This window comes from Pedobacter sp. CAN_A7, assembly GCF_015752175.1.
Taxonomy (GTDB): domain Bacteria; phylum Bacteroidota; class Bacteroidia; order Sphingobacteriales; family Sphingobacteriaceae; genus Pedobacter.
Genome location: NZ_JADOUW010000003.1, coordinates 346,030 through 403,700, shown reverse-complemented (window position 1 = coordinate 403,700; position 57,671 = coordinate 346,030). Strand labels below are relative to the sequence as shown.

General features: G+C 41.7%; 48 protein-coding genes (2 of these 48 only partly in view). 38 read left to right on the top strand and 10 right to left on the bottom strand.

Annotated features, from left to right (window positions below; genetic code table 11):
• Positions 1 to 1,058, bottom strand: the 5' portion of a protein-coding gene (locus IWX76_RS13210; RefSeq protein WP_334641914.1) for a malate:quinone oxidoreductase. 487 nt of this gene lie to the left of the window's left edge; only the first 1,058 of its 1,545 coding nucleotides appear in the window; it begins with the start codon at positions 1,056 to 1,058; its stop codon lies off the left edge, out of view.
• Positions 1,059 to 1,330: 272 nt separating this feature from the next.
• Between IWX76_RS13210 and IWX76_RS13205 the strand changes: the two genes are divergently transcribed.
• Positions 1,331 to 1,630 (top strand): hypothetical protein, encoded by a 300-nt coding sequence (locus tag IWX76_RS13205; RefSeq protein WP_196860397.1) that lies wholly within the window; start codon positions 1,331 to 1,333, stop codon positions 1,628 to 1,630.
• On the opposite strand, the gene IWX76_RS13200 is transcribed toward IWX76_RS13205, so the two are convergent.
• Positions 1,596 to 2,792: a metallophosphoesterase gene (locus tag IWX76_RS13200; protein WP_196860396.1), complete on the bottom strand. Its 1,197-nt coding sequence runs from the start codon at positions 2,790 to 2,792 to the stop codon at positions 1,596 to 1,598. The genes IWX76_RS13205 and IWX76_RS13200 overlap by 35 nt on opposite strands.
• A 46-nt stretch (positions 2,793 to 2,838) precedes the next feature.
• Between IWX76_RS13200 and IWX76_RS13195 the strand changes: the two genes are divergently transcribed.
• The 7 genes from IWX76_RS13195 to IWX76_RS13165 are packed head-to-tail and all read left to right on the top strand — an operon-like array spanning position 2,839 to position 12,610.
• Positions 2,839 to 4,035 carry a Pycsar system effector family protein gene (locus tag IWX76_RS13195; RefSeq protein WP_334641913.1) on the top strand — a complete coding sequence of 399 codons (1,197 nt, stop codon included), beginning with the start codon at positions 2,839 to 2,841 and terminating at the stop codon, positions 4,033 to 4,035.
• A gap of 8 nt (positions 4,036 to 4,043) precedes the next feature.
• Positions 4,044 to 4,907, top strand: a complete 864-nt coding sequence (locus IWX76_RS13190) for an SdiA-regulated domain-containing protein (protein WP_334641912.1) — start codon at positions 4,044 to 4,046, stop codon at positions 4,905 to 4,907.
• 6 nt (positions 4,908 to 4,913) lie between these two features.
• The gene (locus tag IWX76_RS13185; RefSeq protein WP_196860395.1) at positions 4,914 to 5,933 is read left to right on the top strand and encodes a metallophosphoesterase; all 1,020 of its coding nucleotides are present in this window, start codon (positions 4,914 to 4,916) and stop codon (positions 5,931 to 5,933) included.
• Positions 5,905 to 8,256, top strand: coding sequence for a GAF domain-containing protein (locus IWX76_RS13180; RefSeq protein ID WP_196860394.1), 2,352 nt, complete (start codon positions 5,905 to 5,907; stop codon positions 8,254 to 8,256). Before IWX76_RS13185 ends, IWX76_RS13180 begins: the two co-directional genes overlap by 29 nt.
• A 17-nt stretch (positions 8,257 to 8,273) precedes the next feature.
• Positions 8,274 to 10,832: a BamA/TamA family outer membrane protein gene (locus IWX76_RS13175; protein WP_196860393.1), complete on the top strand. Its 2,559-nt coding sequence runs from the start codon at positions 8,274 to 8,276 to the stop codon at positions 10,830 to 10,832.
• Between the two features lie 9 nt (positions 10,833 to 10,841).
• Positions 10,842 to 12,113 carry an NAD(P)/FAD-dependent oxidoreductase gene (locus IWX76_RS13170; protein ID WP_196860392.1) on the top strand — a complete coding sequence of 424 codons (1,272 nt, stop codon included), beginning with the start codon at positions 10,842 to 10,844 and terminating at the stop codon, positions 12,111 to 12,113.
• Between the two features lie 44 nt (positions 12,114 to 12,157).
• Positions 12,158 to 12,610, top strand: coding sequence for a nuclear transport factor 2 family protein (locus IWX76_RS13165; protein WP_196860390.1), 453 nt, complete (start codon positions 12,158 to 12,160; stop codon positions 12,608 to 12,610).
• Here IWX76_RS13165 and IWX76_RS13160 read toward each other — a convergent pair.
• Positions 12,607 to 13,620 (bottom strand): LacI family DNA-binding transcriptional regulator, encoded by a 1,014-nt coding sequence (locus IWX76_RS13160; protein WP_196860389.1) that lies wholly within the window; start codon positions 13,618 to 13,620, stop codon positions 12,607 to 12,609. The genes IWX76_RS13165 and IWX76_RS13160 overlap by 4 nt on opposite strands.
• A gap of 173 nt (positions 13,621 to 13,793) precedes the next feature.
• Between IWX76_RS13160 and IWX76_RS13155 the strand changes: the two genes are divergently transcribed.
• Entirely contained in the window at positions 13,794 to 14,543 is a 750-nt protein-coding gene (locus IWX76_RS13155; RefSeq protein ID WP_196860387.1) for a rhamnogalacturonan acetylesterase, read from the top strand.
• 319 nt (positions 14,544 to 14,862) lie between these two features.
• Here IWX76_RS13155 and IWX76_RS13150 read toward each other — a convergent pair whose 3' ends face one another.
• Positions 14,863 to 15,444, bottom strand: coding sequence for a YceI family protein (locus tag IWX76_RS13150; protein ID WP_196860385.1), 582 nt, complete (start codon positions 15,442 to 15,444; stop codon positions 14,863 to 14,865).
• A gap of 176 nt (positions 15,445 to 15,620) precedes the next feature.
• Between IWX76_RS13150 and IWX76_RS13145 the strand changes: the two genes are divergently transcribed.
• From IWX76_RS13145 to IWX76_RS13105, 9 genes are read left to right on the top strand one after another with little or no spacing between them, the layout of a single operon-like run.
• A complete protein-coding gene (locus IWX76_RS13145; protein WP_196860384.1) occupies positions 15,621 to 17,285 on the top strand; it encodes a glycoside hydrolase family 28 protein in 1,665 nt (554 codons plus the stop codon).
• A gap of 11 nt (positions 17,286 to 17,296) precedes the next feature.
• On the top strand, positions 17,297 to 18,817 hold the full coding sequence (locus tag IWX76_RS13140) for a tagaturonate reductase (RefSeq protein WP_196860382.1): 1,521 nt from the start codon (positions 17,297 to 17,299) through the stop codon (positions 18,815 to 18,817).
• The gene (locus IWX76_RS13135) at positions 18,814 to 20,466 is read left to right on the top strand and encodes a UxaA family hydrolase (protein WP_196860381.1); all 1,653 of its coding nucleotides are present in this window, start codon (positions 18,814 to 18,816) and stop codon (positions 20,464 to 20,466) included. Before IWX76_RS13140 ends, IWX76_RS13135 begins: the two co-directional genes overlap by 4 nt.
• Before the next feature lie 37 nt (positions 20,467 to 20,503).
• Complete coding sequence (gene kduI, locus IWX76_RS13130; RefSeq protein WP_196860380.1) at positions 20,504 to 21,334, top strand: 5-dehydro-4-deoxy-D-glucuronate isomerase; 831 nt, start codon at positions 20,504 to 20,506, stop codon at positions 21,332 to 21,334.
• Positions 21,334 to 22,149: an SDR family oxidoreductase gene (locus IWX76_RS13125; RefSeq protein ID WP_196860379.1), complete on the top strand. Its 816-nt coding sequence runs from the start codon at positions 21,334 to 21,336 to the stop codon at positions 22,147 to 22,149. The genes kduI and IWX76_RS13125 overlap by 1 nt, the downstream gene beginning before the upstream one ends.
• Before the next feature lie 20 nt (positions 22,150 to 22,169).
• Positions 22,170 to 23,570 carry a glucuronate isomerase gene (uxaC, locus tag IWX76_RS13120; RefSeq protein WP_196860378.1) on the top strand — a complete coding sequence of 467 codons (1,401 nt, stop codon included), beginning with the start codon at positions 22,170 to 22,172 and terminating at the stop codon, positions 23,568 to 23,570.
• A 1-nt stretch (position 23,571) separates the two neighbouring features.
• Positions 23,572 to 24,582, top strand: coding sequence for a PfkB family carbohydrate kinase (locus IWX76_RS13115; RefSeq protein ID WP_196860377.1), 1,011 nt, complete (start codon positions 23,572 to 23,574; stop codon positions 24,580 to 24,582).
• Positions 24,572 to 25,231 (top strand): bifunctional 4-hydroxy-2-oxoglutarate aldolase/2-dehydro-3-deoxy-phosphogluconate aldolase, encoded by a 660-nt coding sequence (locus IWX76_RS13110; protein ID WP_196860376.1) that lies wholly within the window; start codon positions 24,572 to 24,574, stop codon positions 25,229 to 25,231. The genes IWX76_RS13115 and IWX76_RS13110 overlap by 11 nt, the downstream gene beginning before the upstream one ends.
• A gap of 38 nt (positions 25,232 to 25,269) precedes the next feature.
• The gene (locus tag IWX76_RS13105) at positions 25,270 to 26,643 is read left to right on the top strand and encodes an MFS transporter (RefSeq protein WP_196860375.1); all 1,374 of its coding nucleotides are present in this window, start codon (positions 25,270 to 25,272) and stop codon (positions 26,641 to 26,643) included.
• Positions 26,644 to 26,681: 38 nt separating this feature from the next.
• On the opposite strand, the gene IWX76_RS13100 is transcribed toward IWX76_RS13105, so the two are convergent.
• The 3 genes from IWX76_RS13100 to IWX76_RS13090 form a co-directional block, all read right to left on the bottom strand.
• Entirely contained in the window at positions 26,682 to 27,311 is a 630-nt protein-coding gene (locus IWX76_RS13100; protein WP_196860374.1) for a class I SAM-dependent methyltransferase, read from the bottom strand.
• A gap of 14 nt (positions 27,312 to 27,325) precedes the next feature.
• Positions 27,326 to 28,231 carry a hypothetical protein gene (locus IWX76_RS13095; protein ID WP_196860373.1) on the bottom strand — a complete coding sequence of 302 codons (906 nt, stop codon included), beginning with the start codon at positions 28,229 to 28,231 and terminating at the stop codon, positions 27,326 to 27,328.
• A gap of 65 nt (positions 28,232 to 28,296) precedes the next feature.
• Positions 28,297 to 28,911: a hypothetical protein gene (locus IWX76_RS13090; protein ID WP_196860372.1), complete on the bottom strand. Its 615-nt coding sequence runs from the start codon at positions 28,909 to 28,911 to the stop codon at positions 28,297 to 28,299.
• Here IWX76_RS13090 and IWX76_RS13085 point away from each other — a divergent pair.
• From IWX76_RS13085 to IWX76_RS13040, 10 genes are all read left to right on the top strand, one after another.
• A complete protein-coding gene (locus IWX76_RS13085; RefSeq protein ID WP_196860371.1) occupies positions 28,910 to 29,119 on the top strand; it encodes a hypothetical protein in 210 nt (69 codons plus the stop codon). The genes IWX76_RS13090 and IWX76_RS13085 overlap by 2 nt on opposite strands.
• 152 nt (positions 29,120 to 29,271) lie before the next feature.
• A complete protein-coding gene (locus tag IWX76_RS13080; RefSeq protein ID WP_334641911.1) occupies positions 29,272 to 30,117 on the top strand; it encodes an alpha/beta hydrolase in 846 nt (281 codons plus the stop codon).
• Between the two features lie 234 nt (positions 30,118 to 30,351).
• Positions 30,352 to 32,445: a HEPN domain-containing protein gene (locus IWX76_RS13075; protein ID WP_196860370.1), complete on the top strand. Its 2,094-nt coding sequence runs from the start codon at positions 30,352 to 30,354 to the stop codon at positions 32,443 to 32,445.
• Positions 32,442 to 33,236 (top strand): uroporphyrinogen-III C-methyltransferase, encoded by a 795-nt coding sequence (cobA, locus tag IWX76_RS13070; RefSeq protein WP_196860369.1) that lies wholly within the window; start codon positions 32,442 to 32,444, stop codon positions 33,234 to 33,236. The genes IWX76_RS13075 and cobA overlap by 4 nt, the downstream gene beginning before the upstream one ends.
• A gap of 9 nt (positions 33,237 to 33,245) precedes the next feature.
• Complete coding sequence (locus IWX76_RS13065; RefSeq protein ID WP_196860368.1) at positions 33,246 to 33,833, top strand: precorrin-2 dehydrogenase/sirohydrochlorin ferrochelatase family protein; 588 nt, start codon at positions 33,246 to 33,248, stop codon at positions 33,831 to 33,833.
• A complete protein-coding gene (locus IWX76_RS13060) occupies positions 33,830 to 34,531 on the top strand; it encodes a phosphoadenylyl-sulfate reductase (protein ID WP_196860367.1) in 702 nt (233 codons plus the stop codon). The genes IWX76_RS13065 and IWX76_RS13060 overlap by 4 nt, the downstream gene beginning before the upstream one ends.
• Complete coding sequence (cysD, locus tag IWX76_RS13055; protein WP_196860802.1) at positions 34,521 to 35,447, top strand: sulfate adenylyltransferase subunit CysD; 927 nt, start codon at positions 34,521 to 34,523, stop codon at positions 35,445 to 35,447. Before IWX76_RS13060 ends, cysD begins: the two co-directional genes overlap by 11 nt.
• Positions 35,447 to 36,697, top strand: a complete 1,251-nt coding sequence (locus tag IWX76_RS13050; RefSeq protein WP_196860366.1) for a sulfate adenylyltransferase subunit 1 — start codon at positions 35,447 to 35,449, stop codon at positions 36,695 to 36,697. Before cysD ends, IWX76_RS13050 begins: the two co-directional genes overlap by 1 nt.
• Positions 36,698 to 36,754: 57 nt before the next feature.
• Positions 36,755 to 38,161: a glycogen synthase gene (locus IWX76_RS13045; protein ID WP_196860365.1), complete on the top strand. Its 1,407-nt coding sequence runs from the start codon at positions 36,755 to 36,757 to the stop codon at positions 38,159 to 38,161.
• 9 nt (positions 38,162 to 38,170) lie between these two features.
• Positions 38,171 to 39,442 carry a glucose-1-phosphate adenylyltransferase gene (locus tag IWX76_RS13040; RefSeq protein ID WP_196860364.1) on the top strand — a complete coding sequence of 424 codons (1,272 nt, stop codon included), beginning with the start codon at positions 38,171 to 38,173 and terminating at the stop codon, positions 39,440 to 39,442.
• Position 39,443: 1 nt separating this feature from the next.
• Here the strand turns inward: IWX76_RS13040 and IWX76_RS13035 are convergent, their stop codons facing one another.
• Both IWX76_RS13035 and IWX76_RS13030 read right to left on the bottom strand, forming a co-directional pair.
• Positions 39,444 to 40,808: a sensor histidine kinase gene (locus IWX76_RS13035; protein ID WP_196860363.1), complete on the bottom strand. Its 1,365-nt coding sequence runs from the start codon at positions 40,806 to 40,808 to the stop codon at positions 39,444 to 39,446.
• Entirely contained in the window at positions 40,808 to 42,178 is a 1,371-nt protein-coding gene (locus IWX76_RS13030) for a sigma-54-dependent transcriptional regulator (protein WP_196860362.1), read from the bottom strand. Before IWX76_RS13030 ends, IWX76_RS13035 begins: the two co-directional genes overlap by 1 nt.
• 255 nt (positions 42,179 to 42,433) lie before the next feature.
• On the opposite strand from IWX76_RS13030, the gene IWX76_RS13025 reads away from it, so the two are divergent.
• From IWX76_RS13025 to IWX76_RS13000, 6 genes are read left to right on the top strand one after another with little or no spacing between them, the layout of a single operon-like run.
• Positions 42,434 to 43,675 (top strand): efflux RND transporter periplasmic adaptor subunit, encoded by a 1,242-nt coding sequence (locus tag IWX76_RS13025; protein ID WP_196860361.1) that lies wholly within the window; start codon positions 42,434 to 42,436, stop codon positions 43,673 to 43,675.
• Positions 43,676 to 43,695: 20 nt separating this feature from the next.
• The gene (locus tag IWX76_RS13020) at positions 43,696 to 44,394 is read left to right on the top strand and encodes an ABC transporter ATP-binding protein (RefSeq protein WP_196860360.1); all 699 of its coding nucleotides are present in this window, start codon (positions 43,696 to 43,698) and stop codon (positions 44,392 to 44,394) included.
• Between the two features lies 1 nt (position 44,395).
• On the top strand, positions 44,396 to 44,728 hold the full coding sequence (locus IWX76_RS13015) for an ABC transporter permease (RefSeq protein WP_196860359.1): 333 nt from the start codon (positions 44,396 to 44,398) through the stop codon (positions 44,726 to 44,728).
• A gap of 10 nt (positions 44,729 to 44,738) precedes the next feature.
• Positions 44,739 to 45,428: an ABC transporter ATP-binding protein gene (locus IWX76_RS13010; protein WP_196860801.1), complete on the top strand. Its 690-nt coding sequence runs from the start codon at positions 44,739 to 44,741 to the stop codon at positions 45,426 to 45,428.
• Between the two features lie 10 nt (positions 45,429 to 45,438).
• Positions 45,439 to 47,811, top strand: coding sequence for an ABC transporter permease (locus IWX76_RS13005; RefSeq protein ID WP_196860358.1), 2,373 nt, complete (start codon positions 45,439 to 45,441; stop codon positions 47,809 to 47,811).
• 20 nt (positions 47,812 to 47,831) lie between these two features.
• Complete coding sequence (locus tag IWX76_RS13000) at positions 47,832 to 48,626, top strand: ABC transporter substrate-binding protein (RefSeq protein WP_196860357.1); 795 nt, start codon at positions 47,832 to 47,834, stop codon at positions 48,624 to 48,626.
• A gap of 85 nt (positions 48,627 to 48,711) precedes the next feature.
• On the opposite strand, the gene IWX76_RS12995 is transcribed toward IWX76_RS13000, so the two are convergent.
• On the bottom strand, positions 48,712 to 51,189 hold the full coding sequence (locus IWX76_RS12995) for a M1 family aminopeptidase (protein ID WP_196860356.1): 2,478 nt from the start codon (positions 51,187 to 51,189) through the stop codon (positions 48,712 to 48,714).
• Positions 51,190 to 51,424: 235 nt separating this feature from the next.
• On the opposite strand from IWX76_RS12995, the gene IWX76_RS12990 reads away from it, so the two are divergent.
• From IWX76_RS12990 to IWX76_RS12975, 4 genes are all read left to right on the top strand, one after another.
• Positions 51,425 to 52,111: a DUF4397 domain-containing protein gene (locus IWX76_RS12990; RefSeq protein WP_196860355.1), complete on the top strand. Its 687-nt coding sequence runs from the start codon at positions 51,425 to 51,427 to the stop codon at positions 52,109 to 52,111.
• A gap of 358 nt (positions 52,112 to 52,469) precedes the next feature.
• Positions 52,470 to 55,667, top strand: a complete 3,198-nt coding sequence (locus tag IWX76_RS12985; protein ID WP_196860354.1) for a SusC/RagA family TonB-linked outer membrane protein — start codon at positions 52,470 to 52,472, stop codon at positions 55,665 to 55,667.
• A gap of 31 nt (positions 55,668 to 55,698) precedes the next feature.
• Positions 55,699 to 57,234: a RagB/SusD family nutrient uptake outer membrane protein gene (locus IWX76_RS12980; RefSeq protein WP_196860353.1), complete on the top strand. Its 1,536-nt coding sequence runs from the start codon at positions 55,699 to 55,701 to the stop codon at positions 57,232 to 57,234.
• A 176-nt stretch (positions 57,235 to 57,410) separates the two neighbouring features.
• Positions 57,411 to 57,671: the 5' portion of a LiaF transmembrane domain-containing protein gene (locus tag IWX76_RS12975; protein ID WP_196860352.1), read on the top strand. The gene runs 99 nt beyond the window's last position; only the first 261 of its 360 coding nucleotides appear in the window; its start codon is at positions 57,411 to 57,413; its stop codon lies beyond the right edge, outside the window.

Here is a 57,671-nt window from a genome sequence, read left to right as displayed (position 1 = left end):
TCTGATTTTATGGATAATGGAAGGTCCATTAATGACCCTTTTTTTAGGAACCTTGTAGAAAACCCTGCATATGGGCCAAAAAGCAAGGCTTTTTTACCATCAATCATACGTGTATCCAGGTGTGGAACAGACATTGGTGGCGATCCAACTGAGGCCTTTCCGTATACTTTGGCATGGTGACGCTCAATAATTTCTGGGTTTACGCATTTCAACCATTGTCCGCTTACCGGGAAACCGCCGAAACCTCTTCCTTCTGGAATATCTGATTTTTCAAGTAGTGGTAAGGAACCACCACCTGCACCAATAAAGACGAATTTAGCTTTCACTACTCTTCTTTTTCCAGTTGCTTCATCTCTAACTTTCACTTCCCATAAGCCGTTAATCTGCCTAAGCTTTTTCACATCATGAGTAAAGTGAAGTTTTACCTGTTCTTTGGTTTGCAAGGTATTGAACATCATTTTGGTTAGCGCACCAAAATTAACATCCGTACCCATATTCATCCGTGTGGCGGCAACTTTCTCATCTGATGGACGTCCTTCCATCACTAGAGGAATCCACTCTTCCAGGGTTTTACGATCTTCAGTATAGGTCATGCCTTTAAATAAATGACATTTTTGAAGCTCGTTATATCTTTTATTTAAAAAATCCACGTTTTTCTCCCCCCAAACAAAACTCATATGGGGAATGCTCTGAATAAATTTATCTGGAGCACCAATCAGGCGGTTTTGAATCAGAAAGGCCCAAAATTGTTTAGAAACTTCAAAAGATTCTGCAATTTTTACAGCTTTATCTGTTTCTACAGAACCGTCTTCCCGTTGTGGGGTATAGTTTAATTCGCAGAATGCTGAATGTCCGGTACCTGCATTGTTCCAGGCATCTGAACTTTCTGCTGCCGCTACATCTAAACGTTCAAATATTTCAATACTTAAATCAGGTTGTAATTCTTTTAAGAGTACGCCTAAGGTGGCGCTCATAATGCCTGCGCCAATCAACACTACATCAGTTACCTCTACAGAATTATTCGTTTTCGTATTCATGTCATTTATTAAATTATGCAAAAATACATAAAAAAGTATTTTTTTTCGATCCCATTTTGGTAATGTTATCGCAATCTTCTTTACTAAATAATGTGATTTGCATTTTACGAATGTAACCTATAAGCTCATTTATTATCTTTCAGTCCTCATTGTAAGTGGTTTTAGGGTGTTTTTTCTGAATACTAATGATCGATTATGGTTGTAAATGAATTATTTTAAAAATATTTATAAAATTATTACCACCATAACAATAAAGATTATATTTTTACGAAAACAAATAATGCCCGTATGATATGACTTACAAATATAAAATTGAGGAATTTCTTGAAAATTTGCCCGTTAGGGAAAATAAGATGCTGGTAAATCAAATTCCAGACATCCTGGGTGTGTCTTACAATACGTTTCGTAACTATTGTAAAATTCCATTAAAAAGCAAAAAGGACATTCCTTATGAATGTGTGCGCAAACTGGAGATTCTTTTTGGAATGACCTATGGGGAGTTAACTAATGCGCAACCCAATGGAAAGCATTACCTGGAGTTGGTTAAAAAAAATGTAGTTATTGAGCAGGACGAAGTTTATTCAAGGTTATAACTGTTATTTCAGGCCAAATACCAATTCTTCCTGAAAAACCTAAAAAGCCAAAACCCCGGTTAATATTGAGGTACTTGTTATTTTCCTGTTTTATACCTGCCCAGTGCGCATAGCGATACTTTACAGGACTCCATTTAATGCCAAAAGCCTCTAATCCAAACTGCATACCATGGGTGTGTCCGGATAAGGTTAAATGGATATGAAGTGGATGCTTTTTTACTTGTGCTTCCCAATGGGTGGGGTCATGCGATAACAGAATTTTGAAATCCTTGGCCTCAACATTTTTTAATGCTTTATTCAGATCGCCACGTTCACCAAAGCCTAAACCCCAGTTTTCTACACCGGCAAGGATGATCTTTTCGCCGTTCTTTGTGATTTCCACATGTTCATCTAACAGCAAGCGATAACCTAATTCGGCATGATACTGCTTTAGGCTTCGTAAGTTTGCCTCCTTATTAGCCTGACTATCCCATTTCACATAATCACCATAATCATGGTTTCCAAGAATGGAAAATTGTCCGAAAGGTGCCCTGATCTGTGAGAAGTAACTGATCCAGGGTATAATTTCATTAGCCTTATTATTCACCAGATCGCCAGTAAAAACAAATAAATCACTTTCCTGAGCTTTAATCAGGTCTATTCCCCGTTGTATCGCCTTTCGGTTGTTGAAACTGCCCGCATGAACATCAGAGATCTGCGTGATTTTAAAACCATCAAAGCTTTCAGGTAAATCTTTGAAATATAATTTATGGGAGATAATGCGATAAGCATATTTTCCCTTCACCATGCCGTACACAATGATGATTAAAGTGAATATGGCCAGCAGTGTTGCAAACGTTACCCAATATAAATTTCTTTGCCCATGCGTAAACAAGCGGTAAACATCACCCGGCAGAAGCGCGGCAATGAAAATCAGTTCTACAGAGATCAGCATTAAAAAGGCATGCGTAGCAAACTTAAAAAAGGCATCCATGCCATGACTCCCAATCCTTTTAATGGCATACACCAATGAAAGGGTAACCAGCGAAATAATAAGCCAAAAACCTAAGGAAAGTAATGGGTTTTCGGTATATACGTGCAGCCCTGAAATTACATACCAGTTAAGAAGCAAGTATAAAAAGGCAAATATAAGGAGTAGAGGTAGGTTGGATCTGTTTTTCATCTAGAATTTGAAACACAAAAATACAGTATATTCGTTAATAATTTATATGATGGACGATTTGCAAACGCTAGCACAAATAAAAGCCTATGTGGAGAGCTTATTCCGAACAGGCCAAAATGACAAATTGTTTTACCACAACCTGGAACATACGGAAGAGGTGATTGCCCATGCGGTAGAAATGGCTAATCATTACCGATTAGCAGACAAAGATTTCTTTACCCTGATGGCCGCCTGTTGGTTCCACGATGTGGGCTATTTAAAGCACAGTAATGACCATGAAGCCATGGGAGCTGCTTTAGCTGCCGAATTTTTAAGGGCTAAAGAGGTGCCGGAAAGCCAAATTAACGAGGTTGTAGCCTGCATTATGGCAACCAAAATGCCACAACAACCCAAAGGTTTATTGCAACAGCTCATCTGTGATGCTGATCTCTATCATTTAGGCACCCCACAGTTCAAAGAACGAAATAAAAGCATTCGTAAAGAAGAAGAAACACGACACGGCCCAATTGATAAAACGAGGTGGCGGGAAGAGAATATTAAATTCTTGCGTCAGCACAGTTTCCATACGGATTATGCCGTCAAACTTTTAAGCAAGGGGAAAGAAGAAAACCTGGCCGCCCTGCTAAAAAAGAATGAACCAGCACAGCAGGTGAAAATCATTGATCAAAAAGACGATGCCACTGCAAAAGAGGCGAAAAAGGATAAGACTGATCGCCCGGATAAAGGCATTGAAACCATGTTCCGCATTACATCCAACAACCACCAGCGCTTAAGTGACATGGCCGATAATAAAGCACATATCATGATCTCTACCAATTCGATCATTTTGTCGGTGATCCTAAGTATCCTGTTGCGAAAGCTGGAGGACAATACCCACCTGATTCTGCCCACCATATTATTGTTGATCACTTGTGTAGTGGCTATGGTATTTTCTATTCTCGCTACCCGGCCAAACATTCCTTCAGGAATATTCACAACCGATGACTTGCGCAGCAAACGTGTTAACCTGTTGTTTTTTGGAAATTTTTACCGCATGAACTTACCAGACTTTGATCATGGCATGCGCGTACTCATGGATGACCGCGATTTCCTCTATGGAAGTTTAATTAAAGATTTACATGGCCAGGGTGTTGTTTTAGGTCGTAAGTACCGGCTTATGCGCACTGCATACAATGTATTTATGTATGGGATCATTGTCTCCGTACTGTGTTTTATCATCGCGATGGTGATTGAATCTTTATAAATTATCCTATGAATTATAAATTGAATATGCTGTTGCCTATCACGCTCAGCCTCGTTTTTTTTGCCTGTAAACCAGCTGAGGATAAATACAGCAGTCCGAAAGGCTACGATTTACAGCACCCTGAAAAGTTTAATATGCCAGAAAGTTTACTCGAAATAAGTGGCCTTGCATTCTATCAAGGGCGGGCAGACACCGTTTATTCCGTTCAGGATGAGGATGGCCGACTTTTCAAACAAGCCTGGGGTATTAAAAAACAAAGCAGTGTTAAATTTGCAAAAAATGGCGATTTTGAAGATGTTGCCATTGCAAAACAAACCGTATATGTATTAAAAAGTTCTGGGAGCATCCTGAGTTTTCCCCTTGGTGAAGCACAACAGAAAAATACCGGGCAGACTAAAGAATGGAAAGACCTGGTACCTAAAGCAGAATACGAAGGTATGTATGCCGATGAGGCCAGTGGCGAATTATATGTTCTTTGCAAGGCCTGCGAGGTGGATAAAAAAGCACCCACAGCTACGGGTTACCTGTTTAATATAGAAGATAATGCACAAATCGTTGCTTCAGGTACATTTACCATCGACCTCTCTCCACTAAAGGCTTTAGGCCACGAAGTAAAAAAAGGTTTAAAAGCCTCGGCACTGAGTAAACATCCGGTAACGGGCGACTGGTACATTCTTTCTTCTGCCAATAAGCTGCTCCTCATTGCCGGTAAGGACTGGAAAATCAAAGAAGCTTATCACTTAAATTCTTCCCTATTTAATCAGCCTGAAGGAATTGCGTTTGATACGGCGAACAACCTGTACATTTCTAATGAGGGTGATGAAATAACGGCTGGGAATATTTTGAAATTTAACTATAAAAGACTAAATTAATAAGGGATGAGGCAACTGCTATTGATTTGGGCCTTGTTGAGCGTCATTGTACCGTTAAGGGCGCAACAGCAAGACTCCCTCCTTGCAAGACTGATCTTTATTGGCGATGCAGGACAGGTAGATAAAGATCAAACGCTGGTGATTAAGGATGCTGCATCGAGGATTATCAAAGGTAAAACCAAAGTGATGTATCTTGGTGATAACATTTACCCAAAGGGGATGGGCCTGCCCGGAAGCAAGGAAGAGCTGGAAACACAGGCTATCCTGCGCTCGCAGTATATGCCCATGCGAGAAAAAGGTGCTCCAGTTTACTTTGTTCCTGGAAACCACGACTGGGATCATTCCGGTAAACAGGGCCTTGCAAAAATCAAACGGCAAGGGGATTTCCTGAAAGAACAAAAAGATAGTCAGCTTAAACTGCTGCCCCCAAATGGATGTCCGGATCCCATCGAAATGATGGTGTCGGATGAGGTGACGATGGTCATCATTGACAGCGAGTGGTGGCTATTCCCATATGCTAAGGAAAACCGCAATGCCGGTTGTGCCTGCAATACTGAACAATCCGTGTTAGCCAAACTCACGGCCATAGTTAAAAAGAACCCAAACAAAACGATCATCCTGGCTTCCCACCATCCTTTTCAATCTTACGGCAAACATGGTTTACGCTGGTTCTTCCCAAGTCCAGAAGACCTGCGCCACCAAAAATACAGAAGTATGGTAAGTCGCATGAATAAAGCCATGGCTGGCAGTACGCGCGTGATTCATGTGGCGGGGCACGACCACGGATTGCAGTTTATAAAAAATAAATACACCCAGGTGGTTAGTGGCTCCGGAGCAAAAAAAAGCGCGGTTATTAAAGGAGAAAACTCGTTATTTGCCGATTCCCGGCATGGTTATGTGCTGGCAGATATATATCCCGGTCAGCGCCTTAAATTCCGGTTTTTTGTAGCTACATCCAGGGGGGTGGAAGAACTATTTACGACGATAATTAATCATCATGCAAGCGATAACACTAGATCTAAATAAGTCAAACGATGGCAGAGCTTGTGATATTGGTATCGCGATTCAGTTCTCTTTCAGGCCATTCATCGATCATATTGTAAAAAAACTAGAGGTAGAGCGTACTGCGAAAGCGGTTTTCTACCAATATATTTTAAACAAATTTAAGGCAGCGCCTGAGCTTTGGGAGCCCATGGATACCAGCCAGCTTAAATATTACCCTCATATTTTCGAACTTATCCATTCTGCATTGTCGCCTTTGCTGAATGAAGAAAAGAATCAACTCTGGGCCATAAGCATGCCGGTTACACCGTGTTTTTTTTCAGGAACAGATGCTTTTTACAAGATCCTCTTTGACCAGCAAAGTCACCAGCCGAGTTCGAATATTGAAAAGCCCAGCCTACCGCAAATGACCAAAGGCATCCTCACCAGCTTTTACAATCTGGTGCTGCAACGTTTTTATAACTTCTCCTTTACGGTTAGTGATGGTACGGTGCGGTCAATTGTTGATTCGCAAACCAGGTTATTAAAATATTACCGTTTAAATGTTGACTCCAGGTTTATAAACATCAGTTATGATGGGGAACTGCCAGCGTTAAATCTTGAAAATATCACCGATAAGATATGGAGTGAAACTTCTAACCTTCAGATTTTACAGAACCTGCTGCCACTACAAAACTTTAAAGTAGAGGGCTTTTCCATTGTCGATGTGGTGGATGTTACCGCAGAATATGCGCTGGAAAACATCAAGAATGTCATTATCAAACATAATAAAAGTCATACCGGTGCACATCGCGAAAACATCAGCATAGCGTTAAAAACGCTGGTTTCCTGCGAAGGGATTCAATTTGGGTTGCTACCTAATCTTCAGGTTAACGGTAAGGTGGTGGTCAACAACCAATCTGACTTTGAAAGCGTGCTTTCCAGATTATCCAGAGAAGATCCGGCCATGCATGCTTTATATCAACAACGTGTAGATGAGTACCTGAAAAACCCGATGCGCTACATTTTTCCAAGAATTACCGAGGAACAATGTGCGAGCAGCATTTGGTTGAAAATGCTTTGCGAACAGGGAATCATCTGCTACGCCATATTTCCCTTGTATTTTAACGGTAAAATTGTGGGTGCTCTTGAAGTACATGCTCAAAATGCAGATGTGTTCCAAAGTTATATTCTGTCTAAATTAGAAACTGCTTTTCCTTTGTTATCGCAATTACTGCAGAACCTGATCACTGATTTCAACCACGAATTGACTACGGTAGTCACGGAGAAGTTTACCTCCTTACAGCCTGCCATTAGGTGGCGGTTTTACGAGGCCGCATTTCAGTATATTTATTCAGGAGCTAAAGCGAACAACCTGCCCGTTGAAAAGATCTATTTTGAAAAGGTTAATCCTTTTTATGGCGCTATAGACATTAAAGACTCGAGTATTAAAAGAAATCAGGCCATCAGGGCCGATTTGTACAGCAATTTTGAAATGCTGGAAAGTTTGTTTCACAGCATTAACCTTAATTTAAATGAACACGTTGATCATCAGTTTATAGCGTCATTGTCCGTTTGTGAAAAATCGCAATTCAATAACTTATCAGATCGGGAAGTGTTGATTACCCAGGATTACTTGCAACAACAGCTGCCTGCATACCTGAGGCAAATGGCAAATGAACACCCGGAATTGCAAACTGCTGTACAGCAATACCTGGATGCAGCCCATCCGCAAGGCGGGCTTTTTGAAAACAGTGCGCGTTACGAACGCAGTCTGCAGCGCATTAACCAGGAAGTGACGAGCCATTTGGAAGAATTTAATGCAGGAGTACAGGAAATATTTCCTTGTTATTTTGAGAAATTTAGAACCGATGGTGTGGAGTACGATTTATATATGGGGCAGTCTATTGCACCAGAAATCACTTTACCTGCAGGTCTTTTACATACGCTGAGGTATAAACAACTGGAGTTGATGACTATGATTGTAAAGGCTACTTCGGCCCTGCAAAATGAGCTGGAGGTGTATATGCAAACCACACAACTCATTTTTGTTTATGAGAAGCTCATTGACATCAGTTTTAGAACAGATGAGCAACGTTTTGATGTAGAGGGAAGTTATAACATCCGCTACCAGATGGTTAAAAAACGAATTGATAAAGCCCATGTAAAAGACACCCAGGAAAGGTTAACCCAACCGGGTAAAATTACGATCATTTATTTCAACTCCTGGGAAGCCACAGAATACAAGGGGTATATAGAGAAATTAAAGCAACAAAATCTTTTAAAAGACGACCTGGAATTTCTGGAAGTTGAAGAACTGCAGGGTGTACAAGGCCTTAAAGCCCTGCGCGTTGGTGTGGTTGTGTAATTGTTAATCGCCTGTCTATGAAATTTATAAAACTGTTGGTTATCATGCTGTGCCCATCATTATTGGTTGTTGCACAGCAGCCTAAGTCAGATTCCATTACCGTGGCTATTGCACCGGAGTATAATGAAGTAGGGCAAAGCCACCGCTTCTTTTTGGGGGACAATTACCGGTCGCTATGGGCCACCCCAGTAAAAATTAGGGTGTTGGATATTCGTAAGGAGAAAGGCGGATTAACGATTGACAAGCTGGGCGGTGGCAATCAAACACGCTCCATCAGGTTTGTTGATCCTACAGGTAAAGAATGGGTACTGAGAACCATTCAGAAATACCCGGAAAGAGGGCTTCCGGAAAACTTACGGCCAACTATTGCAAAAAAAATTGTGCAGGACCAGGTTTCTACCGGCCATCCCTTTGCGGCTTTGGTGGTTCCACCGCTGGCTAAAGCGCTAAAAATTCCACATGCCCGGCCCGAAATTGTATATGTTGGTGATGACCCCGGTTTAATGGAATTCCGCAAGGATTTCGCTAATGCCGCCTACCTTTTTGAGGAGCGTGAACCTGTAGGGATGGAAGATACCGACAACACGGAAAAGGTACAGCGGAAACTACAGGAGGATAATGATGAGCGCAGCAACCAGCAACTGACCCTGCGGGCCAGGTTGCTTGACTTTGTGCTTGGCGATTGGGATCGCCATGAAGACAACTGGCGCTGGTTACCACAGGAAGATAAGGATGGAACTTTTTACCAGCCTATTCCTCGGGACCGCGATAAAGTATTTTATAAAACAGCTGGGGTTTTGCCCTGGGTGCTTTCCCACCAATGGTTAAAGTCAAACCTGCAGCCCTATGGCGCAGAAATCAGGGATGTAAAAGGCTGGAACTTCAACAACCGGTATTTTGATCGGTATTTCCTGAACCAGCTATCGCAAGACGATTGGTTAAAAGAAATTAAATACGTGCAGCAGCACCTCACGCCGGAAAGAGTGGAGGAAGCCCTCCATATGATGCCTCCAGAAGTTGTAGCCTTAGGTCTAGATGCTTTGCGCCAGGCCATGAATGGCCGCATCAAGAACTTGCAAAGTTCAGCCATGGAATATTATCAATTCCTGGCTAAAACTGTGGAGATTCCTCAATCAGATAAACGGGAGCAGTTTGAATTAACTTACCGCTCAGCAGGGCGTTTGTCACTAAAAATCAGAAACATCAAAAAAGATGGTGCCATTGGCAGGACACTTTACGAACGTGAATTTCAGGAAAACAGCACTAACGAAATCAGAATCTACGGTTTCGGCGGGAAAGATGCATTCAGGGTATCGGGCAATACGCCTGCAAAAATTAAAGTGAGGCTTATTGGTGGGGCAGGTGCCGACGAGGTGCAGGTTGCACCGGAAGTGGTGAATAAAGGCAAATTGTATTACTACGATCGTTTAGAGGAGGATAACCAAGTGGATCGCAACGCCCTTAAATTGCGCCTCTCGAACGATACGACGGTGAACCAATACGATAAACGCAGTTTTATGTACGATCGCTTTGGTCCGCAGTTTAAAGTGGATTACAGCATGGACCAGGGCTTTCGCGTGGGTGCTGGTGTGCTATACGAAAAACAAGGTTTCCGCAAAAGCCCCTATGCCGTTAAACATGATTTTTGGGCAACTTTTACCACAGGGCGCAAGTCCTTTGCCTTTAATTATGCCGGAAACTTTAAACAAGCTGTTGGTGCTTACGATTTAAGGGTTGATGCTAATTTATTAGGCCCGAAAAACCTAAGTAGTTTCTTTGGCCTGGGAAATGAAACTATATTTATTGATGAAGACGATAAACAGATGCCTTATTACCGTAACCGGTATGACTACCTGACTGCAGCCGTTAAACTCGCCCGTGCGCTTGGCACCGACTGGCAATTAGAAGCTGGTATTTCTACCGAATTTTATACCAGTAAAGCCGGCAACAATGTGAATAAATTTTTAAGTGATTATGATGCGCTGAATTCTGAGGCGCAGGTTTTTGCTGATCGGACCTATGTAGGACTAGTGGCTAACCTGATTTACGACCGCCGAGACCAGGTGGTGATTCCTAAAAAAGGTATGTACTGGCGAACAGCGCTGTCCTTTAATCAGGAAGTAAACCGAAATCATGCCAATTATGGCAAAATATTTACTGAATTCAGGCATTATGTAAACCCGGGACAGGGGGCATTGGTCATTGCCAATCGCATTGGCGGTGGTGTCACCATAGGTGAGCCTACCTTTTTCCAACGCATGCAATTGGGAGGAGTAAACAACTTAAGAGGTTTCCATACCAGTCGATTTACCGGTAAAGGCATGGCTTTTCATAACATCGACCTGCGGTTAAAACTTTTTGATTTTACGTCCTATGTTGTGCCGGGTTCTGTTGGGATCCTTGCATTTAACGACATTGGACGGGTTTGGGAACCCGGAGAAAACTCCAGTTCCTGGCATGATGGGTATGGTGGGGGACTTTATGTGGTTCCGGCAGAGTTATTGTTGATTCAGGCTGCAGTGGGCTTCTCGAAAGAAGGGTCACTTCCTTACATATCCATAGGTTTTAACTTTTAACACAGTACGATGCAGAAACATATTGTTATCATTGGGGGAGGTTTTGCAGGCTTAAACCTGGCAAAAAAACTAGGTGGACATCCCGCATACCAGGTTACCCTGGTCGACAAAAATAACTACCATTTCTTTCCCCCTTTAATTTACCAGGTGGCCACAGGTTTTCTGGAACCCTCGGCTATCAGTTATCCTTTCAGAAAGCTCTTTGCAAATAAAAGTAACCTCCATTACCGTTATGGCACCTTAAAAAAGGTGATTCCTGAAGAAAAGAAAATTGTGACCAACAAAGGGGAGCTGACTTATGATTATTTGGTGTTTGCCTGTGGAGCCACTACCAATTACTTTGGCAATGAGAACATCAGAAAAAACGCGATTCCAATGAAAACGCTGAGCGATGCCATATCCATGCGCAACACCCTGCTGATGCGGATGGAGCAGGCTACGGTGTCAAAAGATCCTAAAGAAATCGAAATGTTACTTACGTTGGTGGTTGCTGGTGGCGGCCCCACGGGGGTGGAAATTTCGGGGATGTTTGCCGAAATGAAACAGGGGATTTTGCGGAAAGATTACCCGGAGTTGCAGGGTCGTTCAGGTGGAATTTACCTGGTGGATGGTGGAGATTATGTGCTTTCACCCATGAGTGAGAAATCGCAGCTTCATACCACAGCCGCCTTAAAGAAATTAGGTGTGAAGCTGATCATGAACACCCATGTGAATGATTTTGCTGATGATAAAGTGGTACTGTCGGGTGGGGAAGTGATTCCTGCTAAAAATCTGATCTGGGCAGCTGGGGTTACTGCAAAGGTCTTTGAAGGCATCCCTGCAGCATGTTATGGGCGCGGTAAACGACTTTTGGTCGACGAATTCAACCAGGTAACTGGCCTGCCAGGCATTTATGCAATAGGTGATACCTGTCTGCTCACTACAGATGCCAATTACCCAGAAGGCCACCCACAGGTTGCACAGGTGGCCATCCAGCAAGGTCTCAACCTGGCTAAAAATTTTAATAATTTACAGGAAGGAAAATCTCTAAAACCCTTTCAATATAAAGATAAAGGCAGTATGGCTATTATTGGAAGCAATAAAGCCGTGGCCGATCTTCCTCATCCAGAATTACATTTAAATGGTTTTATCGCCTGGTTAGCCTGGCTTTTTATTCACTTGATGTCGCTGGTTACCTATAGAAACCGGGCAAGCACCTTATGGAGCTGGATGATTGCTTACTTTTCTAAAGACCAGTCACTCCGCATGATCATTAGGCCAACCGAAGAAGATGTAAAGTAATTCGCCTATATTAGGCTACCTAAATAACCTAACCAAATTTGACGATGAAATATTTGATGACCATGCTGCTGCTGGTAACCGGACTAGTAGCCTATTCACAAACCCCAATGGTTGTAGCTGCTGATACCAAAGTTGAAAATACGATAGCTGCAGCAGTAGAAAAATTGCGTGTGGCCATGATCAGTGGTGTACGTAAAGACCTGGAAAGTGTATTAAGTGCCGATTTGGCTTATGGACATTCCAGTGGTAAGGTGGAAACTAAAGCGGAATTTGTAGAAGCTATTGTGAGCCGTACTTCCGATTTTAAATCTATCGATATCCAGGATCAGAAAATTACGGTGCAAGGTACTCTGGCCATCGTTCGTCACATTTTAACTGGGGAAACCAATGATGGTGGCAAGAAAGGCCATGTTCGTTTAGGTATTGTATTAGTCTTTAAGCAGGTGAATAACCAATGGCTACTTTGCTCTCGAAATGCCTTTCGTATAGCCGCCTAACTGCGTATCGATAAGCTGGTATCCAGTACCTTGTTTTCAAATTCATACACTGGATACTTGCTTTCAATTAAATTGATTAACATTTCTGTGGCAATCTGTCCAATTTCATAAGCCGGTTGATGTACAGCCGTTAGCGGTGGGTTTAACAGGTCCAATACATCAGAATTGCTGAAACCAGCGATGCCAATGTCATCTGGAACTTTAATATTTAGCTTTTTTAACACCATCAGACAACCCACACTCAGGCGGTCGCCAGCCACAAATATGGCATCAGGCTTTTCAGGAAGATTCATTAAACTGTTGATGGCGCTTTCCACCTCATCTAAAAACATACCCCCATGTGCACAGTGTTTGATATAATCTTCACATACCGGAAGGTGATGTTGCTGCAAAGCTTTTTTGTAACCCAATAAACGTTCTATACTAATGGAGAGGTGGCTGGTACTGGTTAAATGGGCAATCCGCTTATAACCTTTGTTAATCAGGAATTCTGTGGCTTCAAAAGCGCCTTTTTCATTATTAGCCACAATTTTGTGCGTATCAATATCAGCCGCTACCCGGTCAAAAAACACGATCGGTAGACCGCGCTGATGTAAATTTTTAAGGTGTGTGGTGTCGCTGGTTTCTGCAGACAGGGAAACAAGGAGGCCGTCGACAGATCGGGAGGCCAAATGCTGGATATTTATTTTCTCCCTTTCGTAAGATTCATGCGTTTGCGTAATAATAACGTGATAACCCCTGTCGTAAGCAATAGATTCAATGCCATTAATGGCTTGTGAAAAGTAATGGTTGGCTACTTCGCTCACCAATACACCGATGGATTTGCTGCGGCGTTCTTTCAAGCTAAGGGCAATGGGATTAGGCCGGTAATTGATTTTCTCCGCGTATTCCAGTACGATCTTTTTAGTCTCTGCGCTAATTTCATGTGTATCCCTTAAGGCCCTCGAAACGGTCGACGTGGAAAGGCCCAGTGCCTTGGCAATATCTTTTAAAGTAGAGGGCTCAAACATGATCAAAAAAAGTTTAAAGGAGGTTATAAAGCTTCGTAAATTAGCGTTCCTGCTAATATAATGTTAATCCGCTGCAATGAGAAATTGATGACGTAACGTTTCGGCAACGATTGCATAAAATAATACAGACGATCTTTTGTTTAATCCGGAAAACAATATAAACTTGAGGTATCATGACCAAATTTACTTTCCCCTTCCTTGCTGCTACCGCATTATTGGTTTTTTGTGCCTTCGTTTCTGCACCACCAAAAATCAAAGTATTCATCATTGGCGATTCTACGGCTTCTATTAAATTAAAGAAACATTATCCGGAAACCGGCTGGGGCATGCCTTTCGCAGATTTTTTTACTGACGAGGTTATTGTGGATAACCGGGCACAGAATGGCCGTAGCACGAAGAGTTTTCTTGCCGAAAACCGCTGGACTTCGGTGATGGATAGCCTGAAGGAAGGGGATTATGTATTGATACAGTTTGGCCATAATGATGAAGTGCCGACCAAAAAGAATGCGACAACACCTGCAGAATTTCAGCAAAACCTTAAGCGATTTGTAACCGACATCCGGAGCCGTAAGGCGATACCAATTTTAATTACACCCGTGGCCAGAAGAAGTTTCGACGAAGCGGGAACATTTGTGGATACCCATGCCGCCTATTCTTTGTTGGTGAAAACTGTGGCCACCGCGCAAAATGTTCCGCTGATTGACTTAAATACCAAAAGTATCGTCTTACTCGAAAAGGCAGGGCCTGAACAATCTGCCTATTATTTCAATCACTTACAGCCTGGTGAACATCCCAATTATCCGGATGGCAAAGTAGATAACACCCATTTTAATGAATTGGGTGCACGTGCAGTAGCGCAGATCGTGTTACAGGAAATCAGGAACCTTCAACCAGACTTAGCCAAATACATCGTCCGACGGTAAGCACCTTTATGGTTAACAGATCCTTCCAATATTGACATTCCCTTTTTTTCTATTATTGATGATTTTGCCCTAAAACGCTACAGGGCGAACCTATAAATCTCTGTGGTCAGTTTCTGGGTCTCTAGGGGGTTGCTTCGCCCTCTCGTCGCCCTTGGGTCGCCCTCGGTTCGCCTACAGACGACGCGAGGGCCTAGAAACGGCGACACAAGGGCTAGTTGCAGGTTACTTGATTATAGCCTTATATAGGTTTACTGAGTTTACAAACAAAAAAGCCGGACCATCTTGCGATGATCCGGCTCCCGGGAAATTAATTAATCAATTATTTTTTAACAAATTCAGTGTTTGCATTTAATGTCACTTCATCACTTAACATGGCCGTTGCATATTTAGTACCGAAGTTAAAGTCAGATCTTTTGATGGTTCCAGTAACTTTGAAACCTGCAATCGTTGCTTTTGTTGCTGGATTGTTTGAAATACCTCTTAATGTAGCATCTAAAACAACTGGTTTCGTTACACCGTGGAAGGTAAGGTTACCTGCAACTTTGTATTTGTTATTAGCTACTTTTTTAAACGAAGTACTTTTGAACGTCAATTTTGGATATTTCGCTGCGTCAAAGAAATCAGCATTTAATAAATGGGCATCTCTTTTCTCGTTCTCCGTATTTACAGAATTTACATCTGCACTTAATTCTACTACAGCATCAGAAAAATCATCTTTTGAAGCGGTGATTTTAGATTCGAAATTTTTGAATGAACCTTCAACATCAGAAATCATCAAGTGGGTGATTTCAAAACCTAATTTAGAGTGTGCAGTATCTGCTCCCCAAATAAATTCAGCTGCTGGTTTAAAAGCAAATAAGGTTGTGCTTAATACGGCTGCAATTAGAACTAATTTTTTCATATAAATATTTTTTTTACAAATAGAACCAAAATAAAACTTCCACGTGTTAACATAGGGTAAGAAAATGAATTTATACGGGAACGATTGCACACTTATTTTTGGGGCATTTTTTTTATTCCGCCTTAAAACTATGTAGACTTGTTAGCCTAGTTGCAAATCATTAGCTAACCAAGTATATGAATAAATGCCTTACTCTCTTCGCGAGTTTTTCTCTTTTTGTCGTTTTCGGCCTAAAAGCTCAACAAAGCGAAATCAAATATTCCTTCGATAATTTACCGGTTGTAAAAGAAACGGTTTTTAAAAAGGATACCATTAGTATCGAAAAGTTTGGTGCCATAAATGATGGCATCACCCTGAATACAAAAAGCATAAATGCAGCTATTGTTGCCGCTCATAAAAATGGTGGTGGGGTCGTGCTCATCCCAAAGGGCGTTTGGTTAACCGGACCCATTGAACTGAAGAGCAATGTTAACCTGCACCTGGCAAAAAATGCCTTGCTGCAATTTAGCAAAGATTTTGACCAATACCCACTGGTGCAAAGTAATTGGGAAGGATTGCCACAAATGCGTAATCAGTCGCCAATATGGGCAAACGGCGAAACCAACATCGGTATTACCGGTTACGGGATCATTGATGGAGCCGGAGAAGCCTGGCGCATGGTTAAAAAAGACAAGTTAACGGAAAGTCAGTGGAAGAAATTAGTGGCTTCAGGTGGACGTGTGGATGAGGCAAAAAGAATATGGTACCCTTCGGAAAAGAGCTTTAAAGGCTCCCTGTCGAAAGATCCAGGGTTAATCTCAACAAATAAAACAGCAGCAGATTACGAAGCGGTGAAAGACTTTTTACGACCTAACCTGCTTGTTTTTAACCGCTGCAAGCAAATTTTATTAGAAGGGGTCACCTTTCAGAACTCACCGGCATGGAACCTGCATCCGCTGATGAGCGAAGATATTGTGGTGAGGAATGTATATGTTAAAAATCCGTGGTATGCACAGAATGGCGATGGTTTAGACATAGAATCCTGTAAAAACGTATTGGTAGAAGGCAGCACCTTTGATGTAGGTGACGACGGCATTTGTATTAAATCGGGTCGTGATGCGGCAGGAAGAGAACGCGGTATGCCTACAGAGAATGTAATTATCCGCAACAGTACTGTTTACCATGCTCATGGTGGTTTTGTGATCGGCAGCGAAATGTCTGGCGGGGCGAAAAATATTTTTGTGTCTGACTGTACTTTCATTGGCACCGACATTGGCTTAAGGTTTAAAACCACCAGGGGAAGAGGTGGCGTGGTGGAGAACATCCATGCGAAAAACATCTATATGAAAGACATTGCCGGTGAAGCCATCCTGTTTGACATGTATTATGCAGCTGTTGATCCCATTCCATTAACGGGCCAAAAGCGTGCACAGGTTCAGGTGAAGTTATTGCCGGTTACGGCAGAGACGCCAGTATTCAGAAACTTCCACATCAGTCATGTGGTTTGCGATGGAGCGGAGAAAGCTGTATTTGTACGTGGCTTGCCGGAAATGAGCATCAGCGATCTTTATTTCGATAACCTGACGATAAAAGCAACAGAAGGTATTGATATTCAGGAAGGACGCAACATCCAGTTCAGTAACATCAACCTGGTGGTTGATGAAGCCAATCCGCTGGTGAGTGTGATGAACGGTAAAGACATCCAGTTTAAGGGGGTAAACTACGATGCCGCAAAAGTGTTATTTCATGTGGGCGGTGCCAACAGCAAGAACATTACTGCGCAGGGAATAAATGTTAAACCAGGAACAACAGCAGTTACTTATCAGGAAGGGACTTCCTCAAAGTCGCTACGTATTAAATAATTAGATCAAAAATGATTCTGTCTAAAGAGAATTTGCAACATGTAGCCGCAACGGCCGTAAGTTTACCAACAGCCGGGCTGTTTGAGTTGCCAGAGAAAGTACTGCAATTTGGTACGGGGGTGTTACTTCGTGGCCTGCCAGACTACTTTATTGATAAAGCCAACCGGGCAGGGGTATTTAATGGCCGTGTGGTGGTGGTGAAATCGACAAATAAGGGTGACCTGAGTGATTTTGATCAGCAGGACAACTTGTATACCCTATGTGTAAGGGGACTCGAGAAAGGACAGGCGGTGGAAGAAAACATCATCTCCTCGGCTATTAGCCGGGTAATTGCAGCAGATGCCGACTGGTCGTCTATTATGGAACTGGCTTTAAGTAAAGACCTGAAAGTCATTATTTCCAATACTACCGAGGTAGGTTTAAGCCTGGTGGAAGAAAGTATTCGACAAAACCCTCCAGTTTCTTTTCCGGCAAAACTAGTAGCCATCCTGTATAAACGTTATGAAATGCTTAAGGAGGCCGCTGGCCATTTGGTCATCATTCCAACGGAGTTAATTCCAGACAATGGAGATAAATTAAAAATTATTGTTCGGGAGATTGCGGCTTACAATCAGCTTGATGATGGTTTTAATGCCTGGTTGGATGTTCATGTTACTTTTTGCAATTCGTTGGTGGATAGGATCGTACCTGGAAAACCTGCAGATCAGGAGCTTGCCGACTTAACGGCCAGTTTAGGTTATGAGGACCAGTTGCTGGCCATGGTAGAACCTTATCGCCTTTGGGCCATTGAAGGCGACGAACGTGTAGCATCGATTTTAAGTTTTAGTCAGGTTGATCCTGGTGTGGTCATCACTTCTGATATTGAAAAATACAGGGAACTGAAGGTGCGTTTATTAAACGGCACCCATACACTGAGCTGCGGTATAGCCGTATTAAGTGGTATTGATACCGTTAAAAATGGAATGAACCATGCTGCGCTTCATCAATATATTAAAACGGTGATGCAGCAAGATATTATACCGGCTATCCCTTATGAGGTTGAAGCACAGGAGGCCTTTGCCTTTTCGGATGTGGTATTGGATCGTTTTGCAAATCCTTATATCGCGCACTTATGGCTTGGTATTACGGTGCAGTACACGATGAAGATGAAAATCAGAATCTTTCCGCTGTTAGCAGAACATTATGCCTTGAACCTCGAAGCACCAGCACATTTGGCCTTTGGTTTTGCGTCGTACCTGTTATTTATGCGTTCGGTAGAAAAAGATGGTAAATATTATGGTCATTATAACGATCAGGAATACCTAATACAGGATGATCAGGCGACACATTTCGCCTCGGCACATGCAGCACATCCAGATCCGTTAGCCTATTTTAACCAGGTATTTGACAATGCTGCTTTCTGGGAGACGGATTTAAATGACCTTCCAGGATTTAAAGATGCGGTACACTTGCATTACACAAATATGACGAAACAAGGAATAGCTGCGGCTTTGTTGTCATTTAATCAACACCATTCAACATCAAAATCATGAAACACCGCGTATTAAAAGTTCATCCAAATGATAATGTGATGGTTGCCTTAACCGACCTGGCTAAAGGTGACGTGATTATTGATGAGGGTGAGGCTTATATCTTACAAGATATTATTCCCGCAAAACATAAATTTTCTATCAGTCGCCTGGAAACAGGTGGGCAGGTAATTATGTATGGCGTATTAGTGGGTACGGCACAGGCCGAACTGCCTGTGGGCAGCCTGCTGACGACCAGCAACATTAAACATGCTGCAAAAGATTTCCATGTTACCGATGAAAAATTAAGCTGGAATAAACCTGATGTGAGCGCCTGGCAACACCGAACGTTTAATGGCTTTCGGCGTAGCGACGGACAGGTAGGAACGGCTAATTACTGGCTGGTGATTCCCATGGTATTTTGTGAAAACAGAAACCTGGAGGTGATACAGGAAGCATTGTTAAACAACCTTGGATATGGTCGTAATGAAACCTACCAGGCACAGGCCAAAGAGTTGATGGCACTTTACCAGCAAGGTGCCGGTGTGGCAGATATTTTAAATGCACAGGTTACCCACCGGGAAGACCGGGAGAAAAAGCACCAGCTGTTTCCAAATGTTGATGGCATCAAGTTTTTGACGCATACCGGGGGTTGTGGTGGTACACGCCAGGATTCGGAAACCCTTTGTGGTTTACTGGCGGGTTATATTACTCACCCTAATGTTGCTGGTGCAACCGTATTAAGTTTAGGTTGTCAGAATGCACAAGTAAGCATTTTACAGGAAGAGATCTTAAAAAGAAGTCCGGCATTTGATAAACCCCTTTATGTTTTAGATCAGCAACATATCGGCACAGAAGCAGATGTGCTTTCCTTAGCCATAAAACAAACCTTTGCTGGATTGATGCAGGCTAATGCACATGAAAGAACACCGGCGCCATTGAGCAAACTGTGTATTGGTTTGGAATGTGGCGGATCGGATGGTTTTTCAGGTTTATCGGCAAATCCAGCAATTGGTTATACCTCTGATTTACTGGTTGCCCTGGGCGGTTCGGTGATTTTGGCAGAATTTCCTGAATTGTGTGGTGTAGAGCAAAACCTGGTGAACCGTTGTCAGGATGAGCATGACGCAAGGCGATTTGCGAGTTTAATGGGCACTTACAGCAGCCGGGCAACGGCCGCGGGTTCAGGTTTTGACATGAACCCTTCGCCGGGGAATATTAAAGATGGATTAATCACTGATGCTATAAAATCTGCTGGTGCCGCAAAAAAAGGAGGTACATCTCCGGTGGTGGCCGTATTGGATTATCCTGAAAAAGTTACAAAACCAGGTTTAAACTTATTGTGCACGCCTGGCAATGATGTGGAATCTACTACAGCAGAGGTGGGTTCGGGCGCCAATGTCGTGTTATTTACCACAGGTTTGGGTACCCCAACAGGCAATCCAATTGCCCCAGTGGTTAAAATATCTACCAATACCAAGCTGTACAACAAAATGAACGACATTATTGATATCGATACCGGGACCATCATTGAGGGTACTGAAACGATTGAAGAAGCAGGTCAAAGGATACTAAATTACGTGATTGATGTGGCTAGTGGCCACATCCAAGTGAAGGCAGTACAACATATTCAAGATGATTTCATACCTTGGAAGAGAGGAATATCATTATAATAATTTTTACGAATAACAAATAATGCAAATGAAGGACATGAAGATTATACATGCGGTAGCACCGGATGATTTTAAAACTTACGATACGGAGAAGATCAGGTCACGTTTTTTACTGACAGATTTAAAACAAGAAAATAAAGCGACGTTTACCTATTCACATTACGACAGAATGGTTGTCGGATTAGCCTACCCGGTGACAGAAACGGTAGAATTAAGTAATTACTCCAATCTGCGTGCTGAATATTTTCTGGAAAGAAGAGAACTGGGAATTATCAATGTTGGAGGTGACGGCGTAGTAGTTGCTGATGGCACCAGTTATCCTTTGCGTAAACTGGATGCTTTATACTTAGGAAAAGGAGTTAAGGAAGTAAGCTTTAAAAGTAATTCGGCCACTGAGCCAGCGGTATTTTACTTATTGTCTACTCCGGCGCATACCACTTATCCTACCACTTTATTAACCACTGAGGAAGCTTTTTCTGCGGTATTAGGCAGTCTGGATACGGCAAATGAGCGTAAAATTATCAGGTACATCCATAAAGACGGTATTCAAAGTTGCCAGTTGGTGATGGGCTTAACTATTTTAGCAAATGGTAGTGTGTGGAATACCATGCCTGCGCATATTCACGACAGAAGAGCAGAAGCTTATTTCTATTTTGATGTGGAAGAAGATCAGCGTGTATTACACCTGATGGGGTCGCCACAGGAAACACGTCATCTCTTCATGGCTAATCATGATGCGGTATTATCGCCATCATGGAGCATCCACTCTGGATGTGGTACAAAAAATTACAGTTTTATTTGGGGCATGGGCGGTGAAAACCTTGATTATGCTGATATGGACCCTGCTTTAACTCAAGACTTACGTTAATGGAAAACTTATTCGCATTGAAAGATAAGGTTATTATTGTAACCGGTGGAACAGGTATTTTAGGTGGAGCATTTGTGGAAGCTGTTGTGGAAGCAGGAGCTGCTGTAGGGATTTTAGGCAGGAATGCCAAGGTTGCGCAGGAGCGTGCTGATGCTATTAACGAAAAGGGTGGCCGGGCAATAGCCCTGGTAGCCGACGTGATGGACGAGCAGCAGCTTATTGAATGCCGTACCCAGGTGTTGGAAAAATTTGGCAGAATCGATGGATTGGTTAATGCCGCAGGTGGCAACCAGCCAGAAGGTGTGCTGAAGCCAGAAGAAGATATTTTTAAGATGAACCTGGCAGGCATGAAAAAAGTAATGGACCTTAACTTATGGGGTACCATTATTCCAACGCAGGTGTTTGGTGCTGCCATTGCCGAAACCGGTAAAGGGAGTATTGTAAACATTTCTTCGATGAACTCTAAACGCGCCATTACCAAAGTGTTGGGTTACAACATGGGTAAAGCAGGTGTTGATTATTATAACCAATGGTTTGCTGTGGAAATGGCCAACCGTTATGGCGAAAAAATCAGGATGAATGCCATTGCGCCTGGTTTTTTCCTGACCGAACAAAATCGTGATTTATTGACCCTCCCTGGGGGTGGTTATACTGATCGCGGTGGTTTAGTGATTAACCAGACTCCCTTTAAACGATTTGGTGATCCAGATGAACTTAAAGGCGCCCTGGTGTTCCTGTTAAGCGATGCATCGAAATTTGTAACCGGTGCTATGATTTGTGTGGATGGTGGCTTCTCCGTATTTGGAGGCGTTTAAACGAAAATAAAATATAAGACGTGAAAAAATTCATCGACGAAAACTTTCTATTAAATAATAAAACGGCAGAAGTATTATATCACCAATACGCCAAGGATATGCCAGTGATCGATTATCACTGTCACCTGCCACCAGACCAGATAGCTGAAGACCGTAATTTTGAAAACCTGACGCAGGTTTGGTTATATGGTGACCATTATAAATGGCGTGCCATGCGTGCCAATGGCATTGCAGAAGAATACATTACTGGAGATAAAAGCGACTGGGAGAAATTTGAGAAGTGGGCGGAAACGGTACCCTATACTTTACGTAATCCTTTATACCACTGGACACACCTGGAGCTGCAACGGTATTTTGACGTTTATGATATCTTATCGCCAGCTACGGCCCGTAAAATTTATGAGGAGTGTACCGCAAAACTGCAGACACCAGAATATTCGGTGCGTAACTTAATGCGTAAAATGAAGGTAGAATGGGTGGCCACCACCGATGACCCTACCGACGACCTGGCTTACCACCAGCAGATCAAGTCTGAAGGTTTTGAAATTAAGGTTTTACCAGCTTTCAGACCAGATAAAGCGATGCAGGCTGAAGATTTACTAGCCCTGGTGGCTTATGTTAACAAGTTGGAAGAAGTTTCAGGTGTGTCGATCACCGACTTCAATTCCTACCTTGCGGCATTAAAAAGCAGGCATGATTTTTTTGCTGAACAAGGATGCCGGGTTTCAGATCATGGCCTGGAGCAAATGTATGCGACAGATTATTCTGCTGAAGAAATTGATGTGATCTTCGATAAAATAATTACTGCTAAGGAACTTACAGACATCGAGGTATTGCAGTTTAAATCGGCCATGCTATATTATTTCTCCATTTGGGATCATGAAAAAGGATGGGTTCAGCAATATCATTTAGGCGCCTTAAGAAATAACAATTCTCGTTTATTGAGTAGCCTTGGTCCGGATACAGGTTGGGATTCTATTGGTGATTTTCAGCAGGGCCCTATGTTATCGAAGTTTTTAAACCGTTTGGATGGCAGTAACCAGTTGACCAAGACGATTTTATACAACTTAAATCCAGCCGACAATGAGTTGATGGCCACGATGATAGGTAATTTCAACGACGGTACCGTAGCTGGAAAGATTCAATTCGGGTCGTCATGGTGGTTCCTGGATCAAAAAGACGGTATGACCCGCCAAATAAATGCACTTTCCAACATGGGTTTGTTGAGTCGCTTTGTAGGCATGTTAACCGATTCCAGAAGCTTTTTATCTTATCCGAGACATGAATACTTCAGGCGTTTATTGTGTAACCTGCTAGGTGAGGATGTGGAAAATGGCGAACTGCCCGATGATATGGAATGGTTAGGAAAAGTGGTGAAAGACATCTGTTTTCATAACGCAAAAAATTACTTCGGGGTTTAATATGGGGAAGATATTAAGTTTTGGTGAGCTGCTGTTGCGTATCTGTCCGGATGCCGAAGGGCGCTGGATTAAGGAAAATAACCTGCCATTTTATATTGGTGGTGCAGAATTAAACGTTGCCACTGCCTTATCCATATGGGGCATGCCATCGGCTTACATGACGGCCTTGCCAAAGAATGCCATGACTGAACAACTGGTGGACTATATTGATGATTTAGGCATCGATCATTCGGCAATACAATACCAGGGGGAGCGTGTAGGACTTTACTATTTACATAAAGGTAAGGACCTAAAAAACTCGAGTGTGATTTACGATAGGAAGTACTCGTCGTTTTCCACGCTTAAAACTGGTGAAATCAATTGGGAGGAGGTCTTTAAGGATGTTTCCTGGTTCCATTTCAGTGCAATATGCCCGGCAGTTAGTTTGGCAGCAGCAGAAGTTTGCGAAGAAGCGTTAAAAGAAGCATCGGCAAGAAACATTACTATTTCTATTGACCTAAATTACCGTGCCCTGTTATGGAAATATGGGAAAGAACCCGTGTCCGTTTTACCTGCACTGGCAAAATATTGTCATTTAATTATGGGTAATATCTGGGCTGCGGAAACCATGTTTGGTATTCCAGTTCCTGAAGGTTTAAGGGAGAAGGACAACTATCTGGAGCAAGCAGAAAAGACTTCAAGGATTATTCAAGAAAATTTCCCTGCCTGTAAAGCTGTAGCGAACACTTTTCGCTTTGATGAGCAGGGTGGGGTTAAATACTATTCAACACTTTTTACAGAAGGTACACTGCATGTGTCGAAGCAATATTTTGCTGAGAAAATTGTAGACAAGGTGGGAAGCGGGGACTGTTATATGGCTGGATTAATTTACGGATTTTACCAGGGTAAGTCGCCCGTTGAAACCTTAGCATTTGCAACGGCAGCAGCTTTTACCAAACTATTTGTTGCCAGCGACGCTACGAACTTAAAACCAGCTGAGCTAATTGAAAAAGCTACGAAATATGAGAACTAAAGAAAATACAATACAGGCCATACAGAAACAGGGTTTATTACCATTATTCTTTTATGAGGATGCTGCGGTAAGCCTTGACATTGTGAGAACCTTATACAAATGTGGTATTCGGGTGATCGAGTACACCAATAGGGGGAAAGAAGCATTAGAAAACTTCAGGTTCCTGATTGATAAAGTGAATGCGGAGATGCCTGATCTTCATTTGGGTATTGGTACCATTAAGAATACTACGGAAGCACAAGCCTTTCTGGATGCGGGAACTCACTTTGTGGTTTGCCCGGTGATTGATCCTGCAGTGGGTGATTTAATCCATGATGCTGGATTGCTATGGATACCAGGCTGTTATACCCCAAGTGAAATTAATGTAGCACACCAGATGGGTGCAGGAATTATAAAAATGTTCCCAGCTAATTTATTGGGGCCTTCCTATTTATCAGCGATTAAGGATATTTTTCCGGGGCAACTTTTTGTTCCGACCGGTGGAGTGGAGATAGAAGAAGAGAACATCAGGAACTGGTTTAAAGCGGGAGTTTGTGCTGTAGGCATGGGAAGTAAGCTGGTGAGTAAAGAGATTATGGCAAACAAGGATTATGAACGACTAACAGAAATGACTAATAAGACAATGGAGATCTTAAAAAAGATCAAATAATAACAAGAATACCAACCAAATACCAAAACCAAATATAAATGAACGAAGTCAAAACCGGCAATTATCGCTGGACCATTTGCGCGCTGCTTTTTTTTGCGACTACAGTGAACTACCTCGACAGACAGGTGTTAAGTCTGTTACACACTACATTAGAAGCTGAGTTTGGCTGGAGTAATACCGATTATGCCAATATTACGGCCTCCTTTCAATTTGTATATGCACTTTCCATGCTTTTTGCAGGAAGAATAGTTGATAAATTAGGTACTAAATGGGGTTATGCCGTGGCCATCATTGTTTGGTCACTGGGGGCCATTTTGCACGCCAAGGCCATTCCACTAGGTCAGGGCATGGTGTCCATGTTAGGCATCGCTGGTATTACCGGATTATCTTTTTCTGTTGTAGGTTTTGTGATATCCAGAGCGGTATTGGCTATTGGAGAGGCAGGAAACTTTCCGGCAGCCATCAAAGCGACCGCAGAATACTTTCCGAAAAAGGAACGCTCCTTTGCGACGGGGATTTTTAATTCAGGCGCTAATGTTGGGGCGGTTTTAGCGCCACTTACCGTACCTTGGATAGCACACCGTTATGGATGGGAATCTGCATTCGTATTAATTGGGGCTGTAGGGTTTTTATGGCTTATTTTCTGGTTTATCTTTTATGAAATTCCGGAAAGACAAAAACGTTTGTCTAAAAAAGAACTGGAATACATTTTAACAGATCCTGATCAGGACGGTATAGTTCCAACCTCCTCTGAACAAGAAGCTAAAAAAGTATCCTGGACACAGTTATTAGGTTACAAGCAGACCTGGGCGTTTGCCATTGGAAAATTCATGACTGATGGGGTATGGTGGTTTTTCCTATTCTGGTTACCATCGTACTTAAAAGTGCAATATGGAATGGATAACACGGCGATCATGGTTCCTTTAGCGGTGCTGTACAGCTTGACCATGATTGGAAGTGTTGGCGGCGGCTGGTTCCCGATGTATTTCATCAACAAGGGTTTTTCGCCATACGACGGCAGGATGAAAGCTATGCTGGTCATCGCCTTGTTTCCCCTGGTTATTCTGGCGGCGCAACCACTTGGGCACCTTACGTTTTGGATTCCCGTTATTTTAATTGGAATTGGTGCTTCAGCACACCAGGCTTGGTCGGCTAATATTTTTACAACGGTATCAGATATGTTTCCTAAAAAAGCAATCGGTTCGGTTGTTGGTATAGGCGGTATGGCAGGTGGCTTGGGTGGTGTGGTGCTGTCTAAACTGGGTGGTGGTTTATTTGACCATTATAAAGCTTTAGGCCATACCGAGACCGGTTATACCATCATGTTTGCCATTTGTGCAGTAGCATACTTGTTGGCATGGGGGATTATGAAATCATTGGTGCCTAAATACAGGCCGATTACAGATTTATAAGTTGGTTTATTTTTAGTGATTGTGGTTAAAACCAGGCCTTAGGGTCTGGTTTTTTTGTATACAATAGATTCAATGAAATTGCCATAGTATTGGTTATGGAGAATGTTACGATACGCATGTTGCTGGAACAGTAGGTTAGTGTTAAACAGACTGTGAGCTTCCACTTGGGCAATGCGGTTGAAAAACGCATACATCAATTTTAGTAAAATGGAGTGCCAGGCTTTGCCCTTTAAGGGAGAAAAATCGGCAAAGAACCATAAGCCGTCGTCTTTTAGCCATTGGTGGAGTTTATGGAAGACGAGCGTTGCGCGTGTTTCAGCAAAATTGTCAAACAAAAATGCGGTGATGACCACATCAAAGGGATGTTCAATATACAGCTCTTCGATAGCGCCCTGAATAAACAGGACCTTGTTTTCGCCGGCATTTACTTTTTTAGCCAGGTTAATCATGTTTGCAGAAATGTCTATAAAGGTAATATTTAACCCCTTGGGATGAATTTCAGCGATAGCCGCTAAGATCCATCCGGTGCCGCCACCGACAATCAGAATATTGGCCCCAGCTTGAATAAAAGGAAGTTGCACTTTTTGGGCACGGGTTTGCGCCTTGAAAAAAACCAGTCGACTCAGTCGGTCATAAGAGGAAGCGATGCGATCATAGTTATTAACCATTTTTCTTGTCGGTTTTATAGGCTGCCACCGGCGATGCCACACAATGCTTTCACCAAAATAAGGCCATCAATAACGATGAGATAAAACAAGATTTCCTTCTTTTTAATCATGGAATAAGCTACGATTAAGGTCAGCAGGAAAGGGATAAAATTGAATAAGATGGTTAGTGTAGGAAAATGCTGGATATAAGTGTAGATGAATAAGGAGCACATACCGATACACAATAAAGGGATGAGCATATAAAATATGGTGTTATTCAGTCCAAACCGCACGGCAAAAGTTTTCAATTCCTTATTGGCGTCGATTTCATAATCTTTTAGATCGAACATAATGGCATTAACCGTGCAGAACATCCAGTTTTTGACGAAAAGCCATATCCAGATGGTGCTTTCAATTTCCGCGGCTCCGCTTTCTAAACGAAGCATGATGAGGGGCAATACGTTTGCTGTGCATGCCCAGATAAATCCAATGATAAAAGGCTTTAGCCAGCCCGTATTGCGGAGGTTGAGGTTAAAGAAAGATGCTGGTAGTAAGCCATAATACAAAAGGGCAATCAGTATAATGGATACCGCGGCAAGCCAGTAAGGCAGTGGGAGGTTAAAAATAGCTTCCATATGCCGCCAAAGCAGGTAGGAGAGGAGGGACAGGCAGATTACGCTGAGGAGAAACTGACTTTTTATAATGAATGACTGATGGGTCATATACCACTGTGTTCTGGGGTTGGTTGTTGTACTCAGTTTATTGACACCCATGTAGGCATAAGTGTAATAAATGATGGGTGCGAAAGCCACCAGGGCATAGTAGGCAAGGCTGTTAAAAGGGATTTTGAGTTGTATAGTGGATTCTATGGTTAAGGCTATGGCCAGTAAACCAATAAAGTAATTGCCGAAAAAGATGAATTTAATAATCTTTATTGCCATTTGAATGGTCCTAATATAAAGCAGGATATTTAACAAACCTACGATTATATCAGGACCAGTGCAGGCTAAAGTGTTTTGTAGCTTACTTTAAATGTCATTTTGACGTTGAGGGCTTCCCAGGTAATTAAGGTAGGATAGGCATCTAAATTGTACTCATAACTGCAAGTTAGGTCATTTTTAGGGGTGCTGCTCTTCATGCTGAGTAAATTATGATCTGCCGACAGAAGGAAATTTTCACCTGTTTCCATGGCAATGAGATGGGCATTAGCCACGTGTTTAAATAGCCCATTATTAAGGTCGAAAGTATATTTGGTTATTTCTGTTTTGTTTGTTTCGATAATGACGCCCATTTTATCATTGGAAAGGTCATAAGCAAAGGTTTTGGTATGCAACAGTACGTTTTTAGCAGAGAAGTAATTGATTTCGGTCATTTGCTGTTGGTTGTTATAGGTAATGGTGTAATAACCTAAAGGAATGTCGTCATCTGCAGTTTGGCTCCATTGATTCACTTTATTGATGCGATTATTATGGTCACGAACAAAGTCGACATAGAAAGTTTTACCACCTTCGTAGGTGTATAAGGTGTTCATTAGATTGTCTTTGTAGGTGATGATCACCTTTTTACCAGTACTATTTTCAACGGATAAAAGCGAATTGGTATTACCAAGATATTTAAACATGACCGACTGGTTGGACGATTCTATTTTAATGGGTAGCAGCTTAGTGGTAGAAGATGGAGGTAAGACTACAGGGGGTGTAGTTACTGGCGGTGTGGTTGTTGGCGGGGGTGGAACAGGCACTGTAACAATTGGTTTTTCTGGTGTAACTGGAGGGTTTGTTTTGCTGCAGCTGGCCAGGAAGCCAAGGGTTGATAATAAAACCAGGTAAGTGAGCTTGTTTTTCATATTTGAATAATTTTTATATTCAAATGTGTATTAAACTTGTTTAAATAAAAAAATAATTAATATTTTAGATGACATCAAGGAGGCTTGCAATTTTAGAAGCATATCATTAGTTTTAGGGTTCACAAACCATTAGAGATGTCCACGTATTTTAAGAATCGCCAGTTAGTTAGCCGTATTTTATATTCCTTTTTATTACTATTCTTTGTAGATGTGGCAATGGCCGCTTCGGTTGATACCGTAGTTACTTATAGTGAGTCCATGAAAAAGAAGATTAAAGCTGTAGTGGTATTGCCTGCAGGATATGGTGGTGAGAAACGTTTTCCTACGGTATACCTTTTACATGGTTATAGTGGTGGTTATGCCGATTACATTAGGAATACTCCTGCGATAAAGGATTATGCAGACCGTTACCAGCTGATTATTGTATGTGCCGATGGACGTAACAGTTGGTACCTGGATAGTCCGGTAGACTCCACCTGGAAATATGAAACCTATGTGGCCAAAGAATTGGTGGGATGGATTGACAAACGTTATTCTACGATAGCGGATCTTAAGGGCAGGGCGATTATGGGTTTAAGTATGGGCGGTCACGGTGCGCTTTCCTTAGCCATAAAACACCAGGATGTGTTTGGAGCTGCAGGAAGCATGAGCGGTGGGCTGGATTTAAGACCTTTTCCAGGAAATTGGGAAATTTCAAAACGATTGGGCAGTTATGCTTTAAATGCTGACAGCTGGAAGGAGAACAGTGTTATGGAGATGATTCCGTTGCTTTCTACTCATCAATTAGCATTGATTATTGATTGCGGCGAAGACGATTTCTTTTACCCGGTGAACCTAAAATTTCATGAACAGTTGAAGTATAATAACATTGCACATGATTTTATTAGCCGGCCGGGAAACCATGATTGGAAATACTGGACGAATGCCATTAGCTATCAATTTCTATATTTTAATAATTTTTTTCAGTTAAAAAAGGTGTAAACAGGTGCATAATAGCTGTTTTATATAAATATTGAAAATATTATGTATATAAAGCCTATATATTCTATATACTTTATATATTTGTAAAGATGAACAACACGAACCAGGTTTATTACAATATGATGTCCCTAATCTGTACAAGCAGAACTTAGACTGGTATGGGGTAAATATTGTAAAACTTCTTCAGTCGAAAACTAAAGAAGTTTTTTTTTAAATTAAAATGTCACAATTAACATGCAAAGCTTTAGAACCGAACTTGAAAATCCGATAGTAGAAAAAGATATCATTGATCTTGAAAAGAAGATCCGTCTTTTTAGAGAAGGGGCTATCCACGATGAAAAATTTAGAAGTTTACGTCTTGCACGCGGGATTTACGGTCAGCGTCAGCCTGGTGTGCAAATGATCCGGATTAAACTTCCTTTCGGAAAGGTAACCTTCAGACAACTACTAAAGATAGCGGACGTAGCAGACGAGTATGGAAGCGGCAACCTTCACCTGACCACCCGTCAGGATATACAAATGCACTATGTGAGTTTGGATCGCACCCCAGAACTTTGGGATCAATTGGAGCGCGAGGATGTAACGATCAGGGAAGCCTGTGGTAATACGGTTAGGAATGTAACCTCTTCTCCTGATGCGGGCATTAACCCTAATGAATTATTTGATGTATCCCCTTATGCACATGCGTTTTTCTCGTATTTCCTTCGCAATCCCATTTGCCAGGAAATGGGTAGGAAAATAAAGTTTTCCTTTTCTGCCACAGAGAATGACACGGCATTTAGTTATATACATGATTTAGGTTTTATACCTAAAATTAATGAACAGGGCGAGCGTGGATTTAAAGTGCTTTTTGCCGGTGGCTTAGGTGCACAACCTTTTCTTGCCACCGTGGTTCATGAGTTTTTGCCAGAAGATCAAATTATTCCTTACGCAGAATCTGTTTTGCGTGTATTTGACCGTTATGGAGAGCGATCAAACCGAAATAAGGCCCGTCTGAAATACCTGGTGCAAAAACTAGGTCTTGAAGAAGTATTAAGGTTAATCGATGAAGAGCGTATTGCCAATCGTGTTAAAACTTACCCAATAGACCGGGATGCGGTTCCATTTCCAAATGTACCACCGGTTATTGCTTTGGAAGAAACCGGACTGGAAAATGACCTGGATTATCAGCGTTGGTTAGCCACAAATGTTTTTGAGCAAAAGCAACAAGGCTTTTATGGCGTTTACATTAAAGTGACCATTGGTGATATCAGAACTTTCCAGGCCAGAGAATTGATTGATGCTATTCATTTATATGTCGCTGACGAGATAAGGGTAACACAAAACCAGGGTCTATTATTGAAATTTGTTAGAAAGGAAGCATTACCTACATTATATAAAAACCTAAAAGCAATTAAACTTGCTGCTGCAGGTTTTGACAGCATCGCTGATGTGACTACTTGCCCTGGAACAGACACCTGTAATCTGGGGATATCAAATAGCATGACCCTTGCGGCTACGTTGGAAGAGCTTGTTTATGAAGAGTACCCACATTTAATTTTTAATCAAGACATTAAGATTAAAATTAGTGGTTGTATGAATTCTTGTGGACAACATGGATTAGCACATATTGGTTTTCATGGAAGTTCTGTGAAAGCCAATGGGAAAGTAGTTCCAGCGGTACAGGTTTTACTTGGCGGTGGAACGGTAGGCGATGGTGCAGGCAGGGTTGCCGAGAAGATTATCAAAGTGCCCTCGAAACGTGCAACCTCTGTATTACGTGTAGTATTAGATGACTATAGCGCCAATGCCTTTGCTGATGAAAACTTCCATGGCTATTACGATCGTTTGGGCAAGGATTATTTTTATCAACTGATCAAACCTTTAGCTGATTTGACTAACCTGCAGGACGAAGAATTTGTAGACTGGGGCCATGAAGAAACTTTTCAGACCGCAATTGGGGTAGGAGAATGTGCCGGTGTAATTATCGATTTAGTTGCTACCCTATTGGTAGAGGCAGAAGAAAAATTGAGCTGGGCTAAAAGTTCTTTTGAGGGACAAGCCTGGGCTGATGCCATCTACCATGCTTATGCGGTACAGGTGAGCACGGCTAAGGCTTTGCTTTTAGATAAAGGCATTAACAGCAGTACTCAGGTAGGGGTAATCAGAGATTTTGACCAACATTATGTAAGTACAGGAGAAGTAGAGCTGGAAGATAGTTTTAGCGACCAGATATTACAAATTAATAAACATGAACCATCAGAAAGCTTCGCGATAGCTTATATTGAAACCGCGGAACGCTTTTATAACCAGATAAAAACTAAAAGGGAGGCTGCGTTTCAATTATGATTTTAAATAAAACAACTAAAGGATTCAAAGAACCAAAAATAACGCTGGTTGGCGCTGGCCCTGGCGACCCGGAATTGATTACCATGAAAGGTGCTAATGCCTTAAAAACTGCTGATGTAGTTTTATATGATGCATTGGTTAACGAAGCGCTGTTAAATTACGCTAGTCCGGATGCCATTAAAATTTATGTGGGAAAAAGGTCAGGTGCGCATTCTTATTCGCAGGCGGCAGTTAATAAACTAATGGTGGATTATGCCATGAACTACGGGCATGTGGTTCGTTTAAAAGGAGGCGATCCCTTTGTTTTCGGCCGTGGTTATGAGGAATTGGATTTTGCTTTAAATTACAGCATACCTACCCAGGTAATTCCTGGTTTATCGAGTTCAATATCGGTACCTGGACTTCAACAAATTCCGGTTACACACAGGGGTTTAAGTGAAAGTTTTTGGGTAGTAACGGGTACAACGGCTTCTGGTGAAATGTCAAGTGACCTTTACGAAGCGGTAAGAACCAAGGCTACTGTAGTGGTATTGATGGGCCTGAACAAAATAGCGGAGATTGTTAAACTGTTCCAGAATGAAGGGAAGAATAAATTACCGGTAGCTTGCATTCAAAGTGGTTCCATGGAGGACGAGAAGTTAGCCATTGGCATTGTTGACACCATTGAAGAACTGGTCATAGAGAAAAACATCAAAGCACCAGCCTTACTTATTTTTGGTGAAGTGGTGTCTCTTCATCCTTCTTTCCAGCCGATAAAAGATTTTTATCGTACTTTACAAGAGGAACAATAAAACCGATAAATGGAAGGTAATACGTTATTTCCGGTGTTTATAAAATTGCATACGCTACAAACATTATTGGTAGGAGCGGGACCTATTGGCTTAGAGAAGTTAAGTGCTTTGTTAAACAATAGTCCTTTAGCCCAGATAAAGGTTGTGGCGTTGGAAATCATTCCTGAAGTAGAAGAACTTTCACGGAATTTTCCAAATGTTCATCTCCACCAAAAAGCCTTTGAGGTGCAGGATATGGACGGTGTAAACCTGGTCATGGCGGCGACAAACAACGAATTGCTTAACTTTGAAATCCGTGCTGCGGCTCATGAGCGTAAGCTTTTAGTGAATTTTGCTGATAAGCCTGCCCTTTGTGATTTTTACTTGGGCTCGGTTGTTAAAAAAGGTGATTTAAAAATCGCGATTTCAACGAATGGGAAGTCGCCTACGGTGGCTAAACGCTTAAAAGAGTTGTTAAATGAGAGTTTACCGGATGATATAGATACGGCCTTGCAACAAATGGCTGCATTGCGACTTACCTTAGAAGGAGATTTTGCTGAAAAGGTAAGGGTGCTCAATGAAGTCACCTCGGTGCTGATTGAAAATAAAAAGAAATGAAATTAGAAATAGAAAACCTGGCAACAGCTATAAAAGGTAAAGACCCTGTTGAAGTGCTGCATTATTTCGCTGCACAATACCCAGGTTTAGTTACCTTTTCAACAAGTTTTGGCTGGGAAGATCAGGTGGTGACCGATTTGATCTTTAAAAATAATATTCCAATAGAAGTGTTTACCCTGGAGACAGGAAGGTTGTTTCCGGAAACCTATTATGTGTGGAATAGGACACTGGAAATATACAAAAAGCCGATTAAGGCTTATTTGCCACAAACGGAAGCCTTACAGCAAATGCTACAGGAAAAAGGGCCTAACAGTTTTTATGAATCGGTAGAAAACCGGAAAACCTGTTGCCATATTAGAAAAATTGAACCTTTAAAGCGTGCTTTACAGGGTAAGAAAATATGGGTTACTGGTATTCGTGCAGAACAGTCTGCGAATAGATTGGACATGTCTAACCTGGAATGGGATGAGCAGAACCAACTGTTGAAATACCATCCAATATTTGATTGGAGCCTGGAGCAGGTTAAAGCTTATGTTAGGGAGCACAATATTGTTTACAATACTTTACATGATAAAGGATTCCCCAGTATAGGTTGTGCACCTTGTACCAGGGCGGTTAATGAAGGTGAAGATTTCAGAGCCGGCCGTTGGTGGTGGGAAGATCAATCCAAAAAAGAATGTGGTTTACATGCCACTTAAAAGATTAAAAAAGAGTATGGTTAATTTAGATTATTTAGATGAGTTAGAAGCGGAGGCTATTCATATTTTACGTGAAGTAGCCGGACAGTTTGAAAAACCCGCTTTATTATTTTCAGGCGGCAAGGACTCGATCACCCTGGTTAGGCTGGCTGAAAAAGCTTTCCGTCCGGGTAAGTTTCCTTTCCCTTTAGTGCATATTGATACTGGTCACAATTTCCAGGAAACGATAGCATATCGCGACCGAATGGTTGAACGTATTGGTGAAAAATTGATCGTAGGTTATGTGCAGGAGTCCATCGATGCCGGGAAAGCTGTGGAGCAGAAAGGTAAAAATGCGAGTAGGAACTCTTTACAAACGGTAACCTTATTGGATACTATAGAGAAATATGGCTTTGACGCCTGTATAGGTGGCGCACGCCGGGATGAGGAAAAAGCCAGGGCTAAGGAGCGGATTTTTTCAGTTAGGGATGAATTTGGACAATGGGATCCAAAAAGGCAACGTCCGGAGTTGTGGAATATTTACAACGGCAGAATCAATAAGGGCGAGAATGTAAGGGTTTTTCCAATTAGTAACTGGACGGAACTTGATGTGTGGAACTACATTAAAAGAGAAAAAATGGAACTGCCGTCAATCTATTTTGCACACGAACGTGAATGTATTACCCGAAACGGGCAATTAATGGCTGCATCTCCGTTTTTAAACATGGATCATGAAGACCTTGTGGAAACAAAAACGGTGCGTTTCCGTACTGTTGGTGACATGAGTTGTACAGCCGCTATTGCTTCTGAAGCTACCGAGCTGGATGATATCATCGAAGAAATAAGTCAATCGAAAATTAGTGAACGTGGAGCCAGGATGGACGATAAAGTATCGGAAGCCGCCATGGAAGACCGCAAAAAAGGAGGATATTTTTAATGAATATATTGAAGTTTTTTACCGCAGGTAGTGTTGATGATGGGAAGAGTACGTTAATCGGGCGTTTATTATATGATACCGATTCTATCCTTGCCGACCAGTTAGAAGCGCTACAGCAGTCGAATCGTAAAAACGATGACGGCACCATTGACCTGGCTATTTTAACTGATGGCTTAAGGGCAGAACGTGAGCAGGGAATTACCATCGATGTGGCATACAAATATTTTCAGACAGAGAAGCGAAAGTTTATTATTGCAGATACCCCCGGTCATATCCAATATACCAGAAATATGGTTACCGGAGCCTCAACGGCAAATCTTGCTATTATTTTAGTCGATGCCAGAAACGGCGTAGTAGAGCAAACGGTGAGACATTCCTACCTGGTTTCCTTATTAGGCATTAAAAATATTGTGGTTTGTTTGAATAAGATGGACATGGTAGACTACAGTGAAGAAGTTTACCAGTCGATCACTGAAAATTACAAAGTATTGGCGGGTAAATTGGATATTCAGGATGTCACTTTTATTCCTGTTAGTGCTTTAAAAGGCGATAACATTGTCCATGCATCCAAAAATATGGAATGGTATAAAGGAGAGAGTTTGTTGCATTATCTGGAAAAAGTAGAAGTGGATGGCGGAGCTAAATCGCCTTTTGCCAGAATGCCGATCCAATGGGTGATCAGGCCGCAAACAGATGAACTACATGATTATAGGGGTTATGCAGGACGTATCCTCAGCGGTTCATTTAAAGTGAATGATCAGGTGACTGTTCTTCCTTCTGGAGACCAATCTTCTATTGAAAGAATAGAGATATTTGATCAGACACCGGAAGAAGCGCATGCAGGAATGTCAGTAACCATTCATTTAAAAGATAATATTGATGTTAGCCGTGGTGATATGCTGGTTAATAGTAATCATGTAGCCCAACATTCGCAATTGATTGAAGCCGACATTTGCTGGATGGACAAACGTCCATTGGATGAAAACATTACCTATTTGATTCAGCATAACAGTAAGGTAACGAAATGCAAAATCAATGAAATTATTTTTAAGGTGGATATTAATACTTTGGAGAAAAAACCAGCTTATGACTTTTCTTTAAACGAAATTGGTAGGGTTGTTATAAAAACCGCTTCTATACTGCCATTTGATTTATATACTGAAAATAAAGCCAATGGATCTGCCATTTTAATAGACAGCAGAACCAACCTTACCGTTGCAGCCTTGATGTTTAAGGCAGTAGTTGAATAATTATTTTTATTGCACTAAATAATCCTTACTTTAAGTTGATTTTTCAAACGATCAATTATGGAGATTATACACGTAAGTGCAGAATGTTACCCGATAGCTAAAGTAGGTGGATTAGGCGATGTAGTAGGTGCTTTACCAAAATACCAAAACAAATTAGGGCATTTCGCAAAGGTCGTTATGCCCGCCTATGAAACCCGTTTTATGCGGGAGAACGAATTTGAGGTAGTTTATGACGGATGGGGCAAACTTGGCTTTCAAAACTTTACCGTACGAATATTTAGAGAGAAAACGAATAAATTAGGTTTCGACCTGTTTCTTGTTCACATCGCTGGCCTTACCGACCGGCCACAGGTATATGGTTATCCCGATGATACGGAACGCTTTCTGGCATTTCAAATCGCGGTGTTAGATTGGATGGCACAATGGGAACATCTGCCAGAAGTGGTGCATTGCCATGACCACCATACCGGTCTTATTCCTTTTATGATGTCTAACTGCATCAATTACAGGAAATTAAGTTTAGTACCATCGGTGCTTACTATACACAACGCCCAGTACCAGGGGCAGTTCGGCTGGGACAAATTACATTATATTCCTGCATTTGATGCCTGGAGATCCGGACAACTGGATTGGAAGGGTGCCATTAACCCATTAGCCGCTGCAATTAAATGTGCCTGGAGGATTACGACGGTTTCTCCAAGTTACCTTGACGAAATCAGTTACCAGGCCAACGGTTTGGAAACTTTACTGGCACAGGAAAGAGGAAAGTCTACAGGTATACTGAATGGAATAGATAATGAAGTATGGGATCCTGCTCAGGATCAGCTGCTTCATAAAAATATCACTATAAAAACCGTAGAAAGTGCCAAAAAAGCAAACAAAGCCGCTATATGTAGTGTTTTTAACCTGAATCCAGAAAATCCACTGTTTACTTTTATTGGTCGTTTAGTTGGTGAAAAAGGAGCGGATTTGCTTCCGGAGATCTTTTATAATGCATTGCATCAGGCTAATGGAAAGATAAGTGTGTTGGTTTTAGGCTCTGGAGATCCACAGGTAGAAGGTCGTTTAGCACAGTTAAAAGAAATTTTCCCAGGTCATTATAATGCTTATATCGGTTATAATGAAGCCTTGTCTCATCAAATCTATGGGAGTGCAGATTTTCTATTGATGCCTTCAAGGGTAGAACCATGTGGATTAAATCAATTATATGCGCTGCGTTATGGCACCATTCCGATAGTAAGGAGAATTGGTGGACTAAAAGATACGGTAATTGATATAGGTGATGGAGGATTTGGAATTTGCCACGACCAAACCAGTGTTTGGGATGTAGGGCATGCCCTTGGTAGGGCATATGATCTTTATCAAGATAAAAAAAGAGTTAAAGAAATACGTAAAACAATGATGCAAATAGATCATTCCTGGGACAAAGCTGCACAAGAATATATAAACCTATACCAAATATAAAATATACATATGACTGAAAAAGTATTGGGAGTAATCCTTGGCGGTGGCCAGGGCTCCAGATTATCGCCACTAACACAAACCCGTTCCAAACCTGCTGTACCAATTGCCGGAAAGTATCGTTTAGTAGATATACCCATATCAAATTGCCTGAACTCAGGCATTCACCGGATGTTTGTATTAACACAGTTTAATTCCGCCTCGCTAAATAAACACATTAAAAACACTTATCATTTTAGTCATTTTAGTGATGCCTTTGTTGATATTCTTGCTGCAGAACAAACTCCGGATAATCCTACCTGGTTTCAGGGAACAGCAGATGCCGTTCGTCAAACGATGCACCACTTGCTGAACCATGAATTTGAATATGTATTGATTTTATCTGGTGATCAGTTATACCAAATGGATTTCAATGAAATGATTAATGCGCATATTGACAGTGGTTGCGAAATTACCTTAGCCACCATTCCTGTAACAGCAAAAGATGCAACTGACTTTGGTATTCTGAAAGCTGATGAAACGCATATTATTACGTCTTTCACGGAAAAACCTAACTCAGAGATGCTGAAAGACTGGTCATCTGATACGGGTGAAACCATGCAGGCAGAAGGGCGTAATTACCTGGCTTCGATGGGGATTTATATTTTCAATAAAGAGCTATTGATCAAAATCTTTGCAGAAAATCCTGATGAAAAAGATTTTGGAAAAGAAATTATCCCCCGTTTAATTGATTCTTATAGAGTGTTGAGCTTTCAATATGAAGGCTATTGGACAGATATTGGTAATATTTCTTCCTTTTTTGAAGCTAACCTGGGCCTAACAGACGACATACCTAAGTTCAATTTATTCGACAGTCACCACAGCATATACACACGTCCGAGAATGCTTCCTCCATCAAAGATCCTTGGAACCACTCTCGATAAAACAGTCATTGCAGAAGGTTGTATTTTACAGGCTGAGGAAATCAAACATGCGGTGATTGGAATCAGGGCACGTATAGGGAAAGGTACTAAGGTAGAAAACGCTTACATCATGGGCAGCGACAGGTACCAAACGCTGATTGAAATAGAGAAAGAAACTAATTTGGGTAACCCGGTGATTGGCGTAGGCGAACGTTGTATTATCCGAAATGCAATATTAGATAAAAACTGTAAAATTGGTAATGATGTACACATTGAAGGTGGCCCGCATTTACCTGATGGAGATTTTGGTACCTACGCCGTTAAGGATGGTATCATTGTGATTAAGAAAGGCGCTACTATTCCAGATGGAACTGTAATTTAATTTATTGGTATTTAAATACTAAAGAAAAGACTGTTTTGTCATACGGGGAGGATTGTAATTCTACATTCCCCCCGTGCATTTTCATAATATTCCGGGTAATGGTTAAGCCAATACCTGAACCATTTTTTCTAGTTGTAAAAAATGGAACAAAAACCTTATCCGTTAGGCTAGAATCCAGGCCTTTTCCGTTATCTGAAACTTCCAGGAATAATTTATTATGGGCTAACCGGTAGTTGATTTCAATTACCGGATTTTCCACTTCTTCAACTGCATAAATACTGTTGGTTATCAAGTTAATTAACGCTTGTTCAATAAGCTTTAAATCTAATTTGATGGTGATCTTGGACGATGTTTCTCCGATAATTAATCGTATGTTTTTACCTGTGGCATAGGGCTGCATTAAGAGTTTGATATGTTTTAATATTTCGCCAATGGTATGATTTTCTAATACTGGAGTAGGTAACTCTGCGATTAACCGGTAGTCTTTCACAAAATCTAATAAACCTTCAGAGCGACGTTTAATTGTTAAAAGGGCTGGCTTTAAATCGGCCAGGTCCTCTTCATTCAAAGTGTTTTTATCGGTTATCATACGGTTTACCGTATCCGATAACGAGCTGATGGGCGTAATAGAATTGAGGATTTCGTGGGAAATCACATCTATAAGGCGATTCCAGGATTCTGCTTCCTTCTGCTCAATTTCGTCTTTGATATTCTGAAATGAAATGATGATGTAATCTGTGTGATATAGGTTTAGCGGAATAATCTCTGTAGATAACTGGGTCAGTTTATCCTGGATCTTCAATTCTATAAATTTTTTCCCTCCCTCTTTAATGCTGTTTATTTCCCGTGCAAATATAGGAATGTGGTTTTTTAACCGATGCCAGTATTTATAGGCTGGTACCTGGAGTAGGTTGCTTGCTGCCTGGTTGAAAAAAACGATCTCCACCTGATTTTGATCTGTTTCTAATTCTTTTCCTTTCACCACGATAACACCTACTGGAACTTGTTCCAGAATGGTTTTAATGAGTTGAAACATAGACTCCTTTTCCAGCTGAATATTCTTATGGATTTGAATGATTTCATCGAAGGACTTGTATAATTCGGGGAAGCTGCCCTTTCTTACTTTGTTTTTGAAGTTTATGGTATTATCCCGAGTTTTTACGGCCAGGATAAATCGCTTAATATCGTCGTTCATCTTGTTGATGAAGATGTAGAATGACACCATTGAGGCCATCAATAGCATAGCGATTCCACTTATGGTAAACCACAAGGTTGTATTAATGACCAGGTATACCAACATTATCGCCAGGATGTTGATGAAGAGGATTCTTAAAGTTAAGCGGAAAGTGAAACGATGGTAAAACATTATAAATTGAATTTATCGATGCGCCTGTACAAAGCTGCACGTGTTAATCCCAGTTCTGCTGAGGCCCTTGAAATATTTCCCTTATGTTTTTCAATGGCCTTCTGTACCATCATTTTCTCCATATCCTCCAATGCCATTTCCGTTGGCGGTTGAGTCCCCATACCGAACTTTTGCGGACTTAATTGTAGGTCCTCCGGTGTGATCAATATTCCTTCGGACATGATCACTGCTCTTTCGATCACATGTTGTAATTCGCGTACATTCCCTGGCCAGCGATAATGGAGCATCAGGTTTACTGCTTTCGGTTCAAATTGTTGTATACGTTTATGGTATTTATTACTGAAACTTTGCAGAAAATGCGCTGCTAATAACATAATATCCTCCCCACGTTGGTGAAGTGGTGGTAACACCATTTCAACCGTGTTTATCCTAAATAACAAGTCTTGCCTGAAAGTTCCCTGGGTTACCATGTCGTTTAATGGCATATTGGTAGCCGTTATCAAACGAACGTTGATCTTTCTTTCTTTGCTTTCCCCTAATCGGTTAACTGTTCTATTTTGGATCACACTTAACAGTTTAGCTTGTAGTGGGAGGGAAAGATTACCAATCTCATCAAGAAAGATTGTTCCCCCTTCGGCTAACTCAAAGCGTCCAGGTTTATCCTCTTTCGCATCCGTAAAAGCACCTTTAGCATAGCCAAATAACTCGCTTTCAAAAAGATTCTCATGCAATGAGCCTAAATCAACATGCATAAAAGCATTGTTCCTTCTCAGCGATTGCTTATGTAATTCGTAGGCAAATACCTGCTTACCTGTTCCATTCTCCCCCAAAATCAACACATTGGCATCTGTTGGTGCCACTTTAACCAATATATGCTGAAGTTTTTTGATCGGCTCTGAATTTCCGATAAGGTGATCAAATTGTCTGGCCAGATCCTTTTGCATGGATACATGTATTTTCTCCAATTTTTTCACTTTTTTGGTAGACTGCCTTAATTTACTAGCTGCAGATAAGGTGGCAAAGAGCTTTTCATTTTCCCAGGGTTTTAAAATAAAATCTGTAGCTCCTTTTTTTATGGCCTGCACAGCAAGTTCTACATTGCCAAAGGCTGTCATCATTACAACAACATGATCTTTGTCGATAGACAGGATATGTTCCAGCCAATATAAACCCTCTCGGCCGTCGCTCGTGCCTTTTTGGTAATTCATATCGAGTAATACCAGGTCGATGTCGTTTTTGCTTAACAACACATTGATTTCTTTCGGCGATTTACAGGTGATCACCTGCTTAACATGCTGTTTTAAAAATAATTTAGCACTCAGCAGAATGTCGTCATCATCGTCTATGATAAGTATGTTAGCGTCAATCATATCTATTGTACATCAGTATATAATTTGTTTTTTAACAGTAATGAAGCCATGAGGAGCAAGATTCATGGTTATTTGTGAGTGTTTGCTCATCATGTTTTATCAAAAATAATATAAAGTGTTCGCTGATGCACATGAACTGTTCGTAAATGAACAGTAAAATGTTTCTTTGATAACATTTGTTCTGTAAATCAATGTGTTATATGTGTATTTTTCTTTTGGCACCCTCATTGGTTATTGCAGTACAACTGTAATACAATGGACAAAATAATTCAAAAAAAGAGGTTTACAAAAAAACGCATCATCCTGTTTATCGGACTGTTGGTTATCACTAGTTTGGTCATTTACGGGTACACGTTGTCATTGAATAAAGTCTACAAAGCTGATGCTGAAAAAGTGACCATAAGTAAAGTTATCTACAGTGATTTTGAAGACGTAGTGTTACTAAACTCGAGTGTGGTGCCCTTAACTTCAGTAATCGTCAGTTCATCTGAAGGTGGTACTGTCGCAGAGATCTTTACTGAAAACGGCGCTACGGTTGTCAAAGGCACGCCCTTATTAAGGGTTGCCAATCCAAATGCACTATCAAACTACACCAGCAGTGAAACTAGTATTATTGAACAGATTAATCAACTCCGTAAACTGAAATTAGACCTTGAACAAAACCAACGTATCATGAGTCAGGATATGATGGTCATTGAAAACAATTTACGTACGGCGACCAGAAAGTACCGTACAGACAGCATGCTTTTCGCCAAACAGGTGATTACCAGAGAAGAGTTTAGAACTTCGAGTCAGGATTATGAATACAACCTGGGTAGGAGGGCTATATTAAAACAAGCAGTTACCCAGGAAAACCAAAGCCGGGTCATGCAATTACAGCAAATTGATATTTCCATTAGCCGGATGAATGCCAGCCTGGAAACGATCCGGCAAAACATTGAAAACATGACGATCAAAGCACCCGTTGCAGGCCGTTTATCATCTTATGATCCGGTAATCGGTAAATCATATAACCCTAATGAAATGCTCGGAAAGATTGATGTGTTACAGGGCTATAAATTACAAGCCGGCGTAGATGAATATTACATCAACCGGGTAAAAGAAGGCCAGAAAGCGAGTTGTGAATTTAACGGACAAACTTACCCGCTTACGGTACGAAAGGTTATTCCAGAGGTCACCGCCGGTCAGTTCCAGGTAGAATTGGTCTTTGAAGGTAAATCTCCGGTTGAACTTAGAAGAGGCCTGTCCTTACAAACCAAACTCACTTTATCAGCTAATAGTAAATCCTTGTTATTGGCGCAGGGACAGTTTTTTCAAAGTACAGGTGGATCCTGGGTGTTTGTGTTAAAAGATGGAAAAGCAAGCAAACGAAACATCAAAATTGGCAGAAAAAATTACTTATTTTATGAAATCATGGAAGGCCTTCAAAAAGGGGAGGAAGTGATCACCTCATCCTACGATCAATATCAACAATACGACATGATAACTATTAATTAATCACCTCAATAGCATACGACATGATTAAAATTGAAAATCTGGAAAAAATTTATAAAACTGAAGAGATTGAAACAACCGCTTTAAATGGTATTCACCTGCACGTAAAACAAGGTGAGTTTGTTTCCATCATGGGTCCTTCCGGTTGTGGAAAATCTACGCTGTTAAATGTAATGGGGTTATTGGATAAACCAGAAAACGGGAGTTATAAATTCCAGGAAACGGAGCTGCTTCACCTGAATGATCGGGAGCGGTCAAATTTTAGAAAACGTAACATGGGCTTTGTTTTTCAAAACTTCAATTTGATTGATGAACTCACCGTTTTTGAGAACATCGAACTTCCACTGATCTATAATAAAGTGCCATCAGCTGAGCGGAAGAAACTGGTGAATGAAATCATCGAAAGAATGAATATTGTAAACCGAAGCGGACATTTCCCTCAGCAACTTTCCGGGGGACAGCAGCAACGCGTAGCCGTAGCCCGTGCATTGGTCACCAAACCGAAATTAGTGCTTGCCGATGAGCCTACAGGTAACCTGGACAGTTCGCATGGTAATGAAGTTATGGAATTGCTTTGTGAATTAAATGAACAAGGGACAACCATTGTGATGGTGACACACTCCTCACACGATGCCAGCTTTTCTAACCGCATTATCAATTTAAAAGACGGGCACGTCATTTCCGAAAAAATAAACAAAGGGCGCACAGAAGAATTAATTTAAGATGTTTAAGCTCAACCTGAAAATAGCCTTCCGTAATTTATGGAAAAACAAAGGTTACTCCTTTATTAATATTTTAGGCTTATCCATTGGCATGGCCAGTTGTATACTGATCTTTACTTTTGTTCACTATCAGACAAGTTTTGACGAACATTTTGAACATAACGACCGAATTTACCGGGTAGTTACCAATTGGGATTATCAGGCTGGAACAGGCGGGACACAAGGGGTGCCCATTGCCATGCTTATTTCCATGCTGGTTACCCTGTTGACGGTAAGCCTCAGGTCGTACAGAGCGGCCGTTACCAATTCCATTAATGCCCTGAAATATGAATAATCCTACAGACATGATCGCGTTAAAAAACATAGAAAAATATTATGACACTAAAGGCGTGAAAAGTTATATCCTTCGCCATATCACCACCACCATCAAACAAGGGGAGTTCGTGAGTATCATGGGACCTTCGGGAGCGGGTAAATCAACTTTGTTAAATGTGCTGGGCATGCTGGAAGATCCCACTTATGGGCAGTATGAATTTATGGGAGCCAACGTCACCTCCTTAAATGAGCGTAAGCGCATGGATTTATATAGAAACCATTTCGGTTTTGTATTTCAGGCTTACCATTTGATTGATGAAATGACCGTTGCAGAGAATATTGAGGCACCCTTGCTTTACAAAAATGTGGGTAGTGCCGAAAGAAAAAGCAGGGTAGCAGAGATGTTGGACCGTTTTCAAATGGTGGCTAAAAAAGACCTTTTCCCTAACCAGTTGTCTGGCGGACAGCAACAATTAGTAGGTATCGCACGTGCGGTGGTGGCACAACCCACTATTATCCTTGCCGATGAGCCTACTGGTAACCTGCAGTCCATTCAGGCTTTGCAGATTATGGACCTGTTTAAAAAGCTAAACCAGGAAGATGGCATTACCATTATTCAGGTTACCCATTCAGAAGCCAACGCCGCTTACGGGTCAAGGATTTTGCATTTATTAGATGGCGTCATAGAAGAGGACGTTAAGGTGTTAACCACATCCTGATTGATAAACCATGTTTAAGCTCAACTTTAAGATCGCCTTTCGAAATATCTGTAAAAATAGCCTATCCTCCTTCATCAATGTAGCAGGATTGTCTGTAGGGATGGCTTCTTGTTTATTGTTGCTGATGTATGCTCATCAGGAGTGGAACCATGATAAGCAGTTTAAACAGGCCACTAACACCTATCAGGCTATGGTTAACCTGTATGATGACCATGGTGAGGTAACTAGGACCATTGGATTGAGCGCAAATGTTTTAGCAGCGACTTTAAAAGAAAGTTTTCCTGAAATCATGGAGGTGAGCAGAACGACCAGCCAATACGACCGTTTAATTGCCAGGGAGAACAATAGCCTCAAAGTGAAAAGCAGGTATGCAGACCCGGCTTTTTTAAAAGTATTTAATTTCGAATTTATACATGGACATCCTGAACGGGCTTTATCAGCACCTAATTCTATTGTGCTCACTGAAAGTACTGCGCTACGTTTTTTTGGTACCACTAACGTATTAAATAAAGCGCTAACGTTTGAGAACCAGGCCAAACTGAAAGTTACCGGAGTCATAAAAGACCTGCCTGCCAACATCACCTATGGTTTTGAAGCCCTAACCCCGTGGGCATTGTTCGAAAACTTGAACAGTTGGCCTGCCAATCCCAATTGGGGAAATAAGGACTTTTTTACCTTAATCACCCTTCGCCCGGAGGCGAATATTGATGGTCTTAACAACAAACTTAATGGCTTTGTCGCTAAACATAATTCGGTTATCCGTGAAGATGTTTTTCTGTATCCACTCCATAAACTCCACCTCTATGGCGATTTTGCTAACGGGAAGGCGGTGGGTGGCCAGATTCAGCAAGTACGTCTTTTCGTAGGATTATCCTTTGGCATCTTATTGATTGCCTGTATAAATTTTGTTAACCTTTCTACAGCACATGCTAAAAAGAGGGCCAAGGAAGTAGGGGTTAAAAAAGTGATTGGTGCTTCCAGGAGATCACTTATTTATCAATTTCTTCTTGAATCATTTTTGCTCACCGCCATCAGCATGATCTTTGCCATTACCTTTGTGGAATTGAGTTTGCCCTGGTTTAACCATTTGCTGGATATAAAAGTGGCTATAGAATACTTCAATCCTTATTACGCCCTGGCTTTTTTAGGTTTTCTGGTGCTCACCAGTGGTTTGGCAGGTTTCTATCCAGCATTTTACCTGTCCCGGTTTAACGCCATGCAAGCATTTAAACAACAGCATAAGTCGGGCGGGCTCCAGGGCATTAGTTTAAGGCAAGTGATGGTTGTGCTTCAGTTTAGCTTTGCGGTCATGCTTATTGCCTTAACCATCACCATTTATAAACAATTAAATGCCATCAAAAACCGCCCATTAGGTTATGAATCTAATGCACTGGTAGAAATACCACATGAAGGTTTATTGTACCAGAAGTACGACTTGTTAAAAACCAGGTTGTTAGCCAGTGGAGCTGTTACCGCAGTTACACAATCGTCAAATAGTGTAACGAATAAAGATAGCAGCATTAGGGGTTTGTTATGGCCCGGCATGCCAGCATCAGGAAAGTTAGTTGATTTCGACCAGATCTATACCACTTATGATTTTCTGAAAACAACAGGCATCAACATCATTGTGGGCCGCGACTTTAAGAAGGAAATCGCCTCAGATTCTGCGGCATTATTATTAAGCAGCAAAGCTGTAAAAGTAATGAACCTGCAGCAGCCCCTTGGTGCCCAAATTGTCTACCAGGGCGAAAAACGCCATGTAGTAGGGGTATTTGAAGAAATTGTTTGGGGCGATCGGAGTAAATTCAGCGCCCCCATGGTCATTGCTTTTGCCGATGGCATTAGCGATGTCATTACCATGCGGCTGAACCCGGAAAAGAGTGTGACCGAAAGTACGAACATGGTCAACGAGATCCTGCAGGAAATTAATCCAAATTTTCCCGTTGACATTAGGTTTATTGATCATTTAAATGAACTAAAGCTCAAAAAAGAAAGTAACCTGGCTACCCTGGCCCAATTGTTTGGTGGCTTAGCCATCTCTATTTCCTGCTTCGGGTTGTATGGCCTTTCCGCTTACAGTGCTGTGCAGCGAACCAAAGAAATAGGCGTACGTAAGGTATTGGGCGCTTCCGTCACCGAATTAATGCAGTTACTCTCTTTCAGCTTTCTGAAACTGGTGTTCATTGCAATGATGGTTTCCTTTCCAGTGTCTTACTACCTGATGAAGGAGTGGTTGTCAGGTTTTGAAATTCAAACAACCATCAGTTTATCAATCTTTCTGCTCACCGCAGGATTTACCCTGCTACTAAGCTTGTTCACCGTTAGCTGGCAAACGTATCGTGCGGCAACTGCCAATCCAGTAAACGCCTTGAAATATGAATAGGCGTTTGTTATCTTTGTTCAATGCGAAGAACCTTTAGGGATCAATTAAATCGGGAAGTGCAAATAGATTACCCACCTAAACGGGTCATTTCCCTGGTGCCTTCGCAAACCGAACTTTTGTTTGAGCTGGGGTTAAATCAGGAAATCATTGGCCTCACTAAATTTTGTATACATCCGGCAGGGCAGGTAAAGGGTAAAACCACCATTGGTGGGACAAAAAACCTCAACCTCGATTTAATTCGCAGCCTTAAACCTGATCTAATTATTGGGAATAAGGAAGAGAACCAACAACACCAGATCGAAGAACTCATGCAGGAATTTCCGGTGTGGATGAGTGATGTGAACAACCTTAACGATGCTAAAAAAGCCATTGAACACATTGGCGAACTGGTAAATCGTGCGCCAGAAGCCGCTTATTTAAATCACCTGATCAATGCAGGCTTTAACGACCTGCAAAACCTGGCCCTTCAACACCACATCAGGCGATCGGCAGTGTACCTGATCTGGCGCGGACCTTACATGGCGGCAGGCAAAGGTACTTTCATTGATCACATGATGGCTTTAAATGGCATCCATAATGCCGTCACTACTACCCGTTATCCTGAGTTAACACTAACGGCTATTGCAGACCTGCGTCCTGATTTAATTCTACTTTCTTCAGAACCTTATCCTTTTAGCGAAAAGCATATCCAGGTGATCCATGAAGTATTGCCATTAACTGAAGTCCGGCTGGTAGATGGTGAAATGTTTTCCTGGTACGGAAGTCGCCTGGTTAAAGCAGTGCAATACTTTTTCCAATTGCAAAAAGAATTGTAAGTAGGAACCGGCCAACAGTAATAAACAGACAGCGGCCGTATCATCTATTAAATGACCGGCCGCTGTTTGCGCTTCCAAAAAGTAATTACCTCAACTCTTTAATGGCCGCATCAATGTAAGTTAAACTGGCTTGGTCACCTTGTTTCTGCTGTTTCAGCTGTGTTAAAAAGTTGCTTACAAAACTGTTGGCGCCATAAGCCTTGTATTTTAATCCAATGGCTTTTACCGCATCAACACCTTCTTTAATCAGGTTAGGATCACTGGTTTTGCCTAAAATATTCATGTAAGCCGGAATCAATTGCACCTGCTCATTTGTACCTGCAGCTTCAAACTTCTCTTTTACAAAAGGCAGTTCTTTCTCTGTGCCGAATTTAGAATACACATTTACAATGGCTTCCGTTAAAGCTTTGCGGTTGTCTTTTTCCAGAATCCTAGCGGTAGCCAATGATTCTTCTGGCTGTTGTACCGCCAATGCCATTAAGGCCGCACCTTGTACTGCGTACGATTTACTTTCCAGGCTTTTCTTGAAAATAGGTAAGTCTGCAGCAGAATTCCTTGATGCCAAAGCTTCAAGCGCCTGTGCCTGTACTAAAGTATTTGGATCGCTAACCGCCATTTTTTCAATCAGCGGAAATGCAGCAGTGGCTACCGCTGGCGATGTTAAATCTAAAGCCTGCATACTGGCGATTCTGATGCCGTAGAATTTATCGTTCAAACCGGCATTTAATACTTTAGCAGCTTCGGCTTCTTTCTTTTGTGCGCCAGCAGCCAGTACAGCTTCCAGCCTGTCTCTATATAATGGGGCATTCGCATATTGAAAAGCAAACTCACTCAAAGATTTCTCGTCTGTTTTTTCTGCTAACAATATTTTATCTGCATCTACATTCACCAGACTGGGCTTAACAGCAGATGGAAAACTAAAGGTCTGATCGGCAGTAGTCATTGTAATCTGGTGACGTTTCTTTTGTCCGCCAGCATACACGTCTACCGCCATCGGTAAGGTAAACACCTGGCCACCCTGCGTTTGTTTAATGGTTACCTGTTGAGTTTTTGTGGCCTCATTCCATTGGTAACTGATCGTCAATTTTGGATGACCGGCCTGGAAATACCATTGGTTAAAAAACCAGTTTAAATCTTTACCACTTACTTCTTCCATGGCCAGACGCAACTGGTGTGCTTCGCCATTTTTAAAAGCATTTTGCTTCAGGTAGAGGTTCAAACCTTTGAAAAATACATCATCGCCAAGAAAATTACGCATCATGTGTAAAATACGACCGCCCTTTTGGTAGGAAACTAAATCAAACACTTCCTCTTTATCCTCATACTCAAAACGGACTAGTTTTTTGGTCGCATCTTTTTCTGAACCCAGGTAATTAGTAAGGTCCTGGTAATGGTGCTCATCGGCAACATCTTTACCGTACTTATAATCCGACCATAAGTATTCACTGTAATTTGCAAAACTCTCGTTAACGGTTAGGTTGCTCCAGCTTTCTGCGGTAACATAGTTGCCAAACCATTGGTGAAACAATTCGTGAGCGATAGTGCTTTCTGCCTGACTAAAAGTTTCATCAAGCATTTCACGAGCAGTACGCTGTACGTAGTCGCCATGCAGGGTGGCTGTGGTATTTTCCATGGCACCACTTACAAAGTCGCGTACTACCACCTGGCTATATTTATTCCATGGATAATCTACTCCAAGAAGTTTGGAAAAGAATTCCATCATTTCGGGTGTGGTACCAAATATATCTTTGGCAAAAGGAGCGTAGGCAGGCTCCAGGTAATAATTCACCTCTTTATCTCTCCATTTATCCTTATGGATTTTAAAATCACCCACGGCCATCATAAACAAATAGGGGGCATGCGGCAGATCCATTTTCCAGGTATCGGTGCGGGTATTATTACTATTCTTCACCTGACTCACCAGTTTGCCATTAGATAAAGTAACATATTTCGAAGGAACGGTTAAACTTAGTTCAGAAGTGGTTTTCTGATTGGTTCTGTCGATGGTAGGGAACCAGGCCGAAGAAGCTTCAGTTTCACCCTGGGTCCAGATCTGCACAGGTTTACCAGCCACCGTACTATCAGGGTTAATAAAATATAAGCCTTTAGCATCGGTAATGGCCGCACTTCCTTTTGCCTTTAGTTCTTCAGGTTTAGCGGTGTACTCAATAAAAATGGTATAGGTTTCTTCAGGTTTGTACGATTTAGCTAATTGTATTTTCAATTGTTGCTCATCGTACGTATACTTTAGCTTTTGCAAGGATTTTCCGTTAACTAAGGAAACATTGGCAATGTCCATTCCCTTGGCATCCAGCGTTAAAGAGTCGGTAGCGTATGCAAAGGGCTTTAAGTTAAGCCAGGCCTTACCATTCAGCTGTTTTTTAGCATAATCAAACTTCACGTCTAATTTTGTGTGTACCAATGCATTTATCTTCGTGGCAGAGGCCCTGTAATGTATGTCAGCAGGCGCTGTAGTTGCTTTTTCTGTTTGCGCCCAACTTGCATTTACGGCAAGTACAAAAGCCATACACGCAACTGTTGATCTTCTAATGATGTGTTTCATATGAAATTAAAAAGCCCAAAATACATAAAATGGGCTTTAGAATAATCATTGCTATAAAATTGAGGCGCATAATTTCGTGTGGTATATCATCAATTAACCTCGCCTATAAAATCTAATTTATTGGTGTCTTTGTAGGTAAAAGCACTGTGTTATTGATTAATTGGGAGTGGTTTTTGTTTTATGCAGGGTGGCAATCTCATCAGTTGCCTAATATTTACCTTGAAAATTTATCATTATGAAAAACAAATCATTATTAAAAAATGTACTTGCTGGACTATCAATTCTAGCTTTAACTACAGGTTTAACGTCTTGTAAAAAAGATGATGTAGATGAATCCGGAACAACACATGTAAAAGTGGTTAATGCTTCACAGAGTTCAAATGCACAGGGATTTTTTCTGGCTAACACCCCATTAGTGGCTAACGGTCTGGCTTTTGGTACGGCTAGTGATTACATTGCATCGCCTTCTGGAAACAATTTAACTGCAGAGTTTAAAAATGACGGTTCTACCACACCTTATGCTACCGATAACTTCGACTTCGATAGTGGAACACGTTACTCGGTATTTTTAGCGGGTGATGGACAGTCGGCAAGGATTAAAGTATTTACTGACGACCTTGCTGCACCAGCATCTGGGCAAGCTAAAGTAAGGTTTATCCACTTAAGTGACGCTGCACCAGGTAATATTGATATCCGCAGAGGAAATGGCAATAACCTGGTTGTTAACTTATCAAGAGATAACGCCAGTGATTTCACAGCAGTTGCACCAGGTATCTTAGAATTAAATGTATATGCATCTGGCCAGACGACCAGTTTGGGTACCTTTAACCTGGCAGCTTTCGCACCTGATAAGATTTACACGGTTTTCGTAACCGGTAACTCAGCTAGCACCATTAAGGTAAATCAGGTTACACACAACTAATTAAATTTAACACATTATTACCTAGTCGGTTCAACTTGTTGAGCCGGCTTTTTTTTTGAACAAATATCTTGTAATTGAGAGGGACTTTGTTTAATATTGATATAGTATAACTATCGGTATCAGTAATATGTTTAAGGGGGTATTGAGCACAAAGCTTAGGCAGCCCCCGAATTAATAGCTAAATATTTAATCAAACATGATGACGAAAAAGACTAATCAGTATCCTAATTAGTAAAACGGTTTACCATTCCCATCCTAAATTCTTTTTTACCCTGCTGCAAGCAACAAACAGAGCCCCTTGCTGCTAATTTATGTAACAATTAACGCCAAATTATACAACCTAACCAATCGTATCCTTATGAACTTTAAACAATTACTTTGTACAGGTATTCCTGTCGTCTTGTTGATAGGTAATCAAACCCTTGCCACGGCCAAAGCAGGGGTTAGCATGAAGTATCATGCTGCAAGCAATTATTTCGCGCCATTTCAGGCCCAGCAAATCCGAATCAGCGGAACAGTGCTGGATGAAAAAAACCAGCCAATCCCAGGCGTAGGTATTAAAGCTTCACCTTCCGGCCGCTCTGCCGTAACCGGCAATGATGGAAAATTTGTCATTGAAGTAAATAGTGCCACTGAAAACCTGAGCTTTAGCTATATCGGCTATACTACACAAACCCGGCCTGCAGGTTCGGGTGCAGCACCTATAACCATTCGCATGGCTCAGGCCGAAGGGGTGGTGTTAGAAGATATTGTGGTGGTAGGTTACGGTACCCGACGAAAGTCTGATTTAACCGGTTCCGTAGGTTCCGTTAAACAAGAACAACTGGAAGAACGTCCGGCCGCTTCATTGAACCAGGCACTTGCCGGCCGTATTTCTGGTGTGCAGGTAAACACCAACTCCGGTCGCCCGGGCGGACAAACCAATGTGCGTATCCGTGGATTTAGTTCTATTAACACCACCAACAACCCGCTTTATGTGGTGGACGGTATTATTTTGCCGGTAGGTAGCCAAACGCAGAATTCCAGTGCCATCGACTTTTTGAACCCCGGCGACATCGCTTCGGTGGAGGTATTGAAAGATGCCTCGTCCATCGCTATTTATGGTGCAAGGGGCGCAAATGGGGTTATCCTTATTACCACTAAAAAAGGTAGTTCGGCGGGTGGACGTATTTCTTATGATGTAGACTTTAGTGTACCCACTATTGGTCCGCAAAGGGTAGAAATGCTAAATGCACAAGAATATATTGATACGGAGAACCTGGCATACGAAAATGCCGCCACTTACGATCCAGCAGGATTTGCAGCCGGTAATTACACTGACCCCAGGATAAAAAGGTTGTCTTTACCTTTATTATTTGATGCCAGTGGTAATCCGTTATACGACACCGACTGGTTTAAAGAGGCCACTCAGAATAAACTGAGTCAAAACCACCAGCTAGGTTTTACCGGCGGTAATGAAGAAACTACTTTTGGTATGTTTGTAAACTATCGGGAAGATAATGGTTTGTTGCTAAATTCATACCTCAGACGTTATTCTGGAAGGTTTACTATGGAAAGTCAGATTAAACCATGGATGAAAGTAGGTGGTAGCTTAAACTATACCAATCAGGAAGAAAATTTGATAGATATTGGCACGGGAGGATTAAACTCTGTGAGGATGATTACAGAAAGTTTCTCCTTTTTACCAGTAAAATATCCTGATGGAAGCTGGGCCGATAACCAGAATTATCCAGGTGCAGAAGGAGGATCGAATCCGGTACACATCCTAACAGACAGACAATACGTATTGCAAACACAAAACGCATTAGGTAATGTGTACGCCAACATCAGCCTGGCAGAAGGACTGGAATTTCGAAGTGTTTTAGGGGCAAATGTTGTTACCCGCGGTCGTAATGAATACAATGGAAGGGGTCTTTATGGCATCTCCTTTGACCAGCGCGGCAGGGTGTTTCTTGATAACAACCGGGAAAGCTATTGGTCGTTCGAGAATTATATGACCTATAATAAAAGCTTTGCAGAGGACCATGACATTAATGCAACCCTGGGATTATCGTGGCAGGAGACCAATATTTTTGGCTTTGAGGCCAGTGGTGAGAACTTCTCTACAGACTATTTTGGGTCAAACAACCTGGGTTCTGCAAGTAAGCCGCTTCCTGGAGGCTCCAGAAGATCGAGATTTGCCTTTAACTCCTATTTTGGGCGGGTAAACTACACGTTTAAAGATAAATACCTATTTACCTTTACCGGTCGTGCCGATGGTTCATCTAAGTTCGGTGCCAACCATAAATACGCGTTTTTCCCTTCAGCCGCTTTGGCTTGGAAAGTTTCAGAAGAAGATTTCCTGAAAGACAGTGAAACCATTTCCAACTTTAAATTACGTGGTAGCTATGGTGTTACAGGTAACGCTGAAATTAACACTTATGCTTCTCAATCTTTGTTAGGTACAGGCTATTCGGCCATTATTGACGATACCCGGATTACCGGCGTGGGAACAAACAGGCTGGAAAACCCGGATCTGAAATGGGAAAAGACAGCACAATCTGACATCGGGATTGAGTTAGGCTTATTCAATAACCGCATAAACATTGAGGCTGATGTTTATTACCGTAAAACGACGGACATGTTATTGGCCGCACCTGTACCAACATCCAGTGGTTACAGTTCCATTACCAGAAACGTGGGAAGTATGGAAAACAAAGGTTTGGAGTTTGCCTTAAATACAGTGAATATTAATACAGAGGATTTTACATGGAACACCACCTTCAATATTTCCTTTAATAAAAATAAAGTGTTAGAACTTGCTACACCGGCAGATATTTTTGGCCTGGGTAACCCCGGTTTTACCAATGAAACTGGTATCATCAGGGTAGGTGAATCTGTTGGTTCCTTCTGGGGATTAACCCGTTTAGGTACCTGGTCTGAAGCCGAACGTGAAGAAGCCGCCAGATACAATTACAGAGGTGGAAAGCCATTAATGCCGGGCGATGTCAAATACCTGGATGTGAATGGTGATTTTGCGATTAACGACGCCGACAGGATGATTATTGGAAATAATAACCCGGATTACTGGGGCTCCTTTGTCAATAATTTCAAATATAAAAACGTAGAACTGTTGATAGATTTACAGTATTCTTATGGTAATGATGTGTTAGATATGAGTACACACTCTGCAGAGGATCGAACAGGGATTGCCAACAGTTACAAAAGTGTGCTTAATGCCTGGACACCGCAGAACCAGAATACGCCTATTGCTGCCATCCGCGACACGCGTGCAGGCTATGTAACTAATGTTGACACCCGATGGTTACAGGATGGATCATTCCTCCGCGGTAGGAACTTGCTTCTAGGTTATACTTTCCCAACCACCATCAGCCAGAAGTTAAAATTAAGCAGGCTGCGTATTTACACAAGTGTGCAGAATTACTTTCTAATCACTAAATACAGGGGTAACGACCCGGAAGTAACGACCTATAATAATGTTTTCGCTCAGGGACAAACGTTTTTCGATTACCCTAAGCCGACTACATACCTTCTGGGTTTAAACATTGGTTTATAATTTATCAGCTTTCCATTCAAATATTAAGATCATGAAATATAACATAAAACAGCTTCATACCTTGTTCTTGATGGCGCTACTGGTGCTTGGGACAGGTTGTAAGAAATTCCTGGAAGAAAAAGACCCTTCAAATTTATCTCCCGATACCTATTATACCCTGCCTGAACATGCGGAAGCCGCTATTGCAGCAGCTTATGCCCAGACCCGTTTTATTGGCAATGGTGCAGGTATATTTGTGGCCAATTTCTCCATGCTGGAGGTGGTTACCGGTACAGCTAAAACAGAAACAGGGCAGAATTCTGACTTAAACAACCTTGTTGGTTTGTCATACAATGGTGATAACCTGCTGGTGCGTAACTGGTGGAGTGGATTATACAATGTAATTGCACAAACCAATCTTGTATTGGATAAGGTTCCTGGAATTACCCCTATGGAAGAGGGCAGGAAAGCGCAAATTCTTGGTGAAGCCAGGTTTTTACGTGCCTGGGCCTATTTTTACCTGGTTCGTTTGTATGGCGATGTGCCTTTAGTGACAGTGCCGCAGGAGGCTACTTCAGAAGACTTTTTACCAACCAGAACTTCCGCTGAGGAGGTGTATAACCTGATTGTTGATGACCTTACGCAGGCAGAAAACGCCGGTCTCCCTTGGAAGGATGCTAGTGGAAGGGCTAGTCGCGCAGCCGCAGCTTCTTTGCTGTCTAAAGTATACCTCACCATGGCAGGTTTCCCTTTAAACAAAGGGGCAAGTCACTATGCATTGGCCAGGGATAAAGCGCTTGATGTGATCAACAACAGCGGTATTTCCCTTTTTGCTACCTACAACGAGCTGCATAGCCTGAGTCGCGAAAATCAGGAAGAACACATTTTCCAGATTCAATACCTGGCTACTGTAGCGGGTAACCCGATGCAACAATTGTTATTACCTAACTTTAAAAATGTATCTGCCTGGAGTGATGAAGTAGGATCTACGGTTCCAACCGTTCAATTTTATAATTCTTATGAACCGGGTGATCTACGTGCCAAAGACCGCGAAGGGTTCTTTTACACTTCTTACTATGATGGCGGAAGTGGTGCTTTGAAACCCTTAAATGCTCCTTATATCTTTAAACACTTTGATATTGTTGCACACGGTACAGCTGGCTCACCTGGTACTACCCAGTCTGATTTAAACTGGCCACAAATACGGTATGCCGATGTGTTGTTAGTTTACGCAGAAGCACAAAACCGTGCTGATGGCAGTCCGAATGCACAGGCCTACTCCGCGCTCAACGCCATCAGGTCGCGTGCCCAAATACCTGTGCTCAGTGGTTTGTCGCAAACTGCCTTTGAGCAAGCCGTATGGCGCGAACGCTGGCATGAGCTCTGTTATGAAGGTGTCACCTGGTTTGACATGGTTCGTTTGAGAAAAGTGTATAATGAGTCCACCAATGGTTTCGACGAATTTACCGGACATCGTTTTCCAGATAACCCAACGATCGCCCTGGCGGAAAAAAACCTGTTATTTCCTTTACCATCAGCAGAGTTACGAAATAATCCTAACCTGACCCCACAGAATCCAGGTTATTAATAGCTAATAAACTTTCCGGCTGTTCATGGCAATCCTTTATATAACTTTAAGGGATTACCATGAGCAGCCTTTTTATTTACCGGCATAAACGGCACACTTACCGCTTCCAGCCCTATATAGGCCATCAACACCTTGTTGTCCTTACGTTTCCATCGTAGTTTTAAAGAAAAAAGATCATGGAAACGCTAAATAACAACAAAACGAAAAGCTATTTTATCCTTGGAATTGCCTTGCTATTCATTGGGTTATTATCATTTGTAAACAACTTAGGCCTGTATATGCCTTTCTGGGTATTCGACTGGTCTACCATTTTATTGGCCATTGGCTTACTCTTAGGTTACCGTAAAGATTTCAGGGCAGGGGGCTGGATGATTCTGGTATTTATCGGGGGCTTAAACTTCCTGCAAAATATACTGGCGGTTTCACTAACACCATAC

Excerpts from the sequence above, each read along its gene's own strand:
- IWX76_RS13205 (WP_196860397.1), top strand. The coding sequence starts at position 1,331 with ATGACTTACAAATATAAAATTGAGGAATTTCTTGAAAATTTGCCCGTT.
- IWX76_RS13200 (WP_196860396.1), bottom strand. The coding sequence starts at position 2,792 with ATGAAAAACAGATCCAACCTACCTCTACTCCTTATATTTGCCTTTTTA.
- IWX76_RS13195 (WP_334641913.1), top strand. The coding sequence starts at position 2,839 with ATGATGGACGATTTGCAAACGCTAGCACAAATAAAAGCCTATGTGGAG.
- IWX76_RS13190 (WP_334641912.1), top strand. The coding sequence starts at position 4,044 with ATGAATTATAAATTGAATATGCTGTTGCCTATCACGCTCAGCCTCGTT.
- IWX76_RS13185 (WP_196860395.1), top strand. The coding sequence starts at position 4,914 with ATGAGGCAACTGCTATTGATTTGGGCCTTGTTGAGCGTCATTGTACCG.
- IWX76_RS13180 (WP_196860394.1), top strand. The coding sequence starts at position 5,905 with ATGCAAGCGATAACACTAGATCTAAATAAGTCAAACGATGGCAGAGCT.
- IWX76_RS13175 (WP_196860393.1), top strand. The coding sequence starts at position 8,274 with ATGAAATTTATAAAACTGTTGGTTATCATGCTGTGCCCATCATTATTG.
- IWX76_RS13170 (WP_196860392.1), top strand. The coding sequence starts at position 10,842 with ATGCAGAAACATATTGTTATCATTGGGGGAGGTTTTGCAGGCTTAAAC.
- IWX76_RS13165 (WP_196860390.1), top strand. The coding sequence starts at position 12,158 with ATGAAATATTTGATGACCATGCTGCTGCTGGTAACCGGACTAGTAGCC.
- IWX76_RS13160 (WP_196860389.1), bottom strand. The coding sequence starts at position 13,620 with ATGTTTGAGCCCTCTACTTTAAAAGATATTGCCAAGGCACTGGGCCTT.
- IWX76_RS13155 (WP_196860387.1), top strand. The coding sequence starts at position 13,794 with ATGACCAAATTTACTTTCCCCTTCCTTGCTGCTACCGCATTATTGGTT.
- IWX76_RS13150 (WP_196860385.1), bottom strand. The coding sequence starts at position 15,444 with ATGAAAAAATTAGTTCTAATTGCAGCCGTATTAAGCACAACCTTATTT.
- IWX76_RS13145 (WP_196860384.1), top strand. The coding sequence starts at position 15,621 with ATGAATAAATGCCTTACTCTCTTCGCGAGTTTTTCTCTTTTTGTCGTT.
- IWX76_RS13140 (WP_196860382.1), top strand. The coding sequence starts at position 17,297 with ATGATTCTGTCTAAAGAGAATTTGCAACATGTAGCCGCAACGGCCGTA.
- IWX76_RS13135 (WP_196860381.1), top strand. The coding sequence starts at position 18,814 with ATGAAACACCGCGTATTAAAAGTTCATCCAAATGATAATGTGATGGTT.
- kduI (WP_196860380.1), top strand. The coding sequence starts at position 20,504 with ATGAAGATTATACATGCGGTAGCACCGGATGATTTTAAAACTTACGAT.
- IWX76_RS13125 (WP_196860379.1), top strand. The coding sequence starts at position 21,334 with ATGGAAAACTTATTCGCATTGAAAGATAAGGTTATTATTGTAACCGGT.
- IWX76_RS13115 (WP_196860377.1), top strand. The coding sequence starts at position 23,572 with ATGGGGAAGATATTAAGTTTTGGTGAGCTGCTGTTGCGTATCTGTCCG.
- IWX76_RS13110 (WP_196860376.1), top strand. The coding sequence starts at position 24,572 with ATGAGAACTAAAGAAAATACAATACAGGCCATACAGAAACAGGGTTTA.
- IWX76_RS13105 (WP_196860375.1), top strand. The coding sequence starts at position 25,270 with ATGAACGAAGTCAAAACCGGCAATTATCGCTGGACCATTTGCGCGCTG.
- IWX76_RS13100 (WP_196860374.1), bottom strand. The coding sequence starts at position 27,311 with ATGGTTAATAACTATGATCGCATCGCTTCCTCTTATGACCGACTGAGT.
- IWX76_RS13095 (WP_196860373.1), bottom strand. The coding sequence starts at position 28,231 with ATGGCAATAAAGATTATTAAATTCATCTTTTTCGGCAATTACTTTATT.
- IWX76_RS13085 (WP_196860371.1), top strand. The coding sequence starts at position 28,910 with ATGACCGACTGGTTGGACGATTCTATTTTAATGGGTAGCAGCTTAGTG.
- IWX76_RS13090 (WP_196860372.1), bottom strand. The coding sequence starts at position 28,911 with ATGTTTAAATATCTTGGTAATACCAATTCGCTTTTATCCGTTGAAAAT.
- IWX76_RS13080 (WP_334641911.1), top strand. The coding sequence starts at position 29,272 with ATGTCCACGTATTTTAAGAATCGCCAGTTAGTTAGCCGTATTTTATAT.
- IWX76_RS13075 (WP_196860370.1), top strand. The coding sequence starts at position 30,352 with ATGCAAAGCTTTAGAACCGAACTTGAAAATCCGATAGTAGAAAAAGAT.
- cobA (WP_196860369.1), top strand. The coding sequence starts at position 32,442 with ATGATTTTAAATAAAACAACTAAAGGATTCAAAGAACCAAAAATAACG.
- IWX76_RS13065 (WP_196860368.1), top strand. The coding sequence starts at position 33,246 with ATGGAAGGTAATACGTTATTTCCGGTGTTTATAAAATTGCATACGCTA.
- IWX76_RS13060 (WP_196860367.1), top strand. The coding sequence starts at position 33,830 with ATGAAATTAGAAATAGAAAACCTGGCAACAGCTATAAAAGGTAAAGAC.
- cysD (WP_196860802.1), top strand. The coding sequence starts at position 34,521 with ATGCCACTTAAAAGATTAAAAAAGAGTATGGTTAATTTAGATTATTTA.
- IWX76_RS13050 (WP_196860366.1), top strand. The coding sequence starts at position 35,447 with ATGAATATATTGAAGTTTTTTACCGCAGGTAGTGTTGATGATGGGAAG.
- IWX76_RS13045 (WP_196860365.1), top strand. The coding sequence starts at position 36,755 with ATGGAGATTATACACGTAAGTGCAGAATGTTACCCGATAGCTAAAGTA.
- IWX76_RS13040 (WP_196860364.1), top strand. The coding sequence starts at position 38,171 with ATGACTGAAAAAGTATTGGGAGTAATCCTTGGCGGTGGCCAGGGCTCC.
- IWX76_RS13035 (WP_196860363.1), bottom strand. The coding sequence starts at position 40,808 with ATGTTTTACCATCGTTTCACTTTCCGCTTAACTTTAAGAATCCTCTTC.
- IWX76_RS13030 (WP_196860362.1), bottom strand. The coding sequence starts at position 42,178 with ATGATTGACGCTAACATACTTATCATAGACGATGATGACGACATTCTG.
- IWX76_RS13025 (WP_196860361.1), top strand. The coding sequence starts at position 42,434 with ATGGACAAAATAATTCAAAAAAAGAGGTTTACAAAAAAACGCATCATC.
- IWX76_RS13020 (WP_196860360.1), top strand. The coding sequence starts at position 43,696 with ATGATTAAAATTGAAAATCTGGAAAAAATTTATAAAACTGAAGAGATT.
- IWX76_RS13015 (WP_196860359.1), top strand. The coding sequence starts at position 44,396 with ATGTTTAAGCTCAACCTGAAAATAGCCTTCCGTAATTTATGGAAAAAC.
- IWX76_RS13010 (WP_196860801.1), top strand. The coding sequence starts at position 44,739 with ATGATCGCGTTAAAAAACATAGAAAAATATTATGACACTAAAGGCGTG.
- IWX76_RS13005 (WP_196860358.1), top strand. The coding sequence starts at position 45,439 with ATGTTTAAGCTCAACTTTAAGATCGCCTTTCGAAATATCTGTAAAAAT.
- IWX76_RS13000 (WP_196860357.1), top strand. The coding sequence starts at position 47,832 with ATGCGAAGAACCTTTAGGGATCAATTAAATCGGGAAGTGCAAATAGAT.
- IWX76_RS12995 (WP_196860356.1), bottom strand. The coding sequence starts at position 51,189 with ATGAAACACATCATTAGAAGATCAACAGTTGCGTGTATGGCTTTTGTA.
- IWX76_RS12990 (WP_196860355.1), top strand. The coding sequence starts at position 51,425 with ATGAAAAACAAATCATTATTAAAAAATGTACTTGCTGGACTATCAATT.
- IWX76_RS12985 (WP_196860354.1), top strand. The coding sequence starts at position 52,470 with ATGAACTTTAAACAATTACTTTGTACAGGTATTCCTGTCGTCTTGTTG.
- IWX76_RS12980 (WP_196860353.1), top strand. The coding sequence starts at position 55,699 with ATGAAATATAACATAAAACAGCTTCATACCTTGTTCTTGATGGCGCTA.